A 57,671-nucleotide genomic window follows, 5' to 3' on the forward strand; every position below is an offset into this window, starting at 1 on the left:
AAGCCTAATCTCGTATAAGAATTGAGTTTTGTATCCTAAACTGCTGCAAACCAAGTTGTAATTTCCTGGCTTGAGTTTTTCTAGTCGGTAATTTCCATTGATGTCAGCTGTAGTGCCTAGCGTAGTGTTGGCTATGGCAATATTAGCAAAAGGAATCGCTTCATTGTTGATTTGATTATATACACGTCCTTTAATCACGCCCGATTGAGCCCAAATGTAAGTGGTAGGTAATAGAAGTTGAATTATAAATAAGAATCTAAGTAATTTCATATTTTTTGCTTAGGTATGAGTGCTTTATTTACAGCACCTTCTAATTTAATATATTAAGTTGATATGCTAAAAAAAAATCCCAACTAAAGAATAGTTGGGATTTCATAATATAGTGTTTTAGTACTATTTTACAATAGCCTCTTCGATAATCAAATCATAAGAATAACCAGCTCCGAAGTCCTTATTCAGATAAACAGTTCCTTCAATAGAAATGATATCACCCATATTGGCTTTGTCCTGTGTCGTTAAAGTTAAATCATAATTATCAGCATCAGCAGTGCCGTCCTGAATATGAATCCAATTCTTACCCATAATGCCATTGTTGATCTTAACGACCTGTCCGCTAACTTTTACTTTCTGACCTGCATACTGATCTTTATTTTTGAAAAGCTCAGCAATACTGATTCCACCAGTAGTAGCATTAACTTGAATACCCGCTATTTTTTTATCAACCTTAGGAGGCATTTTCTTCGCTGGTATTTTTTTAGTTTCATTTGCAGTTGGTGGTGTACTTGTGTTGCCTTGTATAAATAAAACGTTTTCGAAGACACGATCAAGTTCTTTACTCTTAAAGTCTTTCATTGGTAGTGCTTGCTGATAATACACATCATCACCAATTTTTGCATCTAGTTTGCGAACAGCAATCCAGAATTCCTCACTGTTTTCTGTTACAAACAAATAGGTGTATGAACTGGTTTGTAAGATTTCCTTAACCTTAACGTGGTGAGTATTGGGAGCAGCTTGATCTGGCATCTCACTTATACTTTGACTTGTTTTCTCACCAGTACTGAATGATTGAACTTTCTTGGCACTTTCTTGGCAAGAACTCAATAAAACGCTGCTAACCAGCAGTCCAAATATTAATCTCATAGGGTCGTATTTTTAAATTTGAGCTTTAAGATACATAAAGGTATTAATATATCAATATAGAAAAGGAAGTCAAATAAATAATTGACTTTGTATGTCTTCTTATTTCAAGCTGATAACTTCTGAAGTAAAACAGCTCCATTTTTCAATGGAGCTGAATATTTATTTAAAGCGTTTAAATTTATTCGTTTGGATTTTCTGCTTTGAATCGGGTCCAGTAGCTGTTCAGGGTCTCTTTCATATCTTTACGTAGCAGAAGAATACCTATGAGGTTAGGCAGAGCCATTAGAGCAATGGTAATGCCTGATAGAGTCCAAATAATTGTTGTATCGGCAAAAGATGCTATAAAGAATCCTATACAATAGATGATTCTATATGGCAGGACCCCTTTAGCACCAAATAAATAAGTGACAGATCGACCACCATAGTAGGCCCAGGCAATAGCTGTTGAGAATGCAAAAAGCAATAGTCCGATTGATACGATCCAACGTCCCCACTCGCCAAAGTAGCTTCGCGTAAAGGCTTCTGCGGTTAAAGGAGCAGAGTGTATTAACGATTGACCTTTAAAATAAATCCCATTCTCATCATTATAAATACCTTCAAGGACACTCACTTTACCTGTTAAGAGAGAATCATGAGCATTATATACTAAGATGTTTTCAGCAATAGAACGCGCATGTATGATAGAAAGCTTATTTTGTATTTTTCCATTTTCAACAAGCAAATCACCTGTGAAAAGAGGAAGATCTTTATTATTGCTTAAATATTTGAAAAGTTTTGTTTGATCTTCTTTATTTGTGTCGTCATAAACGTCAGTCATAATACTCATATCAGTAGACTGAAATTGATTAGGAAGTTTCTCTTTCCAAACCCCTGACGAAAGGATAACCAAACCTGTAAGTGAACAAATGATTATCGTATCGATAAATGGCTCAAGTATGGCAACCATACCCTCTGAAACAGGTTCCTCAGTACGGGCAGCAGCGTGCGCAATGGGGGCAGATCCTTGACCAGCTTCGTTACTAAAGAGACCTCGGTTAACACCACGGTTGAAAGCATAAGCAAATCCAGCACCTAAGAAACCGCCAGTAGCAGCAGTTCCTGTAAATACACTAGAGAAAATTGAGTTTAATGCTGGAACAATATTCTGGTAGTTGTAAAAGATAACCGCAATGGCACCTACAAAGTAGATAATAGCCATGGTTGGAACCAATTTTTCAGTCACCTTGGCAATACGTTTAATTCCGCCTAAAATAACGATAGCAAGGAGTATAGCCAGTACACCACCACTCAGCATTTTTTCGATGCCAAAGGTCGAATATAATGAGCTGGATATGGAATTAATTTGCGGTAAACTACCTGTTCCGAATGAAGAGACAATGGTCATGGCAGCAAAAAAAGCAGCTAACCATGGCATTTTTAATTTGTTCTTCATGAAGTACATCGGTCCACCAGAAATGAAACCTTGTTCATCCGTTTCACGATACTTATGCGAAAGACTAACCTCAACAAATTTTGTTGTCATACCTAATACGGCTGTCATCAGCATCCAAAACAGGGCCGCAGGACCACCCAAATAAATAGCGAAGGCTACACCAGCAATATTACCTGTTCCAACTGTTCCCGAAAGGGCGGTCGTTAGGGCTTGAAAGTGCGAGGTGTCTCCTTTTTCATCGGCTTTGTCATATTTGCCTCTAACCACCTTTAGGGCATGTCCGAAGAATCGGATTTGTGGAAATTTAAGGTAAATGGTGAAGAAGAGTCCGGTTCCAAGTAAAAAAAGGGTGAACCATTGGCTTCCTCCAAGGTATTGTTCTATTCCGGCTAAAAAGTCGTTGATACTGTGCATAGAAAGATTAGGGTTTTGGGTTAGTTTAGTTTTCTGCTTTTCTAGAAAATCAGTCCAATATAAAGGATAATTTTTAAAAGTTGATCACGAAAGGTAAACTAAGGGCAATTATTCTTCATTCTCTTTTAGAGATTAGAATATTTCTATATAATCATAATGATTGAATTGAGTGGCAAACATAAAAATGGAATTTGTTACATTTGACTTTTTATAAAAATGAACAAAGTTTAAAAACATTATTCCATGATTATGAATTTTATAATCGTTTTAGCAATTGGAATTTCTCTTGTTTGGCTCTTGTTAAGAGGCTTTAGTAAAAATAAGTGGAGAGAGCCTAAATCAGGTATTTCTAAAGAGAGGAAACAGATTTTGACTACTAAGGTCGTGTTTTATAACTCTCTTTCTGCTGAAGAAAAATTGCAGTTCGAGTATAAAATTCAGGAGTTTCTTCTGAATTGTAGAATTACCGGTGTGAATATCGATGTTGATTTAACAGATCAAATATTAGTGGCTGCAAGTGCCGTAATTCCTGTATTTGCATTCCCTGAGTGGAAGTATACCAATCTTGATGAGGTGTTATTATATCCAGGGAACTTTAATGAACAGTTTCAAATGTATAATGCTGATTCAAATATTCTAGGAATGGTTGGAAGTGGCTATATGGAGGGGAAGATGATCTTGTCAAAACCTGCATTACATCATGGTTTTTCTAATGAGTCGGATAAGAAGAATACAGCTGTTCATGAATTTGTTCATTTGACCGATAAGATGGATGGTAATATTGATGGTTTGCCTTCTATACTTTTAGAAAAGCAATATGCTATTCCATGGATAGATTTGATCAGTAAGAAAATTGAAGAGATATACGAAGATAGATCTGATATAAATCCTTACGGAGGAACAAATAAGGCCGAGTTCTTTGCTGTAGCCAGTGAGTATTTTTTCGAAAAACCCAAACAGTTTGCTGAAACGCATCCTGAAATATATGCTTTAATGACTGAAGTGTTTAATCAAAATATGCGATCTCGAAATTTTAAAAGGTCGAAGCAGAGTTTGAGTCGAAATAGTCAGTGCCCTTGCGGTAGTGGTTTGAAATTTAAGAAATGTTGTGGTAGAGGGCATTAGTAAGTAGTGCTGTTATTTATTTACTCGTAATAACATAGAAAGAGTTTGCCGAAAATCTTAAGAGTAGGTAGTAATAATCATAAAGGTAAAGAATGAAATTAAAACTAGTTGCTATTTTATTTCTCCTAATGGTAAGGTTTGGTGGTTTTGCACAAGACTATCAAGTGTCTATGGAGGATAAGGGTAAGGTTGTTAATTTGACGAATGAAGCCATTAAAATGGTGACGGCTGATAGGGTTGAAGATGCCTATAATTTGTTGATTGAAGCAATCGCTATTGATTCTACAAATCGGAATTCATATTTGCAATTATATAGAGTTGGAATGAACGATTCTACTCGGGTTGATATGGTTATTTCCATTTTACAAAAATCGAAGAAGATATTCCAACAGGATGATGAAATTTGTTATTACTTAGGAGAAATGTACAACCTTAAGGGACAAGTTAAAAGAGCCATGGCAGAATATAGTATGGCTATAGCTTATAGTAAATTGAATGGAGAGGATTTTTATCTAGTGCATCGTTACTATTTTAATAGAGCTAATATTTGTTTGGCTAAAAACATGATTAGTACAGCTGTTTTAGATTATACTTACGCACTTAATTTAAATCCAAACTATGGTGCTGCTTACGCTAATAGAGGTATTTGTTTGTATAAAATGGGAGAAAAAGATGCGGCTTGTAAAGATTGGAAACAGGCAGTCAAGTTAGGAATAAGTCAGTCTGAAGAATACATTAAGAGAAATTGTAAAACGGAAACTTCTAAATAATTGGAATAGTACGCTTGTGTTGTTGCGTTCTCTTTTGCCTCTTCAAGCTCTTTTGTTAATTTTGCAGAAGAAATAACTAAGATTGTATAGAAGCGCGTGATATATCCAGAAAATTTTGAAACGAAAATAAGGTTTGATAAAGTTCGAGAACTGCTGAAGAAACAATGTTTAAGCACTCTAGGGCGTGATTTGGTAGAAGAACTTAAGTTCTCCGAGTCCTTTAATCGAGTGTCTCGTCGAGTGAATGAAACCAATGAGTTTAAAACCATTTGTCTCCAAGAGGAGAACTTTCCATTGGGACATTTTATTGATGTGCGTTCTAGTTTGGATAAAATTCGAATTGATGGAACTTATTTAGAGCTTGAGGAGTTGTTTGACTTGAAACGTTCTTTGGAGTCTATATCAGCTATTCTGCGTTTTTTTAAGAATAAGGAAGAAGGAAGTTATCCGCATTTAATGCGATTAACGGGTAATGTAAAAATGTACCCCTATATCTTCGATAGAATTAATGCGATTCTGACCAAACATGGTCGAATGAAGGATAATGCTTCTCCCGAGTTGATGCAAGTTCGTAGCAATTTGGCTCAAAAACAGGCGTCTATTTCAAGACGAATGCAAGCTCTTTTGCGTGCTGCTCAGAAAGATGGGTGGGTTGATCAGGATGTGTCACTGTCAGTTCGCGATGGTCGTGCAGTTATTCCTGTGGCTTCAGCCTACAAACGTAAGATTAAAGGTATTGTTCATGATGAATCAGCCACGGGTAAAACGTCGTATATAGAGCCTGCAGAGATTGTTGAGACCAATAATGAGATTCGTGAACTGGAATATGCAGAGCGTAGAGAGATGATTAAGGTGCTTCGTGAATTTACAGAACAAGTTCGACCTTATGTAGATGATTTGTTTCATGCTTATGCATTTTTAGCTCAAATCGATTTTATTCGGGCAAAGGCCAAATTTGCGATTCAAGTCAATGGTTTATTGCCACAAATGAGAAAGACGGCATCTGTTTTATGGGAAAATGCTGTTCACCCTCTACTTTATTTGACCTTACAAGGCGAGGGAAGAAAGGCTGTTCCTTTAAATATTGAGATTAACGATAAGCAACGAATTGTTCTGATTTCAGGACCTAATGCGGGTGGAAAGTCGGTTTGTTTGCAAACGATGGGTTTGTTGCAATATATGTTTCAATGTGGGTTGCTGGTTCCTATGAGTGAGAAATCGAATATGGGAATTTTTGATAACATTTTCATTGATATCGGTGATGAGCAGTCTATGGAGAACGACTTAAGTACCTACAGTTCTCACCTGATGAATATGAAGCATTTCCTGAAATATTCGAATGCAGAAACTTTAATGATGATTGATGAGTTTGGTACAGGAACAGAGCCTGCTTTGGGTGGTGCCATTGCTGAATCTATTCTTGATAAACTGAATCGTAAGCAGGTGAAGGGTGTCATAACAACTCACTATACGGGCTTGAAACATTATGCTTCTGAGGCAGAAGGTATCGAGAATGGTGCGATGCTTTACGATTCTCACAAAATGCAACCTTTATTTCAATTGCATGTTGGTAAGCCAGGTTCATCATTTGCTTTTGAAATTGCTCGTAAAATCGGTTTGCCCGAAGAGATTCTAAAATTAGCAACTGATAAGATTGGTGGTGATCACATTAACTTTGATAAGCACTTACGTGATATTGTTCGTGATAAGCGATATTGGGAGACTAAGCGTGAAAAAATACGTGTTAACGAAAAGAAGTTGGCACAGTTGGTTGAACGCTATGAAATTGATTTGAAAGAAACCTCTAGTTTGAGAAAGGAAATCATTTCAAAGGCTCAGGAAGAAGCAAAACAACTCTTAAATCAAGCCAATAAATCGATAGAAAAAACGATTCGAGAGATTAAAGAAAGTAAAGCCGAAAAGGAAAAGACTCGTCAGGTTCGAAAAGCTTTTGAAGAGCAAAAGGAGGTTTTGACACAACCAGACTTGCAGGAAGAAGAACGTATTAATAGAAAAATTCAGAAGTTAAAAGATAGAGAAAATCAGGTTAAGAAAATAACCGGGGACAAAACGACTCAGTCTTCGAGCCCCGAGAAAGCCGTTTCTCAAAAGAAGAAGCAATTCGATCCATCGATTATTGAAAAGGGAGATAGTGTGAAACTTGACGCTCAGCGTACCATTGGAGAAGTGATTGAGGTAAATGATAAGACGGCTGTAGTTGCTTTTGGAGCTCTATTAACCTCTGTAAAGTTAAACCGATTGACTAAGGTTAGTAAGACTCAAGCTAAAAAGGAGAATACAAGCTATAATCAGACTTCAGCTTTGGTACAAGAAAAAATTTCCAAGCGTAAGTTAACTTTCCGACGCGACATTGACGTGCGAGGTATGCGTGCCGAAGAGGCGCTTCAAATCGTAATGGATCATGTTGATGAGGCTATTATGCTAGACATCTCTGAATTTAGAATTCTACACGGAACGGGGCATGGTATCTTACGAAAATTGATTCGTGACTATCTAAATACAGTACAACTGGTTAGATCCTGTACCGATGAAAAAATCCAAATGGGAGGATCGGGAATCACGGTTGTTCATATGGAATAACGGATGTATTGTTCAGATAGCTATCGGGATGAAGATATTTTTGATGAATGGATAATGAGTCCTCCCGCAGATAAAATTGATAAATGTAGATGAATGAATATAGTGAATCTGCTTTGCTGTGATTATCTGTGAAATCAGAGGGGAAATTATAAGATATTATAAAAATAAAAGGCTTGTTGATATTGAATCAACAAGCCTTTTCTAATATGTGATATTGAGGTAGTCCTCTTAATTTTCTATATAAACATGGTGACTAGCACATAAAGGTAGTGAGCAAAACATCCCGCTATAATCCCTCCAATTGTGTGTGAAAGAAGAGCTTTTGATGTTAATTCACGGTAGTTTAAAGTATCAAGCATAGCTGTGTGAGTACTTAAGTAACCACTCCAACACATACCCATTGCAGTAAATACAGCAATTACATTTCCATCGATAATACCCTTAGCAATAAATGCTTTTACAAGAGATAAAGCAGCACCTACAGCACCCAATGAAGTTACTGGGAATGCAATTAGTTCAGGATGTTTAAATCCAAATAAACCTTCGAATAACCACCAAATATGCCCTGCCAGGTCTGGTAATAAAGTAACCCCTTCGTATGCTAAGCCTTGGTATCCAATGCTAGGATCTTTAGGTCCGAAAGTTAGCATCATTACCATAGTTGAGATAATTAAGACTCCTGGAATAATGGCTAAACCTAAATCGACACCAGATTTACCACCATCAAGTATTGAATTCAGAAAACGGATGAATAAACCACCTTCTGATTTGAAAGAGATCTTTTCTGTAGCTCCTTCGAAATCTTGATCTTCACGAGGTTTGATCACTTTTTTAATCATACGTTGCATCAATCGAGTTGAAACAATGGCTCCTACTAATGCTCCTACTAAACCAATTAAAGCAGGTATAAATAAATTCTCATCATTACCAGGGATTTTAAGCGTAGACATAAACGTAATCACGATAAGTCCCATACCAAAGGCAGTACCAAAGTTGGTTAATGAAACCAATTGGTAATTCTTAAAATACTTACTAAAGTTTTTGTCGTTAGCCAAACTGATAATAGCTGGATTATCTGATAGAAAAGTTAAAACTCCAGCTAGAGCTCCTACACCAGGAAGGTTGAAAAGAGGTTTCATAAGTGGAGCTAGAATTTTTTCTAACAGACGCACGACACCAAATTCGATAAGTAGTTTACCTAGTGCTCCAGATAAAACTGTAATCCCCATAATATAGAATACTGTGTTCATCAGAAGATCCCAAGCAGTGTTCATAATGGTGTTTAGCATGTTTGCTACCCCCATTGAGTGGCCAACATAACCGAAAATACCAAAGAACGTGATAAGAAACATAACGGCTTCATATCTTCTTTGCTTAAGGAAATTAGTCTCTTTAATCGACTTAATTGCGTTCATTCTGTGTTGTTTAATTAGGTTGTTTGATTAAGGTTGTTGAATTTCGGGGCAAAAATAATTTTTTAGTTTAGTTTCATTACGCTTTTTATCATGACATTTATCATGTTTTTGTGAATTGCATATGTTTTAAAGTATATGGAAAGAAAGACGGTTGCGTAATAGAAAATGCGTTATAATACAGTGTTGTAGAATTGTGAAATAAACACTTAAATGCGAGGAGTGAAACTATTTTTTGATTAAGCCATTGGCTTTGTTGATAACTAAACACACAAACACTAGCATACTTATAGACTTGACATTACTTTTGTTATCTCAAATTTGACTTTTGAAAGCCCCAATTATTTATCTTTCATATTCGTTTTTGACTACCGCAATAATTATACGTATCCATTAAAAACCTCTTGTCGATAAATGAAATTGGCTAATCGCATATTAAAAAAATACTTTGGATACGATAAATTTCGTCCCTTGCAGGATGAGGTTATTCAATCAATTCTCGATGGTGAAGATGCCTTAGTTATTATGCCTACTGGTGGAGGGAAGTCTCTTTGCTATCAGATTCCAGCTTTAATGATGGAAGGAGTTGCCATTGTTGTGTCCCCTTTGATTGCTTTGATGAAAGATCAGGTTGAAGGCTTGCAAGCCAATGGCGTAAAAGCGGGTTTTTTAAATAGCTCTCAATCTACTCAAGTTCAAAATGGGATTATTGAAGATGTTCATGAAGGTAAAATAAAATTGCTCTATGTTTCTCCTGAGAAGTTGGTGAGCCAGGAGTTTTATTATTTGCTCTTAGAACTTAAAGTAAATCTGTTTGCTGTTGATGAAGCCCACTGTATTTCTGTTTGGGGACATGATTTTCGACCAGAGTATTCGAAAATGGCTTATCTGAAAAAGCAATTCCCCTTAGTTCCTATTGTTGCATTAACAGCAACTGCCGATAGTTTAACTCAGAAGGATATTGTCAGACAATTAGGATTAGGTGAACCTAAACTTTTCCTATCTTCTTTCGATCGCCCTAATTTAAGTCTTAAAGTGGCACCCGGAAAAGATAAGTTTAAAAGTATACTTGGCTTCTTACGTCAGCGTCCACATCAATCGGGTATTATATATTGCCTGAGTAGAAAGGCTTGCGAGGGCTTGTCAGAGAAATTGAGGAATTCAGGTGTTAATGCAAATTATTATCATGCAGGCTTATCTCCTGATGAAAGAGCAGAGCGTCAGGATGCCTTTATCAATGATGATACGCCGATAATTTGCGCTACAATTGCTTTTGGAATGGGAATTGATAAATCCAATGTGCGTTGGGTTATTCATTATAATTTACCTCGAAATATTGAGTCATACTATCAGGAAATCGGTCGCGCAGGACGTGATGGTTTAAAAGCAGATACCTTGTTGTTCTATAGCTTTTCGGATGTCATCGTTCATCGTAAGTTTATAGAGGAATCTGCATTAAAAGAAGTCTCAAATGCTAAGCTGGAACGTATTCAGCAGTTTTGCGATGCTCAAATTTGTCGACGTAAAATTCTTTTAAGCTATTTCGGTGAGCATTTAGAAGAAGATTGTGGTAATTGTGATGTTTGTAAAGATCCACCTAAGCAATTCGATGGAACCTTAATTGCACAAAAGGCACTGTCTGCTATTGTACGATTAAAAGAGCAAGTGTCTGCTGGCACGGTGATTGACGTTTTACGTGGATCATCTCGTCAAGAGATTATGTCTAAAGGTTATAATAAAGTTAAAACTTATGGCGCAGGGAGAGATGTGCCACATCAGGACTGGCAGCAGTATATGCTTCAACTTTTAAACTTGGGGTATATCTCAGTTGCCTATGATGAAGGGAATGCGCTTAAATTAACAGAACAAAGCAAGGAAGTCTTATTTAGTGGGCGTAAGGTGAATTTGGTACATCTAGCATCTATGAAATCAGATCCTAAAAAAGTGGTTGAAAAGACCAAACCCGAAAAACAAGTGCATCGAGAAGATTTGTTTGAAGCTCTTCGTAAATTGCGTTTGGAAATCTCTAGATCTTCTAGAATTGCACCTTATTTGGTTTTCTCAGATGCCACTCTACATGAAATGGTTGATGAAAAACCAACCAGTGAATTTGAAATGAAAATGATTTCAGGGGTTGGTGAGCGTAAATATCAGTTGTATGGTGAATTATTTATAAATGAGATACTAGAATTTGAACAAAAAAAGAATCAGGTAGCTAAGAATAGTAGTCAGTCTTTTTATGAAACCTACGAGTTTTATAAGCAAGGCTATTCTGTAGATGAAATTGCTCAAATTCGTCGCATTAATCCTGTAACCATCTATTCTCATTTGGCATCACTATATGAAAAAGGAGCTGATGTTGATATTCTATCTTTTTTACATGCCAATGACTTGGAGCGCACTGAGAATGCAGTTCGCGAATTAGGACATTTGAACACAAAGGAATTGTATGTTCATATGAACGAAGAAATACCCTATTATAAGATTAGACTAGCGACTTCATATTTAAAGATGTTTGTTGAGGCCTAAGTCTTATTCGTGTCATGTTTTCTATTTCGTAAATGTTATTTTATAAATCATAAAATATTTCTGAAAAAGACCTGTGTTCAGAACTCTTTTTTCTATATTTCGATACAAAAATATATGACTATGATAAAAGCCATTATCGTTGACGATGAGATGAAGAGCCAATCTTCGTTATTTAAATTACTGGAAAGGTTTTGCCCCGATGTCGAAGTTATTGGCTTTGCTTGTAATGTTCAAACAGCTGTAGAACTCATTAACCTAGAAAAACCGGAACTCGTTTTTCTGGATATATCAATGCCTGATGGTGATGGTTTTGAAGTTTTGGAACAGGTTAATTCTCGAGATTTTGAGGTCATTTTTACGACAGCTTATAATGAATATGCTCTGAAAGCCATACAATTTTCAGCCTTACATTATTTGCTTAAGCCTGTTAATTATACAGAGCTTAAAGAGGCTGTTGAGCGATTTAAAAACTCTAAAAAGGATATTAATCTCGAGGAGAAATTCAAGGTTTTGTATGATAGCCTAAAAAATGAACACAAGAAGATTATTTTGCCAACGACCAATGGGCTTCGAATGGTTGAGCTGAATAATATTATTCGATGTGAGGCAAATGGATCTTATACTGATTTCTTCCTTGAGGAGAGAGAGGATTTAATGGTTTCAAAGCCACTTGCTAATTTTATGGATATACTTCCTGAACATTTGTTTTGCAGAGTACATAGTAAGCATTTGGTTAATTTGAATTTCGTTGATCAATATATTAAGGGTCGTGGAGGTCGTATTATCTTAAATGACGGTAAGGAAATAGAAGTTTCAGAAGGAAAGAAAAAGGAGTTTTTAGAAAGATTAAAACAGTTAGCTCACTCTTTGCCTGATAAAAAATAAAATAATTATTTTAAAAACCTTACTCCTGATTAACAGTATAATCTAAGATACTGTTTATTCTTTATTTAGCAATAATAATACGATAGAGTTAAATGGCTTTTTTTATGATTGTAAGGTTTTGATTCTTACTGCTTTAAGTGTAGTTTGTTTGGTTGAAAGGAATGAGTGTAAATATCTCAATACGCAATCGGAAACTCATATGACGTAGTTATAAAACCAAAGCCCTGAACCATTAATTCTAGATTGTTTTACACATAGATGAAGTATACTTTTAGATGTTTAAAATCAATAAAAGTCGCGCTATGTTAGAACATCTAAAGAAAGAGACGCTAAAAAAATTTGGTCAGGAACTATCTTATAATAAGGATTGTGAAGCTCTAGCAGAAATTGTTTGTGATGCCACAGGCGGTAGAATTAGTGCTACTACGGTACGTCGACTTTATGGTTTTTTAAAATCACCTTCAGCTCCATCTAAATTTACACTGGATTTATTAGCACACTATGTTGGTTATAAATCATGGAGCGATTTCCAATCCAATTATGTCTCTGAAGAAAAGGAAGGAGACATTAAGCCTTCTAATTGGCAAGCATTTCGAGAAAGAGCATTTGAGTTGAGTAATGATGCCTATAACTTAATTAAAGGGCAATCGGGTATTCCTTTCAAATCTGTTGCAACTAGGAAAATAGGAGAGGATAGAATAAGCAATTTTCTTCAATCTGATAAAATGGCTCTTAGTTTTGTTGCACCAGGTGGAGCTGGTAAATCAACAATGTTGGCTAAGTGGTATGAGCGAGTAAGTCAAGATACGTCGAGTAAGGATGTTATCTTATTGTTTGACGCAACTTTCATGATTAATTGTTTGAATAGTGATTTTCTGCTTGAGCGCTGGCTCGAGGATCAATTGAATTCAAAATCAAAAACAGATTTGAAATATTTTCTCGATAGACCAAAAGCTTGTGAGGGGAAAGTTATCTTGATTTTAGATGCCTTAGATGAAGTTAGCTATGATAATACAAAATTGGAACGTTTGTTTTTGCAATTAAATCAATTTATTGCAAATCGTAAGGACTCCAAGAATATGAAGTTGATTCTAACATCGAGAACTTCAACATGGGAAAAATTTGCCATCCCTTTTATTCAAAAAGAAAATAGTCTTTTAGAAGCTTGGTATGAAATTGACTTAGATCTTAATCAAGTTGATAAAAGAAACTTTCCTCCTCTTAATGGTTTTGAGATTCAGCATGTATTTGATGAAACCATCAATCAACAATTCTTTTATGAATTGAAAGTTGAAAATCTGGATTATTATCAGCGAAATACAATTTCAAATCCATTTTTCCTTGAATTGTTTGTAAAGACATATGCTCCCAATAGAACGAGTAATATTACAGATGGTTTTAAGTTGATTAATGAATTTTTAAAGAATAAGATTTATTATTCTCGTTATTCTGAAGAGAAAATTGAGATACTAAAGGGGATCTTGAAGATTCAGAAGTATGGTAGAGATTCTCATTCAGTTAAAAAGATGAACCTGAAGTCGATGTTTCCTATACATCTTAAAACAGCAGGAAATTATTATTATGCATATGAAGAAATGTTAAGTTATGGCTTAATATCTGAATATGTTTCGGTTAACGAATACAATGGTTATTGCAAGTTCGTGAAAATTTATAGTGAACAACTTTTTGAAGTTTTATTGGTTAAGGAACTAATTGAGTTTAATCAAGGGATTAACTTCGAATTGTTTAAACAAATAGAAACCGATTATCAGGAATTTGAGCTTAAGGATAGGTTAATTGCACAGTTATTTTGTATTGCAGTCAATACGGATAATTATCAAGCATTATCTAGATTTTTTGAGCTAAGCGAAGATACATTAACAAGTAGTGCTGTAACTGATATCTTGACTACTGTTATTACAAATATGGATGACAAAAAGATTGATCTAATTAAGACATATGCTTTAGGAACTCGTTCTGTTGAATTCATGTTTGCCTTATCTGGTAATTTAAATCGTTTAACAGGTGATTTTAGTAAGGTTGTTGAAATAATATCAGAGACTAATGAAGATAGGACTATAAGAATTAAGTCTTTAAGCTTATTGCTTATGACTTCATTGATGTCCTTAGAACAAGACTTGTCGGACAAATATTATAAATTATTATTAGAGACTGAACCTAACTCTAGTTGTACTGCCTATTCAATTGCTTTGCGTTTTACCAGTATTTTATTTTATAATCACATTTCATGTAAAAGTAATGATCTGGAATTGCTTCGAGTTTTTTATTATCGTCAAATGGCATATTGCCAGGTTGGTGATACATACGAAAGCTGGAGTGGTGAGTTCGAAGTTTTAGTTTGTAATGCTTTATTTTATATGCAATCGTATCACAAAGTTATTCAGTTGATTGAAGACGCTGAATTATTTTACGATCAATTGAATGTTAAAGCTCATTTTTCAAACCATAAATTATTAAGAGCCTATAAACTAATTGCCCAATTTAAGTTGGGAATGAAATTAACAGCTAGTCAACTTCAAGAGTTAGAATTTTGTAATGATAGTTTAATTAGCTCTAAAGCTTATCCTTTACAGATTTTCTTTAAGAGTGCATTAGCAGAAGTTTACTTTGAAGAAGGAAATAGAGATCTTCAAGAAAGACATTCTAATAGAGCTTTTGCAATAAGTGAGTTTGCTCGTTATGATTTCTGTAAGGTTGGCTTACTGACCAAAATGGCTAAATACTACAATGCTTGGGGGGAACAAACAAAAGAGAACTTGTGCATAATAGAACGTGATCAAATTTTAAAACAAAAAAATGCTGAAGTATTGGTTAAGATTCTTAACAACTAAAGCTTTTTTATAATCCTATTTAAATTAGGAATGAGTCATTCCCAATCTGTCCTGTGAATCTGATGTGATTCGCAGGATTTTTTGTTTCAATCTCCTTATTTTGTTGTGTTTGTATGTGGCGCTGGACACTTTTATTGCTAAATGGGCGTTTATTATTTAGGAGCTTATGAATTAAAGTCTTTATCCAATTTTGGAACTTTGCAAATACTGGCAATATTTCTTTATTTTTGCTTCTATAATGAAGTATTAAATACTAATATAACTGTCAATCCAGTAAATATATTACAACCAAATCAGATTTGATAAATGAAAGCTGTCATTTTTAAATATAAGTACATTATCTTTTTATCGCTCATCTTTGTTTTTTTATCGGGTAATACTTTTGCTCAAGAAAAACATACAGTAAAGGGGACTGTAAGTATTAATGGAGGAGATCTCAATGATGTAAAGATCACTTTATACAAGGATTCTCAACAAGAAAGTGTGAGGGATATTTCGAATAATGGGAAGTTCTCATATCAATTGGATTTTGGTTACGATTACATTTTTGAGTTTTCGAAACAGGATTTTGTAACAAAACGAGTGAGGGTTTCAACTTATGTTCCTCAAGTTGTTTTGGAAAGAGATAGCCGTTTCCCTCCATCAAAGTTTTCAATAGAGTTATTCAGGTTTTTCCCTGGTATTGATTTATCTATTTTTGATCAACCTATAGGTGTAATCATGTATAATAATGAGACCGATTTGATTGAAATAGATTTGTCATTTCAAACAGGAATTGAGGCTGAACTTAAACGTATTGAGAAAGAAACCAGATTGAAACAAGAAGCTTATTTGGCTGAACTAGCACGAATAAATGCCGAGTATGGTGATGCGATTAAAAAAGGAGATACTGAGTTTCAGAAGAAAAATTATATCGATTCAAAATCTTTTTATACAGAAGCTTTGAATCTTAAATCTGAAGAAATTTATCCTAAAGATCAAATTTCTAAAATTGAGACTCTACTATTGAGTCAAAAAAGTAAGCTCGAGGCTCAGCGTCTTATAGATGAGAAGTATAATGCATTTATAGAGTTAGCTGATAAGGATTTTGTCGAAACTAATTATGAACCAGCAAAAGTCAATTATAAATCTGCTATTGGTGTTAAGCCGGGAGAGATATATCCGAAAGATCAGTTAGAGAAGATTAATAATATTGAACTGGAATTGAAGCTAAATGCAGAAAATGAGGCGAAGAGATTGGCTGCTGAAGAAGCCATGAAGGATAAATATGATGCTTTTATTACAGCTGCTGATGAGGCTTTCAAGTTAAATGAGTATGGGGCTGCTAAGTCGCAATACACTTCAGCACTTAATGTAAAGCCTGATGAAGTTTATCCTCAAAATCAGATTCAACTAATAAATGATAAATTAGATTATCAAAGACAGTTGACTGCTGCAAATGCAAAGTTTGTGGCTGAACAAAAAGCGCTAAAAGCTGAGTATAATAGAATTATTAAGCTTGCTGATGTCCAATTTAAAAAGAAAGATTATCCGGAAGCAATAATTTTATATGAAAAAGCGATTGAACTAGATTCTGAAGAATCTTATCCGAAATTGCAAATTCAGGTTATAAATGAGGCTATAACCAATGAAAAAGAACTAGCCGCGAATCAGCTTAAGCAAAAAGAAATAGATGATAAATATAACTTGTTTGTAGATTCTGGTGACAAGCAGTTAAAAGATGGAGAATATAGTCTGGCAAAGCAAAATTATATTGCAGCTCTGGCTTTAAAACCCAATGAGAGTCACCCAAAAGCTCAGCTCTTAAAAATTGAGAGTTTGATGGCTCAACAGGCAAAAATACTAGCAGAGAAAGATGCACGTGAAAAGAAATATGCAGACCTTATTTCTTTGGCCGATTCTCAAATGAATGTGGGTGATTTTGATAAGGCTCTAGGTAATTACGAACAAGCTTTGAATATTAAGCCAAACGCTGCTTATCTGGATAAGCAGGTTAAAAAAGCGAAGCAAGGTAAAGTTGATAAAAAACAAGAGCAAGAAGAGAAAGCTAAGCAAGAATTAGAATTACAAATTCAATCGCAGAAGTATAATGATTTAATTGCTAAAGGCGACACCAATTTGGCAGCTAAAAAGTATTTCGATTCTCGTGACAATTATAAAGATGCTCTGGAGATAAAGCCTGACGAAAAGTACCCAAAGGATCAACTTAATAAGTTGGAGGATCTGATGGCCAAGGAACTTCATCAAGAAACAGCAATTAAAGAATTTGAAATTAAATATCAGGCCTTTATAACAACTGGCGATTCGCACTTAAAGACCAATGAATACGAATTAGCCCGGAAAAGCTATAAAAGAGCTTCAGAGATGAAACCTGAAGAATCTTATCCAAAATTACAACTGAAAAAGCTTGACGGTTTAATTGCAGAAGCCAATAGAATTGAGGCAGAGTCGCAATTACTAAATGAGAAATATGAGGCCTTAATCGGGCAGGCAGATAGAGCATTTGAAGCTGAAGATTATAAATTGGCGATTACTAGCTATCAGTCAGCTTTGAGTTTGAAGGAAAAGGAGAATTATCCTATAGAGCAAATAAAGAAATCAGAACAGGCTTTGGTAAAGGTTGCTCAACTTGCTCAAGAAAAATTGAAAGAAGAGAAAGCAAATAGCTTGGCTAATGAGAAATACGCCAAAGCAATTACGTTGGCTGATGCTGCATTGACTAATGAGAATTATAAGAGTGCGAATTCAAATTATGAGCAAGCATTAGAATATAAAAAAGGTGATCAATATGCTACAGCTCAACTTTTGAAGATAAAGAGCTTGATTGCTGAAAAAGAAAGCAAAGCTAAAGCTGATGAGCTCTTATCGAAAAAGAAAGCCATTTTAGACAAGCAATTCAGACTGTTTGTAAGTGAGGGAGATAAGCTGTTTAAGAACGAGAAGTATGCTAATGCCCTGGAAAAATACGAAGCTGCTATTCAAATCATGCGAAATGATGAATATGCCTTAAAGCAGATCGATATTGTAAAGGAAAAATTGGTAGAAGAGAAACTGGGTGCAGAAAAACGTTTGACTCTCGAAATAGAGTATGACACTTATATCAGTTCTGCAGATAAATTATTTGCTGATAATAAACTGAAATCAGCTAAAGAGAAATATCAATTAGCACTCAAGCTTAAATTTAAGAGTTCTTACCCTAAGAATCAGATTGAAATAATTGATGAAACTCTGGCTAAGCAAGAAAAAATAGATAGAAAGAATAATAGGCTTGAAGAGGAATTTGAAGAATCACTCGCTAAAGCAGATTCTAATTTTAAAAAGAAATCATACACTTTGGCAAGAAACCATTATAAGGATGCACAAAAAATAAAACCTCATGATGCTTACGTCAAATCTCAGCTGAGTGAAATTAAGATGATTTTGGAGGCTAATATGCAATCAAAAGAAAATGATTTGTTAACACAGAATTCAAATGCCTTAAGTGATAATTTATTGAAGCTGAAAGAACAAGAATATAAGGCTTTTATTGTTAAAGGCGATGAGGCGATCAAGGATAAGTATTTAGGAAAAGCAAAAGCCTACTATGTAAAGGCTTTAGGTGTGTTTGATCGAGATTATCCAAGAGAGAAGCTGGTGGAAATTGAAGAGTTAAGATCTGCTTTTAGATCTGAGAAGGATCGTTTGGAATATGAGAAATTAATGAGATTTGGCGAAAAGGAGTATGAGAGAGCAAATTATTCTGTGTCTCGACATTATTTGAAAAAGGCTCTATATTTGGCAGCAGATAGAAGTGTTGTTGAAGAAAAATTGGATGAAATTGAACAAGCAATTACAGCAGATAAGCAAAAAGCTCTAGACCTTGAATTTGATGAGTTTGTAAAGAAAGGAAATACAGCTTTTAAATCGGGTAACTTATCGGTAGCTAAATTTTATTTCACCAAAGCTTTAAAAATAAAGCCTAAGGATTCGCAGTTGAAAGAGAATATGGAAAATATTAAAAACTCACTGAAATAAATTAAAATATATGGCATTAAACTATATCTGGGTTTTCTTTTTCGTACTGGCTTTTGTTGTCGGTTTAATCAAGTTGATTTTCTTTGGAGATATGGAAGTTTTTCCAGCTATGATTAATTCAACTTTCGATATGGCCAAAACTGGTTTTGATATCTCACTGGGTTTAACTGGCGTACTAACACTATGGTTGGGTATCATGAAAATTGGAGAACGGGGAGGAATTATTAGAGTTTTCTCTCGTTTGATTGGTCCATTTTTTAATCGCTTATTCCCAGAATTACCTAACGATCATCCAGCTCATGGTTCGATCATGATGAATTTAGCAGCTAATATGTTAGGTCTGGATAATGCGGCCACACCCATGGGTTTAAAGGCCATGACTCAGATGCAAGAGGTGAATCCAGTTAAAGATCGTGCTTCGAATGCGCAGATTATGTTCCTGGTTTTGAATACTTCGGGCTTGACTATTATCCCAATATCCATTATGGTTTACCGAGCTCAATTGGGAGCTGTGAATCCTTCAGATATATTTATACCAATATTATTGGCAACTTATTTTTCTACCATTACTGGATTAATTGCCGTCTCGGTAATGCAGAAGATAAAGCTGTGGGATAAAGTTGTATTGTTTTATTTGGGTGGTATGACTGCTTTTATTATTGCAGTCATCGTGTACTTTTCTAGTATCGAAAAAGAACAAATTGCTTTAATCTCTAGAGTTGTAAGTAATGTTTTTCTCTTCTCTGTAATTGTGGCCTTTATTTTACTGGCTTTCATTCGTAAAGTTAATGTTTATGAAAGCTTTATCGAAGGGGCTAAAGATGGTTTTAATATTGCCGTAAAGATTATTCCTTACCTCATAGCCATATTGGTCGCCATTGGTGTTTTTAGGGCTTCAGGAGCCATGGATATGTTTATTCAAGCTGTTGAGAAGCTTTGTATTATGCTGGGTGTTAATGGTGAATTTATTCCTGCTTTACCCACTGCCCTCATGAAACCTTTAAGCGGTTCTGGAGCGCGAGGTATGATGGTTGATGCCATGACTCAATATGGAGCTGATAGCTTCGTAGGACGTATGACTTCTGTTTTGCAAGGAGCTACTGATACAACCTTTTATATTATTGCGGTTTACTTTGGAGCTGTAGGTATCAAGAATACGCGATACGCTATTACATGTGGTTTAATTGCCGATTTGGCAGGAATTATAGCAGCAATAGGTATTTCTTATTTATTCTTTTATTAGTCTTCGGAAAAGAATACCTTTGCCTCTCAATTTTTATAAATGAAATTTACCCATAAGCTATGATTAATTTTAAAATCGATACGGAATATATTGAGCTAATAAAGCTGATAAAAGCATTGAGTATTAGTGAGAGTGGGGCGCAAGCTAAGATATTTGTAGAAGATGGCCAGGTTATTCGTAATGGTGAAGTTGAGTATCGTAAACGTGCTAAAATTCGACCAGGAGATAAAATTGAAATTTTCGATGAAGTGATTATTGTTGAATAATCAGTTTTGATTAAAATATAGCCTAAAAAAAAGTCCAGCATTGCTGGACTTTTCTTGTATATAGACTTTGTGTTTCTTTTAAAGTTTTGGATTAATCAATTGAAGTAGATGCTCATCTTTCCAGCCATCTTGACTTTTAATCCATTGTTTTTTCGTTCCAGTAATTTCGAAGTTCTTAGAACAAAATAAATCGATACTTGCTTGATTACATGTTGTTATATTGCAATAGACTTGATGTATCTGTAAGCTTTTAAAACAATACTTGATTAATGTTTCAAGTGCTTCACTTGCAAAACCTTTTTGGCGATGCATCTTATTGTGAAGAAGAACACCAATTCCAACTCTATTGTGAAAAGGATCGAAATCGAATAAATCGATTAAGCCAATTGCTTCATTTTTTTCTTTCAATTCAATAACCAACCTCAGCTGCTTACTTTCATAAATATCCTGATGTGAATTTTCCAGATATTGCTTTAATACAAATAGAGAAAAAGGCTTTTGGCAATGACTAATCTCCCAGATATCTGAATTATTCTCCCACTGATAAAGTAGTTTTAAATCCTCAGGTTCTAACGCTCTTAGGCGGATTGAATTGTTTTCTAAAATTTGCATATAATCGATTGAAAGACTATTGATTATTCAAGTTGAGAATTAGTTCTTATTATACCACTTAATAGTTCGTGTAAAGGCATCGTAATAACCTTTTTTGAAAGCAATATTTAGAAAGGTTTTCTCATCCTTCTTATCTTCAAAAGCTTCAAAAGTATATCTCGATAATCCATCTTTCCCCTTATTCATATTTAGCCTATCTGCTGGTAAATTATTGAAATAATTCAATGATTTAGGATGATTCAAAGCCATAATTTGAATGGTATACTTATTCGACTTTCTAGTGTTGTAATTCGCGAAAAGAACTTCCTCACCCCAATACGCTTTACGAACATAGGCATCCCAATAGCTCTTTTTCAGAACCTCACCCAGAGCCAATTGAGCTTCAGATTTTGTTGGGAAGATCTTATAAGTATATCTGTAAATGTTTTCAGAATCTCTATAAACATTAACACCTTTAAGATTCTTAAAGTAAGATACAGGTCTAACCTCCTTAAGTGACATCAACTGAATGGTATAAGCCGTGCTTGTCGAAAATTTCATTTCAGGATAAATTAGCTCACCATTGATAACTGTTCTGATAAACGAGTCCCAGTATCCAATACGAATTAATCTGTTTAACTCCTGATTGGCAGCTGTAAAAGATCTGAACTTCTTATAAGTATATCTACTGAAACCATCACTACTTTGGAATATCTTAACATTATCCAGATAGTTAAACATCTCAGGATCCATTGGGATTTGAAGAGCTAGAATCTGGATTGTGTAATAATTTGCTTCTTTTTCCAGTTCCTTAATAATTGTATTATGCTGGATCATACGAATTTTCACCTTCTTCAATCCTTTCTTTTCAAACAACTCTTTTGCTTTTACAGCATCTTTGTAATTCTCAAATCTTCCTTGGATATAGGATAAATTGTTTTCAGGATTCTTAACTTCTTCGATACCTGGTATCTCTTTAAGTTTTGCTAGAATGCTTGTGTCAGATGTATTTAGTTCAATCGTGAAAAACAGAGGTTCCAGCGAAGGTATAGAATCAATATTTTGTTTCTCTAACTTTACCTGAGCATTAGGCGTTTTAGCTACTGGAACTATAACAGGTATATCTTTTTTGATAATAACTTCAGGTTTAGTTTCTTTAATTTTTTTCTCTTCAACGGGTTCCTCAATTGGAGGAACTACTTTTAGAGGATCTTTAAGTTCAGGATCTTCTAGCTTATTATCAATTTCGGGCGTGATGGCTTCTTTTTCAAGACTAATTTTACTTGCTTCATAGTCGATAAGATCCATATCAGCAGGGTAGTCTTCCTCATCTTCACGATGAAGTGCAAGAGGTAAAAGTGTGATGACGCTATGGTTTTCCTTATTGGCGTATTCGGCTGGTACATTCATGACTGTACTCATAGGTCTATAGCCTTCGGCACGAATTTCCAAATTGTATTGCTTCCCAGCATCTATAATAAATAGAAATTTGCCTGATGCGGTATTAGGACGATATAAACCAATGGTTTTATTATCAAGACTTAGTTTGATTCTAGCATTTCCTACAGGTTCACCTTTAGTATTGATCAGTTTTCCCTTAAGTACAAATAAACCGGTATTATCAGCGTCGGGAGTTTGAATTCTAAAAATATCAGCTCTTCCATAAGAACCTTTTCTATATGAAGCCATATAGGCTCTTTTTCCATCAGGAGTAGGTGTATAGTAAATATCCTCTTTAGTTGAGTTTATCGGAAACCCAACATTTACAGGTTTCGTCCAGCGCCCATTTTCAAATGTAGATTTGAATACATCGAAGCCACCCATAGTTTTATGCCCCTTTGAACTAAAGTATAGATTTATTCCATCGTGATGGATAAAAGGAGCTTCGTCATCGTAAATGGTATTGATATTTGGACCAAGGTTTTGTGCGGGTCCCCATTTCCCATTAGGAAGCTTTTTAACGCTATAGATATCCATCTTTCCATAACCACCTGGGCGATCACTAGAGAAATAGATGGTTCTTCCATCAGATGAAATTGAAATATGACTTTCCTTGCTAGGAGAGTTGATATCAGAATGTAATTTCTGTGGCCTTGTCCAATTTTCACCATTCAGTTTACTCACATAAATATCTCCACCATTCGATTCATTATTGTTGTAATAACCAGCCTTGTAGACGTATATTTCTTGTCCGTCAGCTGAAATGGATATTGAAGCATCGTGATCTTTAGTATTCAGAATACTAATGCCTTTAGGTTCTGACCAAACACCATTAACCTGTTGAGAGATATAAATGTCTTCGAAGAATTGTCCATCCTTATCAACTTTGCTCCCTGTACCATTACGCCTTGATGTGAAAACCATGGTTGTTTCGTCAGCAGTGACACCTGGACTATGTTCGGCATATTCAGTATTAATTGAGTTCCCTAAGTTTTCAACTGTTATATTGACAGGATTTTCAGTTAGTTGAATGGCATTTCTGCAAATTTCAATTTCACGTTCAATTTCAGTAATATACTCCACGTCTCCTCGAGGAACCAGGTTTAGAAGATTGTTGTAGGTTCTAATCGCCTTGCTAAATTGGTAATTGATATGATAAGATTTACCCAAATTATAATAGTAGGCAAGCGGAATGTTGTTTTTAGATTTGGTATATCGAATTGCTTTTTCAAGGTATTCAGTTGATTTTTCCTTTTCAGATTCAAGATTAAAATAGCAAACACCCAACATATTATTGAGATCAGCATTTTTTCTATCAAGCAGTAATAAGTCGTATAAAACAGGTGCAGCTTCGCCGTAGTTTTTGTTGGCAAAATACATGGTTGCCATTTTTGTTTTTTTACGTTTACTTGTTTTGTCAGTGGTAGAGAGTGAATTACTAGCGAAACTAGTATTGACACCAATTGCTATAATTATAAAGAACAAAAAGGTTCTTAAAAGTTGAGTGGATGTTTTTTTGTGAATTCCAGAATTCAACTTTAGCATATGTTTAAATATTATAGACAATGAGTTATCATATAAAATGAGAGAATGGTATTTTATTTAATGAATCAAAGACTAGCAACAGGCTTGAGGATTTCGAAGGCTATTTGGAACAAACCCTTTAAAACTCTCAGAACTTCAATAGTCTAATTTTATTAAATAAAAGACGTACATACGTTGTGACATCTCATATTGCCACTGAACAATGCAAGATATAAAAAACTTTGATTTTTTTGCATAAAAAAAACGCAGAAATCAAGATCTGCGTTTTCTTTTAATAGGTGTTTTTATGTTCTGTGTAAGACTTTTAGATCTCTAATAAATTATTAAAGTAATTGAGTCGTATCAAAATTCTCAAGATTTTCAGCTACTCTTTTCAAAAACATGCCACCAAGACCTCCATCTACGACACGATGATCGTATGATAATGAAAGAACCATGATGTGTCTAATTCCGATTGTATCACCTAGAGGCGTTTCAATAACAGCTGGCTTCTTTTTGATTGCACCAACTGCTAAAATTGCAACTTCAGGTTGATTGATGATTGGTGTACCCGTCGTACTTCCGAATGCTCCTAGATTTGTGATTGTGAAAGTACTTCCTTGAATATCATCTGGTTTTAATTGGTTCATTCGAGCTCGGTTTGCAAGATCGTTGACCGATTTACTTAAACCAATTAGGTTCTTCTCGTTAGCATCTTTTATTACAGGAACAATTAAGTTACCATTAGGCAAAGCTGTAGCCATCCCAATGTTAACAAAATTCTTACGAATGATTCTATCCCCATCAACCGAAACATTAATTAGGGGATAGTCTTGAATAGCCTTAGTAACGGCTTCAACAAAGATTGGTGTGTAAGTTAATTTCTGATTATGCTTTTTTAAGAAATTATTTTTCACCTTATCTCTCCATTGTACAATTGGAGTCACATCAACATCAATAAAAGAAGTCACGTGAGCTGAGACTTGAAGAGAATTGGTCATATGATTAGAAATCAATTTCCTCATTCGATCCATTTCGATAATTTCAACGTTTTGTCCTGTGTAAGAGTTGTGAGCAGGAGGACTTATTTGTGGAGCAGGAGTTGATGAAACAACTGCAGGTTCTATTACTTTTGTCGTCTTGCGGTCTTCGATATATTGTAGAATATCCTTCTTCGTAATTCGATTCGATTCACCAGAACCAACAAGAGTGTTCAGTTCTTCATTTGTGATATTTTCAGACTTAGCAATTGTGCGAACAAGTGGTGAAATGAAATTGCCATTTTCCGTTTTGGTTTTCATAGCATCACTCTTTTCAGGGGCCTCAGTTATAAGTGTAAATTGAGGTTCTTTCCTTTCAATAGGAGCTTCTTCTTTTTTTTGAGATGCATCTGCATCGTCAATGTTTTCGCCATCAGTTGTAACTATCGCAACGAGATCACCAACTTTAGGAACATCGCCTTCTTCAAATAAAATTTTTGCAATAATACCACTTATAGGTGCAGGAATTTCAGAGTCAACTTTATCAGTTGCAATTTCCATAATCGAATCTTCCTCTTCAACAGAATCGCCTTCTTTCTTTAGTAGCTTTGTAATTGTTGCTTCAATGATACCTTCACCCATTGCTGGAAGAAAGATTTCGTATTTTGCCATATTGATTTTGTTTAGTGTTTGCTTATTTAGTCTAAATAGAATACAAATTTAATTAAAAAAGAGTAAAAGACAAGTATGTCTTATTAGTAAAATCGATCACCTTTTTTTAATGTCTAATTAGTTTTCTCTATATCATAAAAATCTGATTACTTCCTTGAAGATAAGCTTTATGTTTTGGATATCCTTAAGCTCGAAGAATCAAGAAATTGACATTTATAAACTTTTATCAAAGGGCACTCTGTTTAGAAGAGAACGTCCTAGTGTGATCTCATCGGTATATTCCAACTCATCGCCAATAGAAACACCACGAGCAATAGTTGTTATAGGAACTTGATGGGGTTTTAATTTCTTGTAAAGATAGAAGTTTGTTGTATCCCCTTCCATTGTTGTGCTAAGAGCTAAGATGATTTCGGTTAAATCTTCTGCTTGAGCTTTCTCAATCAGCGGTTGTATACGTAAATCACTAGGTCCAATCCCATCCATTGGAGAAATAATACCACCTAAAACATGGTAGATACCATTGTATTGTTGCGTTCTTTCAATCGACATGACATCCCGTATACTTTCAACCACACAAATGGTGGTGTTATCTCGCTTAGGACTGGCACAAATGTCGCAAATATCGTTATCCGAGATATTGAAACAAGATTTACAATGCTTAACTTCTTCGCGCAGCTGTATAATGGTATTCCCAAACTTTCGAACTTCGTCCTTATTTTGGTTAAGAAGATGCAAAACCAATCGAAGCGCAGTTTTCCTTCCTATTCCCGGTAGTTTTGAGAATTCAGAAACGGCATTTTCTAATAGTTTGGATGGGAAGTTATCGTAATTCATGTTTGAGTATCTAGTCGAAGTATTCAAAAGGATTAGTTCGTATTCTTAGCCCAAATGTAAGTATTTTTCGCATTATTTTATCGGAGACTTATTTATGAAATAAGCTGATGGGGTTATGATGATAATAATTTCTATTTTTGAAACTTACTTTTAAAAGATCTCTATGTCTCCAGTAAATATCATATTTGTAGTTGTTGCTTATTTTTCACTTCTACTCTGTATTTCATACTTCACAAGTCGAAAAGCCGATAATAAAGCCTTTTTTTTGGGAAACAAACAGTCTCCTTGGTATGTGGTGGCTTTTGGTATGATTGGAGCTTCACTTTCTGGAGTAACCTTTATTTCTGTTCCGGGTTGGGTTAAGTCTACCGAATTCTCCTACATGCAGATGGTTTTGGGGTATATGCTAGGTTATATTGTTGTAGCTAATATTCTACTTCCCTTATATTATCAATTGAACTTGACATCGATTTATACCTATTTGAAAGGTCGATTCGGTATTGTTTCCTATAAAACGGGTGCTTCATTATTTTTACTTTCTAGAACAATTGGTGCTTCATTTCGTTTGTTTCTGATGGCAAATGTGCTTCAAATAACGGTGTTTGAAGCCTGGGGTGTCCCTTTTGCACTTACAGTTTTGATCACAATATTGTTGATATGGCTTTATACCTTCAAAGGAGGTATCAAGACGATTATTTGGACGGATAGTTTGCAAACCTTATTTATGTTGCTTTCAGTTGGGATTAGTATTTATCTGATTATGGATAAGCTCGATTTGAACCTATCAAGTGCTATGACTGCTATAAGTGATAGTGATTATGGGAAGGTATTTGAGTTTAAGGATTGGGGCAGTAAGCAGCACTTTCTCAAACAATTTTTCACAGGAGCTTTTATCACTATAGTGATGACGGGTCTTGACCAGGATATGATGCAAAAGAACTTAAGTTGTAAGAATTTGGGTGAGGCTAAGAAAAATATGTATTGGTATGGCTTTGCTTTTATCCCAGCCAACCTTCTGTTTCTGATGCTTGGGGTTTTGCTCTTAATGTTTGCGCAGCATCAGGGTATTGCTATTCCTGAACGTGGCGACGACTTGTTTCCTATCCTAGCCACTCAGCATCTTGGCCCGGTTGTGGGACTTTTCTTTCTTATTGGTTTGATGGCTTCAGCTTATTCTAGCGCGGATTCTGCTCTTACCTCACTTACAACATCTTTCACGGTTGATATACTGAATGCTGATGAGAATGATGAAGTAAGAACTAAAAAACTACGTTTTCGTTCGCATCTATTATTCTCACTTATCCTGCTTGACGTTATTCTTATCTTCCGAGCTATAAACGACGATTCGGTTATTTCAGCCATATTCACCGTTGCTGGATATACCTATGGACCTTTGTTGGGTTTGTATGCTTTTGGTTTATTCACAACTATTCAAGTTAAAGATAAATGGGTACCATTAGTGACTATCGTAGCACCAGTTTTGTGTTATATATTCGCTCAGAACTCAGTGGATTGGTTTGGATTCAAATTAGGTTTTGAACTACTGATGCTTAACGGGCTTTTAACTTTTATTGGTTTGCTAGTAATCAGGAGGAATAAGGTTGAAGGATAAAGGATAAAGGATAAAGGATAAAGGATAAAGGATAAAGGATAAAGGATAAAGGCGCGATGTTTTATGTTTTTTTTATTTTCCACATCACCACATCACCACATCACCACATCACCACATCACCACATCACTGCATCAATTCATCCATTTAGGAAGTTTCTTTGATTTAGGTTTGCGTCCATAAAAGAAATCATCTAAGGGTGCGGCTATTTGTCTAAAAAGAGGCGAGTATTTAATTCCAAATCGAATGGCATTGTGAAGTAAATTATCAGGATGTGAGTAGGGACAAGTTGCCATACAACGTCCACAGTCTGTTCCGGCTTTGCACCAATAGGTAAAACAGGATTCTGAATTAATTTGCCATCTTTTAACGCCATCAACCTTTTTAGGATTGTCTGATGAAATGGATTTACTAGGGCAGACTTCGGCACATTTTTTACAGCGCAAGCAGAAATCTAGCATATAGTTCAACTTCTTCCGATCTTTAGTTGTTAATGGGAATTCGGTTGTGATAACGCCTAAGCGAACTCTGGGACCTTGTTTGGGTGTCATTAATAATCCCATTCGTCCAATTTCTCCTAAACCAGCATCACGGGCAACTAAGGGGCAAATAACTTGATAATTTCCATCGATATGTGCACGGGCTGAGTAACCTAAGTGATGTAGGAATTCAGCTATTTGAATGGCTATTCGTCCCGAATCGAGATACTGTTGTGCCGATTCCATCACAATAGACGATTTTGGGGCTGCTTTCACCATTTCTTCAGTCATCTCTACTGTAAAAGCGATGGCATGGCTGTGCGTGTTTTGAATTTCATTTCCATATTCGTCTCCACGTCCCTTGTGGGAATACAAATGGTAATCCTTAAGTTCACAGAATCCAATGTCTAATGCACCTAGTTTCTTACCCCAGGCTTTTAGGAAAGGACTCATTTTTTTTGGATCAGTTTCTTTACGATTTGAATTAACCTGACCATCAACAGCTTTCTTAAATTGTCCAACTGCAAAAAAGCTGGCATGTGCCGCTGCAAAAGCAAATGTGTGATTGAATAGTGATTTATCAGAACATAGTCCTGCTTCCTTTCTGAATATATTGTCGAGTTCTTCTTTCTCAGGGTATTTAGTGTAATAGTTCTTATAATTTTCGCTTCCTACAATTAATTCATTTCGTGAAAACATCACGTTTCTTTCATCAATCTTAGTCAAAGGGGTTTCGTCACAAATTGTTTGTGGTGTTTTAAAAGGATAAATAAACAAGAGTCCTGTAATTATTAAATCAGCAAATAGAACTAATGCCAAGATGTTGTAGTTATAATACCAAGCGATGAAATAAGGTATAGGAAGTAGCAAACCGATAATAAGGGCTCTGAATGCTGCTCTTTTCTCATTTTCTATATAAAAGATATACGTGCTGTATAGAAAGATGACTATAAAAGCCAATGAACTAATCAAGCAAAATAGTGTTGAAAGATTGAAAAGCGTATCCATTTATGATGAGGGGTAATGGTGTTATTTTATTTATAATACGTTGTCAAGATAGGTAAATTAGGCTTTTGGATTGTTTTGATATCGAGTTTAGAATGAATCAAAGAAAGCCTCATTTTAAGTGAGGCTTTCTTTGTATATAGATATTTTAATTCTAAAATTGATAAACGAATGCATTGATACTCATACCTGCACCCACTGATGCAAATACCACATGATCACCTTTTGTGAAATGGTGACCTTCGAGTTCTCCTTTGGTAATCATATCGTACAAAATAGGGACGGTTGCCACCGAATTATTCCCCATTTTTTTGATGATCATTGGCATAATATCATCGGGGACTTGTCTTTCGCCATATAGTCGAAATAGACGCTTAGCAATAGCTTCGTCCATTTTTTCATTGGCTTGATGAATCAGAACTTTCTTGATATCTTTTAATCCCAATCCTGCTTTTTCTATACATTCTTTTACCAGTTGTGGAACGTTTGAAATCACATATTCATAGATTTTATGCCCATGCATTTTGATATAGAAATCACGATCTCTATTTTGGAAATCAGGGTTATGTGATGCACCTGACCATAAGAAATAGGCTTCGTTTAAAGTATCAGTACGAACAGAATGGGCGATAATTCCTGTTTCATTCTCGCTTTCAACAGCTTCGAGAATTGTCGCACCAGCTCCATCAGAATAAATCATACTATCTCTATCATGCGGGTCGCATACTCTAGAGAGTGTTTCAGAACCAATAATCATTACTCTTTTTGCATCGCCTGATTTGATAAAATAGTTAGCCTGAATCATTGCTTGGACCCAACCAGGACATCCAAAAAGAATGTCGTAAGCGACAGTTTTAGGGTTTTCTATTTTGAGTAAATGCTTGACGCGAGCCGCTAAACTCGGCATCAATTGAGGTGCAACAGTATTGGCTGAAACGTCACCAAAATTATGAGCGACTAAAATATAATCCAGGCTTTCTTTATCGATTCCTGAAGATTCGAGAGCTCTGCTTGCAGCAATAAATGCTAAATCTGAAGCTTTCTGATCTTCGCGAGCATAGCGTCTTTCCTGAATACCTGTGATATTGTAGAATTTTTCAAGAACTTCAGGCGTCGTTTCACCATTGTGACTGCCATCAGTATTGTAAAATATATTTTTTAGGAAATCTTCATTTTTAACTTCAATTTCAGGAATATAGCTTCCTGATCCAACGATTTTTGAATATGTGCTCATCTTCAATTTTTTTTAAATAATAAAATAAAGTAGGGCGCATGAAAAAACTTTAAGGGAATTTTCCTTAAAGTCAGTTAGATGAGAGTATGAATCTACACTTGTTTTTAAGTGTATTCTGTTTTAGTAGTTGCGACTAAGTTAGAAATTTATTTATAAATATGGTTTTATTTGGCATTAAAAAAGCGCAATCGGGGGATTGATCGCGCCTTAATTTATTAAGCTATTATTAATTTTTAAACAGCTGTGCTTTTAATTTTTTATCGACAGGATTTTTGCCTAACCAAATACTCCAAAGTGCTTTTTTAAAGGCTAAGCCTTTAATATGGGTCAGTTGCTCTCCATTTTTCGAAATGCTTGTCCCAGCTTCAGGCTGATACGTAAATTGAAAAAGATCTTCTTTTTCAACACCTTGCTTAAACACATTTAGGAATGCCTCAATTTCGTTTTGAATAGCCTCGGGATTACCTTGTGTCGATTTTTCAAATCCTTCGCGAATGGCTTTATCCATCTTTTCGGCAGTAATAAGTCCCGAAATAATACTTAGGCGAATCACAGCCGTTTCGTTATTTGAAACAACAAGGTCTGCATCTTGCTTGGTGTTTGAAACAAATAGACCGAGTGTGTACATGTCCATCCACAACTTAACTCGTGTACCAGTTCCTTTCAGATGAAGTTCTTGATTCTCGATTTTTAGATTTTTAGGAAATACCTCAGTTTTGTTTTGTGACATGGCATTTAAACTGAAAAAAGCCAGAATTATAGGAATAAGTAATTTTTTCATTCTGATAGATTTGAAGTTTGTAAAGAATAATCTTAGCTATAGAGAATTTTAGCATAGCATAAGTAAAAGGTTGCAACAATATTAACCAAATAATTGAGCCAAAGAGGGTATTGTCGTTTACCTGATTTCAGATCTCCTTCGAGTATGTATATAAAAGTAAATAGTACGCCAAAGGCCCACATCAAAAGAAAAGACCAATTGAAACTGCTTACATCTTTGGTTTCCCATGTTTGAATCACTTGGGGAATAACACCAATACTGAGTATAATATTTCCAAACCAACCCAATGATTTGAAGAAACTTATTTTTTTGAAAAATTTGTGCATAATTGTTTCGTCTTTTCTTGTTCAACTAACAATAATACAAATATTCTATTTATAAACTCAGCATATACTTAATTATCGACTCATTAAAACTGTTATGCCTGTAATGATTTGTTTTAGTAGCAAGATGTCTGGTTCTTGACATATTACCCGTATAGGTTTTGTGCAAGACACCAAATCCAGCAGTATAACCTGTAAAATAAAACTTCGTTAGTATCTGTTGAGCTCCCAAAGCAAGAAAGGCCCCATTGAATAGAAAGGTAAATGAACCTTCAGTAATTTTCCCACAGTATATCTGCCCGGCACCAGGGATGAATCGAGATAGGTTTTCTGCTTTCTCAACTGATTTTAACTTGGGTAAATTCTTTTTAGAATATAAGGAATCAATTTGCTTAGTGATAACAGTAAATTTGTCTTTTAATGAAGCCTGATTGCTAATATATTCTTTTGCCCTTTCCTGAGCTTTTGCCCACTGTTTCATTTCATTTAAAATGAAGATTTCAATCAGAAGTGTTTCATTAGGGAGGTTCTTATTTTTGAGTTTATGCCTAAGTTGAGTTATTTGCATTTGAGCCTTCTGAAGCTTATTGTCCAGATAATACGAAAGGCTCAACTCTTTTTTAACATTGGTGTAGTTCTCAATGCTTTCTCTAAACAGATTTATTCTCTCAAGTGTTTTGCATGATTTCGTAAAATCAGAAAGTTGTTTATAGCATTGTGCTTTTTTATATAGGGTCCTAAGTAAATCTTGTTCCTCTGCTGAGAAGTATAAGAAACGCTCGTACTCGATAGCAGCAAACTTATATTTTCCAATAGAAAATAAGCTGTCTGCTTTCAATAATACGCTATCATTTTGCCCTTTACTAGTTGAAGATATTGCGCAAAGGAATATGAATATTAAATAATATTTTTTGATCCATTTCATGATTAAACTCTTCGTTTGATATTTTTACAGAAAACACTGATCCATAAATATTGCCTACATAAAATATGGTGAATATCGATCCAAATAGGATTGTTTTAAAATTTTTGATGCCTAGTTTCCTATGATTTTCCCATGTTACTAATCCAGTAGAAGTAACCATCAGCATAGATGCAATTCCTTCTCCCGTTTTGCCAGCATATATTTTACCTGAACCTGGAACAACAGCTGACATTAAACCAGCTAGCCACATTTTTTTCGGTTTTCTATTCTTTATTGAAGCATGTAATTTATTAAGGTTGACAACTTCGGATTGTAGAGACGGAAGAATATCCGTTGTTTTTAGACGACTTGTTTCATATGTATTTAAATCCCTTTCTAATAAAGCGATTCCTGAGATTTCAAAGTTTTTTAATTGCACCAATTTTTGATTCAATTCAATCTGCAAGAGTACTTGTTTGGCATCATTATAGTTTTGGGTATGTGCATAATTATAGGCTGCAAAAAACTGACTTTTGTGATAAAATGAAGATTCTGGTTTAACCTTTTGAAGACTCTGAGCAGAACTTTCCAGTTGTTTAAGAGAATATAGACTCCATCCCTTAAGGTAGTGTAAACTATCGCTATTGGTTTTTTTATCGAGAAGGTTGAGTTCAAGCAGAGCTTCATCGAAGTCATTTGATTTAATGAGATGATGCGCAAACTCCAATCGTTGTTTTATGGAGTACTGGCCCAATAGATTAAGTGATAATGCACAGAAAAGGACTAAAATTATTATTTTTTTCACTTTGACTCAAGATTGATTATCGGTTTGATTCTATAATAGCTAACACTATCATGAGCATGATGGCTTTTTTGATCGAACTTAAAATAGTTAATACTGGTTGCGGCAATTCTATTGCATCTACAAATTCTGTCAGAGCTAAGGAAGATTCCTTTTACTAAACCATATTCTCTGATAGCATCTTTACTAAAGTCTGAGCAAGTTGGATGATAAAGACAATCTGCAGAAAATTGCTGAGATAGAACATTTTGATAAAGGTATAGTAGAGATCCAAAACCTAAACTGATAGGGTTATATTTTTTTAACCAACTTTTTTCGTTCTTATAGATATACTCTCGACTAGGCTTCTTGGTGTTAAGTGTATTCGTTTTTGTCTTGAGGATAAGTTGAATATTGCTTGATTCTTTGCTTTGTGCCTGTGTTAAGATGCATAAACAGAGTATGAAGCTAAAGGTGAATGTCAGCTTATAAATCTGATTTATTAACTTTTGCATTGTCTGGAACTTTAAAGTTGAAATAGGATGACGAAGGCGTATTAGAGACTTTAATATTTGAATATATTGTGCGTTGAACAATGGAATCTTTTTCTGGAGTATAACTTATTTCTGTCACCTTAGTTGGCATTTGAAAATAGGTTGTTGAGAAGTAATCGTAGTAATAAATCTTTTTTAAGATGTCGCCTTCGGAGTTAAAATAGGCTGCATATATAGGATTATCACCTTCGTAAACGACCTCAACCTTCTTAACGGCATTCATTTCTTGAGGAGCTTCCCAAACAAAGATCAGGTACTTTTCATCTAGTCTTGAATCTATCATAGTAAAACCCTCTCTTTCCAAGCCTAAATCTTGTTGTTGGTTGCTGGAAAAATAATAGATTAATTCGTTCTCACTCGATAGGGTAATATCTTGTGTGAAAGTAACTGTATTCGTTTTGGGAATATAAAGTTTTATTTCTCCTTTTCTGTTGCTTACTTTTATGAATTCTGTGGGAGAACTGTATGACGAGACGAGTATGCCTTGTTCTTTATCGTAGAAAAAATCAGCATGAGCTTTGCTCAGTAAGCCTTTTTTATATGATTGATTATCCATACTGAAACTGATATAGTTTGAGTTCTTTTGAGCAAACAAAACAGTAGGGAATAGGATACAAAGGAAAAATGATAATCGAATAAGCAACATGTTAAATTATTTGATTTTTTTAATGAAATTGCTGCTATAAATCACAAAGATGATATGGATTTATAACAGCAATCATAAAATAACACTTTAAGGTATTACCACATAAAGAATTTTGGATTGTCTACAAATTGACTGATGTCATCGTAATTTATTATAAGAACAATAAAATCGACTAATGGGACTAGTCCGAAAATACCACCACAAGTTAAGATGTACCCAACTCCAGTCATAACCTTAGTTCCAAGATAAAAACGGTGGATCCCTAATCCCCCTAAAAAGAAATCTAATACGATCGCTAATAAAGGATCTTTAGCCTTCAAACTAGAATTTAAGTTTGCTGTAGATGTCATCAAGTTTGAAGACATGTCAGTTAAATTCATCATGATGGTTGTTGAAGCTTTTTCAAACAATACATCAATCTTTGCATCGTTGATTTGGTAGTTAGATGCCTCTACATTCGAAAATGTAAACATTGTGCAAATAAATGCAACTACGAATAAAAACTTTTTCATTTAATTATAATTTATATGTTCAAACCTAAATTAAGAAAATAAATCTATTTAATAGGCTTTATACTTAATTATTGAATAAGTCTGTTAAAATCATCACCAGTAGGATTCTGGAATACTCTAAGATTAAACTCAGGAACAATAGCCAAAATGTGATCAAATATATCAGCTTGTATAGCTTCATAATTGGCCCATTCCTGATCATTAGAGAAAACATAAATCTCAATTGGAAGTCCTTTTTCTGAAGGCTGAAGTTGACGGACCAGGAAAGTCATATCATTATGAATTTTGGGATGATTTTCTAAGTAGGCTTCAATATACTTTCTGAATGTTCCAATATTAGTTAAGCGTTTTTGATTTACAGGAATTTCATTTTCAGGATTGGCTTGCTTGATCTCTTCTTTCTTTTCTTGAATATAGCTGGTGATTAGTTTCACTTTCTCGGCCATCTCAATTTCCTGGTCAGACAAAAAATGAATAGATTTTACGTCGATATTCAGATGACGTTTAATTCTTCTCCCACCTGATTCTTCCATCCCTTTCCAGTTGTTGAATGATTCTGATACAAGAGCATAGGTCGGTATAGTACTAATCGTTTTATCCCAGTTTTGAACTTTCACCGTATTTAAACTGATATCGATAACGGTTCCATCTGCATTTTTCGATGGCATACTAATCCAATCGCCAATACTCACCATCTTGTTGGCTGAGAGTTGAATGGAAGCAACAAAGCCTAATATAGTATCCTTAAATACCAAAATAAGAACAGCAGCGAAAGCACCCATTGTGCCTAGAACTACAGTTGGCGTTTTATCAATTAAGATTCCTATGATAGAAATACATCCCATTACGTAGAAAAAGATCTTGACAATCTGGATGTAACCTTTTATGGGGCGGGTTTTGCTAACGGTTAGTGTGTTGTATATATCATTAGCCGCACTAAGGAATGAGTCTATAAGCATTAAAGCTAAGATAATCATGTAAATCTGAGTGGCTTGTTGAATAAACTGCCCTGTAGGTTCATGATAAATCAAACCAGCACTAAAATTGATAATGATGGCTGGAGCAAAATGGGATAATTTATTAAAAACTTTTCTTTCCAACAGAATATCGTCCCAATGCGTTTTGGTTTTTCGTACGAGTTTAGTAATGATGGTAATCAAAACTTTTCTAGAAATGATATCGGAAAGCCAGGCTAGGATCAAAACGACAACAACAGCAATTGCTGATTGTAGAATAATTGCAAAGTTTTCAGCAATACCTTGATTGATTAGCCAATCTCTTAAATGGGATCCAAGTAGTTCTTTCATGTTTACTTATCTATGAATGAGGATGTTTTGAATGCAATTGATAGTATGTCCAGTTGCGATTAATATATGAACAAATATATTGAATCGCTTTATTAAAAAGAAACTTGAAAGGAATTCCTCTAAAGAGAATATTTTAAACGTTATAAATAACTTAAAGAGCTGAAAAAGATCATTAAAATGCTGTAAATTTTCTCTTAAGTTTGCAATAACCTTAAACATATAGAAATGATACGATCTTTAACCTTAATCTTAAGCGTGCTATTAGTAGCAACAAAGTTGAGTTTTGCCTCAGTTGATTTTGATACTTATTTTGAGCACAAAACATTACGAGTTGATTATTTACTTGGAGGGAATGCAAATGAGCAGACTGTTTTTTTGCAGAACTTAAAGAAGGAATCTCACTGGGGAGGTTCAACAAAAAATCTTGTAGATAGCTTTAATTATGGTAACTTTCGATATAAGTTGATTGATAAAACTTCAGGAATTTTAATTTATTCTAGAGGCTTTGGGTCTTTGTTTCAGGAATGGCAATCTACTCCAGAGGCAAAAACTTTGAATAGATCCTATTATCAGGTGAATGTGATGCCTTTTCCTAAGAATAAGGTTCAGTTTATTATTGACTATAGAAATAGAGACGGTGTTTTTGTACAACTTTTTGAATACGAGATTGATCCAACGAATTATTTTATTTTAGATGAAACGGCAATTAAAGTTGAGCACTCTAAGATCTTGGGTCATGGAAATAATGATTCTAGTATTGATGTGGCTTTCATAGCTGAAGGCTATACTCAGGAAGAAATGGGGAAATTTAGAGCAGATGTCGAGCGCGTTGCAGGTTATATTTTAAATGTAGAACCTTTTAAAACTTATGCTGATCGATTTAATATTTATGCCTTGGAATCTATTTCAGAAGAATCAGGACCAGATATTCCAGGGAAGCATATTTATAAGAACACAGTTCTAAATTCAAATTTCTATACTTTTGATTCGGAGCGATACCTTACAACCTCTGATTTGAAGAGTATGTATGATATTGCCGCTAATGTACCTTATGATCAGATTTTCGTATTAATAAATACTGAAAAATATGGCGGTGCAGGTATCTATAATTATTACACTTCTTGCGCTTCTGATCATAAATTATCCAGAGAAGTTGCCAGCCACGAGTTTGGACATGGATTTGTTGGTTTAGCTGATGAATATTACACTTCAGGCGTATCAGTAGAGGATTTCTATAATTTGAAAGTAGAACCTTGGGAACCTAATATTACAACCTTAGTCGATTTTGAAAGTAAGTGGAAGTCGATGATAGAAGAGGGACTTGTTACACCTACACCTAGAACTAAAGATTATGAAGATAAAGTTGGTCTTTTCGAAGGAGGTGGTTATATGAGCAAAGGAATTTATTCTCCTGTTCAGGATTGTAAAATGAAATCGAATAATAAAGATGAATTCTGTCCTGTTTGCCAGAAAGCTTGTGAAAGAATGATCAAGTTTATAATTGGAGAATAGCCCTGATATTTCATTATAAAAAATGCACTCATGTTGATGAGTGCATTTTTTTTGAATAGGTTACTTTAGATTCCTATTCTTTTTCCTTTTTAGCAAGGCTATAGAAGGCTAGTAAAGCCAGTCCTCCAAATAAGAAGATCATTGAGAAATATGAAACCTCTTCGCTCATGCGAGTATACTCATCAAGAATATTTCCAACCAGAATACCAATTGCTAATCCGATAGCTAAAATTCCGTATTTTAAACTTTCCTGAGTTCTATCTTTAGTTGCACTAACTAAAAGTTCAGCGCTAAGACCTTTTTCAATTAAAGCTTTTCTTTCACGATGACGGTGAACAAGAAAAATGCATAATGGTATAATTCCAAAAACAGAAATAATTGCGACTACTCCAGTGATATCCATAATATAAGTTTTAAATTTAAATAATATTCTTTTTTTGTAATAAAAGCCTTATGTTTTTCGCTTTCAACTTTATGACGCCATGTTTGAAGAAAGGGTTACAAATAAAAGAACTTTTTTTGATAGGGTATTTACCTGTTTGTTAATCATTATATAGTTGTGTTGTCATTTTATCTGTAACCAATATAAGTTTGGTGCGTCTAACTAATAGATGATTCAAAATAGATGCAACATTTAATGATTTTTTTCAGTCTATTGTATTGTGGGGAGGAAGGTGAGCAGGTAATTATCTCTAAAACAAGTTTGTTTAAACATGAAATCTAACAAGGATAGCTATTACATACAGAAAATTAAAAATGGTGATGTTGGAGCCTATGCCTATTTGGTCGACCGTCATAAAAAAATGGCTTTTAATATTGCTATGCAACTAATTGGGAATAGAGAGGATGCAGAAGAAATCACTCAAGATGCTTTCTTAAAAGCTTATCAGGCATTAGATAGTTATAAAGGAGAATCGAAATTTTCAACTTGGCTCTATCGTATCATATACAATGCATCTATTTCGAAGATGCGAAAAAAAAAATTAGATCAGGTCTCCATTGATGATGATTATAATGCTTCGGTTAGTGTGAAATCGACCCAGTCGGCACTTCAAGCTTTAACGAATGAGGAGCAGAAACTATATATAGATAAAGCTCTTAATAAAATGAGTAGTGAAGAAAAGACTATAATAAACCTCTTTTATTTAGAAGAGAATTCTATTGATGAGGTTTGTGAAATTACTGGATTGAGTGTAGCAAATGTAAAAGTTAAATTACATCGATCTCGTAAGAAATTATACGGTATCTTAGAGCAGTTTTTACAAGAAGAGTTGAAGACGATACTTTAAGATGATGATTAAACAAATAGAATAAAAAGAAACTTGCTTTTCTAATTGAGACAAAATTTGGAACTGATGCAAAAGGAAGATATATATAAAGATGAGTTCATAAAAAAGTTACTGAATAAGGTTGAGCTTGAAGAACCATCGGCTGATTTCACCAAGCATGTGATGGATGATGTGATGCAGGATTGGCTGACCAATTCGGTGAGTGTGAAGAAGCGCATGCCAATTAAACGTTTATTGATATTAATTGCTTTGGTCTTATTGGCTGTTGTGATACTTTTAGGAACTGATGTACACAGTATTGTTGCTTCTTGGGAGCATCCTTTAATCAAGCAAGTGAATGCTATCCTAATTCAGCCGATTCATGATTTATTAATGGGGGCAGTTGACCGTATCGTGAGTCTGCCTACTGTTGTTTATATTATTATGATTGGAGGGACTTCATTAATTGTATTTGATAATCTTGTGAAAAAGATGTTACATCAATCGTAAAACCTTTATTTAAAGAACAAAAAAAATGCTGTCGAATGATCGACAGCATTTTTTTATGTGAATTTTCATTCCTAGAATGGAAGATCATCTTCTTCTGGAGCAGGAGGCATATCTGCAGCATTGAATTCTGGCATTTCAGCAGCAGCGGCCGCTTGCATTTTTTCAATTCTCCAAGCTTCAAGATTTGAAAAGTAGTTTACTTTTCCATCTTTTTCCCATTTTCTTCCTTTAATATTGAAAGAAACTTTAATGTTTTCATTAACAGAAACTGTCTCTAATAAATCACAACGATCCTGAGTTAATTGAAACTTAATGAAATCGTTCCACTCAGAATTTCTTTCGTTTTCAACCTCAATAACAAATTCTCTTTTCTTAAAACGATCACTTACTTGTTGAGTATCCTCTTTAAGGATAACCTTACCGTTAATTTCAAAGTTCATATAAATATCTTTTGTTTAGTAAGTATTTACTAATGTTTGATTATTGTAAATTTTCTTTAGAAAGAATTACTCTCTGATGATTACGATTTTATCGATAACATCACCACCTTTAATTTGGTCGATTACTTCAAGACCTTCTACAACCTTGCCAAAACAAGTGTGCTGACGATCTAAGTGAGCGGTGTTCTCGCGACTATGACAGATGAAAAATTGTGATCCACCTGTATTTCTTCCAGCGTGAGCCATAGAAAGAACACCTCTATCATGGAACTGGTTACCACCAGTCAATTCACATTTGATAGTATGACCTGGTCCACCTGCACCTGTTCCATCAGGACATCCACCTTGAATAACAAAGTTTGGAATTACACGGTGAAAAGTTAATCCATCGTAAAATCCTTTTTCTGAAAGAGTAACAAAATTTTGAACTGTTGTAGGTGCATCTTGTTCGAAGAATTCCACCTTCATTAGACCTTTTTCTGTATGAATTTCTGCTTGTAACATATCTTTGATTTTTATTAATTTTTATTCTATAATATTGAAGATTGAAAGTACTCATTTTCTTTTAAAATGTCTTTCTAAGATGGGAGATATTCAAAATTGCTTCCGATCCAGATGCTTTAAGCATAAGTCCTATTGGTTGTAATCTAGTAACTTGTCGTCTTAAAAAATGTCTGAGCTAAAATGAAATTCTTTCAGTTCAATTAGGCTACAAAGCTAAGAAAAGAATTGTACTCGCAAAAGAGAAAAAAAATCCCTTCCCGAAATAAATCGAAAAGGGAATATCTTAATAGAGGTCTGTTAAAACAGATTCTATAATATTAAAATTGATTAGGAAATTATTTTGTAGCAGGAGCTGCTGCAGCAACAATTTCAAGTAGCTCTACTTCGAAAATCAAAGTTGAGTTTGGTCCGATATTAGCACCTGCTCCACGAGGACCATAAGCTAAAGCAGAAGGAATATAAAGTTCCCACTTAGAACCAACAGGCATTAATTGTAAAGCCTCAGTCCATCCTTTGATTACACGAGTAGGTAAGAATTTTGCTGGTTCGTTACGTTTGTATGAAGAATCAAATTCTTTACCATCAATTGTTGTTCCACGGTAATGTACACTAACTTCTTGATCTTTAGTTGGAATTGCTCCAGTTCCAGCAGTTAGAATTTTGTATTGAAGTCCACTTTCAGTTGTTACAACACCTTCTTTGCCTTTATTCTCTTCTAGAAATTTCTCACCAATAGCAATATTTGCTTGAGCAGCTTTATCTTTAAGCTCTTTAATGAATTTGTTGATGATTGCACCACCAGCACGAGGCTCGATTCTTAAATCTTCCTGAGCTAAAGCAGCGTTTAAACCTGCTAAAAGAGCATCTTGATTAACTTCGTTTAAGCTGTTTTGTAATAAGTTCCCTCCGAAACTAGCACCGATACTATAGCTTACAGAATCAACAGTTGTGTTCAAAGCCATGTTTGTGTCTACTTTCTTATCGCAAGAGCTAAATGCGAATACGCCAAGTCCTAATGCTAGAGTTAATACTTTTAATTTCATTGTTTTGAATATTTAGTTTATCTGTGAAAAATTATACAATTTCTAATAACTCTACTTCAAACATTAGAGTTGTGTGTGGTCCGATTAAGTTACCAGCACCTTGTGCACCATAAGCAAGGTTAGATGGAACGAATAATTTCCATTTTGAACCAAGAGGCATTAATTGAAGTGCTTCAACCCATCCTGCAATTACACCGTTTACTGGGAATACAGCAGGTTCTCCACGATCTACAGAGCTATCGAAGACAGTTCCATTAATCAATGTTCCATGGTAATGACACTTAACGCTATCAGTAGCTTTAGGCAAATCACCTTTACCTTCAGTAATGATTTGGTACTGAAGACCGCTTTCTAGTTCAATGATGCCTTCATTTTTTTTATTCTCTTCAAGGAACATTTTTCCTTCACCTATAGCCTGACCAGCCTGTTCTTCTTGCATCTTTGTGAAAAATTCCTGTAGAATGCCATTTGCTTCTTCTGGAGACAATTCTGGCATTTTACCATTAAAAGCTGCTTCAAGTGCTTCAACAAATGGCTCAGTGCTTATAGTCTTAACACCTGATGTAATTAAATTGCTTGCAATGCTTAAACCAAGGCAATAGCTTACCTTATCTTGTTCTTCAGTATATTTCATTTATTCAAAATTATTCATCCCAAAAATGATTGTGAAATTTCAAAATGCAGATATTAAAATACTTGCAATAGAAATTGATCTTCATTTGTTTTGAGAAATTTCAGTATTAAGTTATTTTGTTGTTTTTCAGAGTATTATAACTTCTGTGAAAAATAAAGCCCTAAGTTAACAGTTTTCTCTAAAAATGCGAGAATAGGATAAGTTTTTTAAGACTTTTTAAATTTATTCAGTATGATTTTCAGAATTTAGAATTCTCAATTTTCGTAGCTCTTAAAATGTGATGTTTGCCTGGAGGTCCAGCTAATCTTTTGACTTCAAAACCCGATGAACGAAGTGCTCTCTTAACAATGCCCTTAGAACAGTATGTGACTAATATGGCATTAGGATTTGTACACTCATATAGTTTTTTGAATATTCCTTCGGTCCATAAATCTGGTTGAATATCAGGTGCAAAGGCGTCAAAGTAAATAAGATCATATTTATCTTTGAAGTCTATCTTTTTCAGATCTCCATTTATTTTATTGAGTCTGAAATTGGCTGAGATTTCACAGGTTCTATTCCATTCAACTTGATGTAGTTTCTTAAACAAGTCTTTATTTTCAAAATCAATTTGATCCGGATAATTTAAAACTTTTAGCTGTTCTTCATCGATAGGGTAACGTTCTAAGCTATGATAAACAATAGATCTTTTATTATTCTCTGCTTCCACAAGAGTCAAGTAGGCATTAAGGCCAGTTCCAAACCCAATTTCTAAAATACAAATTGGGTTTTTATCAGAAAAGTGTAGGCCTGCATTTATATAAACATGAATGGCTTCCTGAATAGCACCATGTGTTGAATGATAATGCTCGTTGAGTTCAGGAATAAATATGGTGTGAGAACCATCTTCGGTTAATTTAATTTCTCGTTTCAGCATAGTGATTATTAAAAAGGATAATATTCAATTCTACTTAAGATTATTTTTCAGATTTGATTTGTGAAACGGTTAGGGCTTGTTGTCTTAGTCTACTAGGAATAAGATTAATCCATTTTTTCTGAAAAGGCAATTCATGATCATTTTCTGGATGACGAATCAGAATGATAATAAAACCTAAAAATAAGAAACTGCCTTTTAATATACTTGATAAGGTAAGTCCCCACCATACAGAAGTTACGGGGACAGAATCAGGATTAAGATATTCTGAAAAAAGAGGTAGTATATCAACGAGACTGAAAGCAAAAACAAAAGCAAATGGGATGCGCAGAACGTTTCCAATTATTCCAATTATAGTTGGAGGCATGGCTTTGCCAATGCCATTAAATGCGCCAGTAGCCGTAATTTCTATACACATGAAAACCTGAGAAAAACTTAGAATCATTAAATAAACAATTCCCATTTTAAGAACATCGGGTTCACTTTTTTTGATGAAAAGACTGAATATTTCTGCTCCGAAGAAGTAAAATAAAGCTGTACTGATTAGACCTAAAGTTGAGGCGATGCCTAAAGTAATAAAAAAACCTTTTTGAATTCTATCCCAACGCTTGGCGCCATAGTTTTGGCCTGTAAAAGTTCCGAGTGCAGATGAAAAGCCTAAGGCTGTCATCCAGGAAAGAGCTTCAATTTGTGAACCAATTGATTGTACAGAGAAAGGTATATTGTTACCCTGAGCAATATAATTCAGCACGCGTGCAAGGAGCATTGAAAGTATAGCAAAGCAGGTTGATTGAAGGGCAACTGGACCACCAATTTTGATAATGGGTTTTAAGAATTGTTTATTTAGTTTGCCCAGATATTGCTTGGTGTTAAGAGGATTGTGTTTTCCTTTAAGATGTAACATAAATAATCCAAATACTAGAATTTGAGAAGCTACAGTAGCTATACCTGCACCTTCTGCTCCCATAGCTGGAATGCTTCCCCATCCAAAAATAAGAATGGGATCTAGAATCATATTTAAAATTAGTCCTACAGCGTTGACGTAGAAAGGCACTTTTGTATTACCAGTTCCATTATATATCCCCGAAAGGGTTATATTAGAAAAGGTGAAGGGCATCCCAATTGCTACAATTCTTAGATACACAAAGGCTGTTTGATTTACAAAATCATTTTCAATCTGAAAGAGGTTAACAATTGGTCCAGTGAATAACCAGACTAAAAAACCAAAACCTATAGAAATAAGGAATGATAAGCCAAAAGCATTTCGTGAAAAAGCTTTGGCATCATCCATATTTTTGCGTCCGACAGATTGTGAGATACAAACTTCGGCTCCAATTTTGGGAATGAACATAAGAGAAGATCCCAGCCAAACTAAGTAAAGAGCAATACCAACAGCACTAACCGTTTCGCTTCCTACACGACCTAACCAAGCCATATCGGTCATATTGTAGGCCATTTGTACAAATGACGTTGCAATAATTGGGATGGCAAGCTTTAGAATTTGAGGGAGAATTCTACCTGCTGTAAGATCTTTTATTTGTGACACTTAATGAACTTTTATTATTAGAAAAATAGGGATTGAAGATGGAAACCTTAAAATTGAATAGAATCTCCATAAAATAATGTCATGCAAAATTAAGAAATAGAAGCAATAATATTGAAATTAGCTTGATTAATTCAGATCTTGCAGCCATTATGACGGAAGATGTAATCAGAAAGATAATTCATATTGACATGGACGCTTTTTTTGCTTCGGTTGAGCAAAAAGATAATCCTGAACTTAAGGGTAAAGCCGTGGCTGTTGGTGGAGGTGGAGATAGAGGCGTTGTTGCTGCCGCGAGTTATGAGGCAAGGAAATTTGGAGTTCGATCTGCTATGGCATCGAAATCAGCATTGAAACGCTGCCCGCATCTGATATTTGTAAATCCTCGTCATTCTCGATATAAAGAGATTTCTGATCAAATCATGGCAATTTTTCATGAGTTTACAGATTTGGTTGAACCACTCTCTATTGATGAGGCTTTTCTTGATGTTAGCCACAATAAGATGGGATTGCCTTCTGCTACAGCAATTGCAGAGGAGATTAAACGAAGAGTTAAAGAGGAAACGGGTTTAACAGCTTCTGCAGGTATTTCAGTCAATAAATTTTTGGCAAAAATTGCATCAGACTATCAAAAACCAGATGGTTTGTTTGTAATAAAGCCCAAAATGGTAGAGTCGTTTATCGAAAAATTAAGTATCGAAAAGTTTTTTGGTGTGGGTAAGGTGACTGCTGAAAAGATGCATCAAATTGGAATTTTTCATGGTAAGGATTTGAAAAAGCGTTCATTGTTGGAATTAACTCGTTTGTTTGGAAAAAATGGAGCTTACTATTATAATATTGTCCGAGGCATTGATCATAGAGAAGTTGACCCCCATCGGATAAGAAAATCAGTGAGTACTGAGAATACTTTTCTTGATGATATTAGAAATAAGGAAGAGCTCAAGATAAGATTAGAAGAGTTGGTCTTAGACCTTTATCGACGCTTACAACGGACTAAATTTAAGGGACGTACCATTAATCTGAAAATTAAGTACAGTAATTTTGAACAAATAACGCGTTCTCGTACAGTTTTGCATGAGATTACAGATTACAAAGAAATTGTAGAATTGTCAAATAATATACTTGATCAACTTGAGCTGACAGACAGTATTCGCCTATTGGGGGTTGGTGTTTCCAACCAAATAAAACCGAATGAAGTGGTTCAACTGACTTTTGATTTTTAATAGTGAGTAATTATGTTTTTAAATATCGTTCATTAAGAATGATTTCTCTATTTTTGCCTCATATTAAAAGATATTTAAGTATTTTATTTTGAAAAAATGCAAAAACACCTAAATAGTTTATTGTGGGCAGCTTGCTTTATCATAGCAATTGCTTGCAATCCTCAGGCAAAGCAACAAGCTGGGATTTTCGCTGCTAATTCTAGTATCGACTCAAGTCTTGATCAGCAGGCTCTTCAGGATACGACTTTTATCAATATGATTAATCATTATAAAGTAGGACTTGATTCTCAGATGAATCAATTAGTTTCTGTTACTAATGAAGCCATGATGTCTGGTAAACCTGAATCTTTATTGAGTAATTATATTGCAGATGCTATGCTTGCAATAGGTAATAAATACTGTCAAGACAATAAGCTAGGACACGGTATTGATCTGTCTATTATCAATAATGGCGGTTTACGAACTAGTCTTCCCAAAGGAAATATATCAATAGGAAAATTGTTTGAACTTTTGCCTTTCGAAAATAAGTTGGTCATTATTGGAATGAAAGGTTCCGATTTGATGAATGTGTTAAGATATCTTGCTGCTAAAAATGGTGAAGGTGTTTCTGGTATTAAGATGGGAATAAAAGATAGAAAAGTGGATGATGTTAAAATTGGAGGAAAAGCCATAGACTTAAATAAGATCTACCATCTTATCAGTATCGATTATTTGGTAAATGGAGGCGATGGCATGAACTCGTTTGACAAAAGAGAAAATTTTCGTCATATTCATATGAAACTTCGTGAAGCGATTATTGAACATGCTAAGGTGTTATATCAATCAGGTGTTGAAATCAAGTCAGAATTAGATGGGAGGATTTACTATGAACAGTAGAAGAGATTTTTTTAAGAAGCTAGGAATGGGAGGTCTGTTTTTAGGCTTGGGTGCTTACACTTTACCTTCACAAGCAGCCAAAAATAATCTGACCAAAATTACACTTCTCCATACCAATGATATGCACTCTCATATCGATCCTTTTCCGGAATCTGATCCAAAACATCCAGGTTTAGGAGGATTTGCACGTATCAACGCCTTGGTCAAAAAAATTAGGGCAAAAGAAGAACATACCTTATTGCTCGATTGTGGTGACATTTATCAAGGGACTCCTTATTTCAATTTCTTTAAAGGGGAAGCTGAATTGAAATTGATGTCTAAGATAGGATACGATGCAGGTACTATTGGGAATCACGAATTTGATAATGGTCTTGTTGGTATTTCGTCTCAGATGAAACATATGAACTTTCCATTCATTAATTCGAATTATGATTTTACAGGTACAGAATTGGAAGGGAAAATTAAGTCGTACCAAATTTTTAATAAAGGAAATATCAAAATTGGTATTTTTGGCTTAGGTGTTGAACTAGATGGTTTAGTTTCGAGTCAGAATTGTGAAGGCGTGGTTTATAACGATCCTATTTCTGTTGCCGAGAATATGGTGAAGATTTTGAAAGAGGAACAAAATTGTGACCTAGTAATTTGTCTGTCTCATATTGGTTATAGTGCAGCAGAAGGTGAAGTCTCCGATTTATACTTGGCAAAGAATACCAGTGGAATTGATGTTATTCTGGGTGGGCATTCGCATACACTTTTGGAAACGGCGACTCGTGTTAGTAATTTAGATGGAACCGAAGTGGTTATTAATCAGGTGGGTTGGGCAGGCATCGCTCTTGGTCGAATCGATTTTTATATTGATAAGGAAGAAGGTGTTAAGCTTGCAAGTTCAACTTTGCATAGCATTGATAAGAGACTAGAAGCCTAAAACTTGAATACGATCCTACTATTGGATACTAATTACAGATTATGAAGAAACTATTAAAAAAATTGGACAAGTCGAATATGGCCTATTTCGAAGGTGTCCTTTCAATAATTGCTAATCTTTTGTTGTTTGCTCTAAAATATTGGGCAGGTATAGTAACAGGATCTATTGCTATTATGGCTGACGCCTGGCATACTTTATCAGATAGCTTGAGTTCGGTTATCGTATTATTAGGATCGAAATTTTCAAAGAAACCTGCTGATAAGGATCATCCTTTCGGTCATGGTCGTGCCGATTTAATTGCAGCTTTTGTCATTGGTATAATGCTTTTGCTTGTTGCTTTCGATTTTATTTTAGAATCGTATGATGCTCTAAAAAATAGAGAAAGTTCTATGTTTGGAAGCTTGGCTATTTATGTCATGATTATATCAGTTATCTTCAAAGAATTACTGGCTCAGTTTGCCTTCTGGGGTGCAAGAAAAACGGAATCAAAGGTGCTTAAAGCAGATGCATGGCATCACAGAAGTGATGCCATATCATCTTTAGTTATTTTGGCTGGTATCTTTTTAGGTAAATATTTTTGGTGGATTGATGGAGCTTTAGGACTTATTGTAGCTTTGTTAATTGGCTATGCCGCTTATGAAATTATTAGAGATTCAATCTATACTTTATTAGGCGAAAGTCCTTCAAAGGACATTATAGATAAACTAAAATTAACTTGCGAACGTTCTTACCCTGAAAACTTATATCCACATCATTTTCATGTTCATTCTTATGGCGATCACAATGAGATTACCTTTCATATTTGTTTACCACCTGAAATGACCATTCGAGAAGCCCATGAGATTGTTGATCATATAGAAAATCAGATCGCAAAGGAACATGCCTATTCAGCTACCTTACATATTGATCCTAATGATCAGGAACATATCAGTATCGATTATTAAATTGTAATCTAAGCTTTTGCGACTTTCAAGTTTTTCTTTGCAAATAAGACAGCCATTACAGCACCCCCAATAATAAATGCAGCTCCAATCATTGAAATAGGATCAAGATTTTCGGTTTTAATCCATTGTACGTTCATATTTGAAAGAACAGCCATCGTAATGAGAGTAATGATAGGATTTAAGGTAACAATAATGCTCACTTTATAGGCTTCGGTGTATTTAAAGGCAAAAGCGAGAGATCCATATGCGACTAAAGTATTTACACCAAGGAAAATGACAATCAGCCAAATTGGAAAACTTAATTCAGCGAAAGCAGGAAAATCTACAGTGGGTGTATAGAGCAATGCGGGTAGACCATAAAGAAACATATTCAGTGTCTGAGCTGGGTGTTTCTGTACTAATTTCTTTTGCAAGGCTGCATATAGTACCCAGGCTATAGCTCCAATCTCTATCCAAAGAAAGCCCCTGTTAAAAGCCTGAGGATCGTGAAGAAAACCTTGTAGCTGATTTTGATAGAATAATATAAGACCGATTCCAGCAATAGCAAAGCCTCCTATTTGTTTGGTATTCAGTCTTTCTTTGTAGACTATAAAACCGACTAGTGCCAGTAGTATTGGCCCGGTTTGAATAATGATTTGCGCATTGCTAGGGCTGGTATAATTCACCCCTTGCAGAAAACCAATATAGTTTAAGCCCAAGGCTAAAGCTGCTACCACGAGTATAACAGGAGGTCGTCTGAATATTTGCAGTTGTTTTCTATCAGTAAATAGATAGTAAATAATGAGAACGCCAGATGCAAAAGTAAATCGAAACCAAACAATGGAATTTGGGTCAAGATACTTAAGACTAACCTTCAGGAAAATAGGTAAAAAGCCCCAAAGAAAAGCTGTTAGGCAAGCAAATAAAACCCCTTTAAGATTTGTTGATATTCCTGAATTTCCCATTTGTTAGATCATGTTATTTAGAATGGATTTAATCTGGACGAAAGTAAACTAATTTTTTAGAATAATTACGCCTATGGAATATGATTTTAATCTTGTTTACATTTTTATCGTATTTTTGATCGTGGTCTGATTAATAGATTGTTGGGCTTAGTGTTTGGCATTGGGTAAGTCAAAACAGACGTAGCCTAGAGCTTTCCATACCTCAAGAACTTGATTTAATCCAATTTCGAAACTAGAATATTCAGTATTGTCTGAATGAAGGATAAATTGATTGTTTTCGAGATCTTTTTGAATTCGTTTATACACAATACCATCTTCAGAGCTTACTACGACATGGCAAGAGCCATTACGTATAAGTTCCCAATCTTGTACATATTCACAAATAATATAAGCTCCAGCAGGAATTGGTAACATACTTTCACCTTCAATTTGAAAAGCACGATAACTTTTATTTTCTGATAGCTCAGAAAAAGGCATTCTGAAATTAGGTAACTCACTTATAAACTCTGTATCTGAGTAACCATTTAAGTAGCCAGCTGCGGCCTTCATTGGAACTAAAGTTATCATTTCTTCATTTTGGGTATCCACAACAATAGGGAGAATTCTCAATTTATTACCTTTAGTGTCTTGTAATTTCTCTCTATCTAATGCACTAATATCCGTCAGGACTAATTCATCTATGCTTCTATTGAAGAAATTTGTGAATTTAAGAATCGTATCTAGCTTAGGTGTTGATCTCTTTTTTTCGTAAGCCGATATTGATGAAGCTCCAATCCCTATTTTAAAAGAGAGTTTACTTTGTGATAATCGCTTTCTGAGACGAAGATATTTTAAATTATTTGCGAAATATTGCATATTGTTCGGTCTGAGGGATAGTATAAACTAAAAATTCGTGCAAAAGTAAAGAATACTTGTTGATATTGGCCTCGAATTCTTGTAATTTGGACTTACAAAATCAAAAAATACATACGATGACGATTATAAAAGTTAAATCACCATTTGATGGTCGATTGCTTCAGGAAATTCCCTTAATGGATAGCGAAATTGTAGAAGAAAAAATGGCTAAAGCATATGCTCTTTTTCAAGATCGCTCGCGCTGGCTTAAACCTTATGAGCGAATTGCGATTCTTGAACGAACTAAGAAATTGATGGAATCTCGAGTTGAAGATCTTACTAAGATCGCAGCTTCCGAAGGTGGTAAACCTTATCAGGATTCTAAAGTTGAAGTTTTGCGTGCTATTAATGGGGTTCAATTAGCTATAGAATATATTGGTCAAATTAAAGGTGATCAAATTCCTATGGGAATGACTGCAGCCTCTTTAAATCGTTTGGCTTTTTCTATGCCTGAACCGATTGGTGTTGTTTTGAGTATCTCAGCGTTTAATCATCCTTTGAATTTAGCAGTGCATCAAATTATTCCTGCTTTTGCCGTGGGATGTCCAGTTATTATTAAACCAGCAAGTAGTACGCCTATGTCGGCTATTGAGCTTGTGAAAATTATGAAAGAGGCAGGTTTGCCTGCTGATTGGGCTGAGGTGGTGATTTGTAATCGTGAAAATGCTGAGCTTATGGTGAAGGATAGTCGAGTGAATTATTTTTCATTTATTGGATCAGCCGAAGTGGGCTGGGCTTTGCGCTCGAAGTTAGCTCCTGGCACACACTGTGCTATGGAACATGGTGGTTCTGCTCCAGTTATTGTTGAAGCCGATACCGATATCGACGAAGCGATTTCTTTATTAGGGAAAGGTGCTTTTTATCATGCAGGTCAAGTCTGTGTCTCTGTTCAAAGAGTTTTTGTTCACGATTCAATAATGGATGAGTTTAGCAAGAAGCTGGTTGTATATGCCAAAAGTATAAAAGTTGGTGACCCACTTGATCCATTCACGGAGGTCGGTCCAATGATTGATTCCTGGGAACAAGAAAGAGTTCATACCTGGGTGAATGAGGCTGTGAAAGAAGGTGCAGAGCTATTATTTGGTGGACGTAAGTGCATGGCAACATGCTATCAACCTTCCATTTTACTAAATCCTAGCGAGGATTCAAAAGTTTCAAAATTGGAAGTTTTTGGACCAGTGGTTTGTCTGTACACTTATAGTAAGTTACAAGAAGCTATTGACCGTAGTAATTCTCTTGATTTAGCTTTTCAGGCTTCCATTTTTACCAAAAATATGGATAAGGCACTCGATGCCGTTAGCCAACTCAATGCCTCAGCTGTTATGGTGAATGACCACACAGCATTTCGTGTGGATTGGATGCCTTTTGGTGGTAGAGATGCGTCAGGAATTGGAGTAGGAGGGATTCCTTATTCAATGAAAGAAATGACTCGAGATAAATTAATGGTCATTCGATCAAAATCAATTTAGATGATATAGAAAGAGGCTGTCCATGTAGACAGCCTCTTTTGAATAATATAGTTTGTATTCTATTCCATATGTTTTAAGTTAACGGCATATAAAATGATGAAGAGGATTGTTATAAATCCTCCTATTCCAAGAGTCATCATACCAACTTCCATACCTATAAAATAGAGAGGAACGAGCATCCAAAATAGATTAACTGCTGAGTATAAATAAAACCCATTCTTTTTAAGTTTGAACATTAAGAAAATGCCTAATAAGCTTAATAACGCAAATAGAATGTTTGTAGCTGTCATTGGACCTAAGTTCTCAGCTGTTTTTTCAAGAATCAGAAGACCATTTTGAGCTGTTTCATATAAGAAGCCAGAATCCATGCCCGCATCTTCCATCCTTTCTAAACCTTCTTCAATTTGAGCTAATTTATCGGGATAAGTTTTGTCAAAAGTTACATATTGATAGAGTGGTTGAAGTAAACCAAATCCTCCACTTCCGATTAATGATAAAATACATAGTACTGTAATAAATGTTGGTCTTTTTTTAGGTACTACAATTTGAGTAATGTCTTCCATGGGTATAAAATTAAAGTGTTAGTTATAGGTTAATTGATTATAGAATGATTAGGACATATGCTTTAGATTGATCGCATATAAAGCAATAAAAAGTAATGAGAAAAAGCCTGAAAAGAAAATGGACATACTTACTAATAAATTCCATCCTAAAGTGATAGGCCCAATGGCTAAGAATCCTACCTGAGCGGCAATATAAATATAGAAACCAATTTTCTTCATTTTAAACATGTAGATAGCACCAACTATACTTAGAGCACTAAAAATGAATTTTAGTAAAGAAATAGTGAAGATGTTTTCCATGGCCAGGATTGCAACATTTAGCATTTCTTCAACAAATTTATCTCCTGGATTGTTTCCTAATTGGTTAAATGCTTCATCAAACATCGAGGGCTCAAAAAAATCCATAAAAGGTGCTATAAACATAGACATGAGATTTCCCATAACCCCCATTCCGCTTCCTATAAAAGTCAGAACACAAAGTACTGTTAGTAGAGCTGGACGAGGAGTTGGATGTACTGATATCGTTTCCATATTAGGTTTTGTTTGGTGTTATTTTTTATCTAATTAAGAATTTTTTGACGGTAATAAATGTACAAAAAAGGAAACAATTAATTACATAAAATAGATAAGTACTGTAAATAACTCGATTTTGATATCTCTAACTCCTATGAATAAAAATAAACGAAGAAATAAATTCTGAAATTTTCAAGTGTAAAATTTATTGATTGTTAGTTGTTTATTGTATTATTCAAAAGCTATTGTAAAAAAGGTCTTAAATATTTTTTTAATAGGCCTAATTGCCTATTTTTGGGAAATTGAAAAGAGGTGGGAATCATGCTTTTTTAGAGGTAATTATAACTTGTAATTCAGCGGATTGTAATTGATTTGATTAGCCCTCGATTCAATTGATTTGAGTTTTGATTTTAATGAATAATTAGGATCTAACTTACAGAATAGCACTGACAGATTTTATAAAATAAACAAAAGAAAAAACAACAATGGAAAGAGATACTCTTATTTTCGACCTGATTGGACAAGAACACAATCGTCAGAAAGAAGGAATCGAATTGATCGCTTCAGAGAACTTTGTAAGTGAGCAAGTAATGCAAGCTATGGGTTCATGTTTAACTAACAAGTATGCTGAAGGATATCCTGGTAAGCGTTACTATGGTGGTTGTCAGATCGTAGATCAAACTGAGCAGTTGGCAATTGATAGAGCTTGTGAATTATTTGGTGCAGAGTATGCTAATGTTCAGCCTCACTCAGGCGCTCAGGCAAATGCAGCTGTATTTTATGCTTGCATGAAGCCAGGTGATACTTTCTTGGGATTAGATTTAGCTCACGGAGGTCACCTTTCTCATGGTTCTCCAGTAAATCTTTCTGGTAATTTATACAATCCAATTCCTTACCACGTAAATGAGGAAACTGGTCTTGTTGATTATGATGAGGTAGAAGCTTTAGCTTTAGAGCATAAGCCAAAAATGATTGTGGCAGGAGCTTCTGCTTACTCTCGTGATTGGGATTTTGTAAGATTACGTGAAATTGCTGATAAAGTTGGTTGTTTATTAATGGCTGATATTGCTCACCCAGCTGGTCTTATAGCTAAAGGCTTGTTGAGTAACCCAATTCCTTATGTACATATCGCTACAACTACAACTCACAAAACACTTCGTGGACCACGTGGTGGTTTGATTTTGGTAGGTAAAGATTTCCCAAATCCTTGGGGACAAACGACTCCAAAGGGAGAAATCAAGATGATGTCTCAAGTTTTAGATTTTGCTGTATTCCCTGGACAACAAGGTGGACCTTTGGAGCATGTTATCGCTGCAAAAGCTGTTGCTTTTGGTGAAGCTTTAACTGATAGCTACAAAGATTACGCAATTCAGATGCAAAAGAATGCTAAGGTAATGGCTGAAGAGTTCATTAAACTTGGTTATAAAGTTGTTTCTAACGGAACTGATAACCACTCTATGTTGGTTGACCTTCGTTCTAAATTTCCAGAAATTACGGGTAAGAAAGTTGAGAATGTATTGGTGAAAGCTGATATCACTATCAACAAGAACATGGTTCCATTTGATACCCGTTCTCCATTTGCAACTTCTGGTATTCGTGTTGGTACTCCTGCAATCACAACTCGTGGTCTTAAGGAAACAGAAATGCCAATTATTGTTGCAATGATTGATGAAGTAATCTCTAACATCGATAACGAAGACGTTATTGCTTCAGTTAAAACTCGTGTTAATGAATTGATGACTGAGCGTCCAATGTTTGCTTGGTAATTTTTATTACGGATATATTTTAAAGGCTGCCCACTGGGTGGCCTTTATTTTTATACCTTGTCAGTGTTTTTTTGATATTAGTAGGATAAATTATGGAATGGTACTCGTATATTTTAGTTGTTTTGGCAGGTGTATTTGCCGGATTTATCAATGTTTTAGCTGGTAGTGGATCGATACTAATATTAGCTTTACTCATTTTTCTGGGCTTGCCAGCTACCGTGGCCAATGGAACCTTGCGTATTGCTATTTTAATGCAGAATATCGTTGGTGTTGCCAGTTTTAAACAACAGAAAGTCTTCGACTATAAAGAAGGGTTAGGTTTGGCATTACCTGCAATTGTGGGCTCTATTTTGGGTGCTATATTTGCTGTCAATATCAATGAGGATATCATGGAGAAAACGATTGGTGCTATTCTAATTGTTTTGTTCTTTATTGTGCTTTATAAGCCAGATGCATGGGTGAAAGGTCAAGTGGGGAAAATGGGAAAGCGACCAAGTTTGAGTCAATATATTATTTTCTTTTTTATAGGCTTTTACGGCGGATTTATTCAGGCAGGAGTTGGTTTCTTCCTTTTAGCAGGTTTAGTTCTGGGGGCAGGTTTTAATCTGGTTAAGGCCAACGCCATAAAAATATTTATTGTACTTCTTTATACGGCTTTTGCTCTTGTGGTATTTATTTATAACGACCAAGTTGATTATAAAATTGGATTAATTCTTGGTGTTGGCAATATGATTGGGGCTTGGTTTGGTACAAGATTTGCTGTTAGCTGGGGTGCCAAATACGTTCGTTATATTTTAATGGGGGTGATTATTGTTGCTTCAATCAAATTCTTAGGCGTATTTGATCTTTTTATGATGATACTGAAATAGAAGATGACTGGTTTTTAACCAATTAGAGGAGTTAGACTCTTAGGTTTTGCTAAACTCTAATCCAATTGAAAATGATAGGTAATGGTTCCACGTTGATGAGCTGGAGCTTTACTATCTGAATTAAATTTAGCTTTTAAAGCAGCTCTTTTTGCAGCTTCGAATAGTGTTAAATTGGCCGTTGTAGAACCTGAAACTCCTGGTCGTGCATTAGTCACCTTACCATTACGATCAACTGTTACTTCTACCACAACTTTTCCACTTTCCTGCAGGTTGTACTGTGGTTTAGGGATGGATATAGAATTCCTCCCTTTTAGATCAAAAGAATTGCCTTTATTACCTAATCCACTACCTGTGTAATTATTTGAATCAGGCGATCCATTTATTTTTCCCTGATTCCCAGAAGGAAAAGTCTTCCCCTGTGAATTGGCATTTGATGTGCCACTTCCAAAAGCATTCTTCGTTTTATTATTAATGCTTGTAATTTTCTCCTGACGAGCAATTTCAGCTAAGTTCTCACGTTCAATTTCTGCCAATCTTTCTTGCTCGGCTTTCTCGTCCTCTAGTCTTTTTTGCTCAACGATACGTTTCTTCTCCGCTTCGATTTTTCTCGCCTTATCTTGTTCTTGCTTTAATTTTATAGCTTTTTCTTTTTTTGCCTTTCTTTTCGCAATTTCTTCAGCAGAAAGTAGAGCGGGAGCGTCTTCTGTATTTTGAGTTAAGATTTTTTCCTTAGGAGAGCTTGCTGTTTTTTTTATTTGTTTTACGGCCTCTTTCTTTTCAATGACTGGTTTAGGCTTTGATTTTTGGGCAGCTGGTGATTGTGTAGGAGCAGGTCTTTTGTTACCAGCTCCTTGATCTGTATTACCAAAGTTAATAAGAATACCTTCTTCCTCAGGGAAGGGTAGAGGAGTGCGGAAACCTAGAAAAAATAGGAGTGCAACAATTCCTGTGTGAAACAGTAATGTCCCCACAAATCCTATTCGTTTACTTTTGGAATCCTTCATGAGTTATTTTGCTGATGTTGCTAAAATCAGCTTGTATTTATTGTTTTTTGCGATATTCATTACTTTTACGACTTGCTCCATGGGTACAGATTTATCAACATGAAGTGAAATAGTTGGATCTTCATGCTTGGCTAATAAGTTCTGTAATTTGCCCTCCAACTTAGAAAATGGAGTCCGTGTGGTTTCAATATAATAATTGTAATGCTTATCTATCGATACTGAAGTAATCGGGTTTGATGCAGTTTGATTACTACTTTTGGGTAATAATAACTTTAACGCATTAGGTGCAATTAAGGTTGATGTTACCATAAAAAAGATCAACAATAAAAAGACAATATCAGTCATGGATGACATACTGAAATTGGCGTTGACTTTATTTCTAGATTTTAATGCCATAGTTTTAATAAATTATTAGTGATGAGATACTGGATTTGAGATGCTTAGGAGTCGTGAA

General features: G+C 34.9%; 51 protein-coding genes (1 of these 51 cut by a window edge). 20 read left to right on the forward strand and 31 right to left on the reverse strand.

Annotated elements, in window-relative coordinates:
• From DWB61_RS04980 to DWB61_RS04990, 3 genes are all read right to left on the reverse strand, one after another.
• Nucleotides 1-270, reverse strand: partial view of a TonB-dependent receptor gene (locus DWB61_RS04980; RefSeq protein WP_125029785.1) — the beginning only. 2,139 nt of this gene lie to the left of the window's left edge; only the first 270 of its 2,409 coding nucleotides appear in the window; the start codon lies at nt 268-270; the stop codon falls past the left edge of the window.
• A 123-nt stretch (nt 271-393) separates the two neighbouring features.
• Entirely contained in the window at nt 394-1,140 is a 747-nt protein-coding gene (locus DWB61_RS04985) for a GW dipeptide domain-containing protein (protein ID WP_125029786.1), read from the reverse strand.
• Between the two features lie 178 nt (nt 1,141-1,318).
• On the reverse strand, nt 1,319-2,986 hold the full coding sequence (locus tag DWB61_RS04990; protein ID WP_125029787.1) for an alanine/glycine:cation symporter family protein: 1,668 nt from the start codon (nt 2,984-2,986) through the stop codon (nt 1,319-1,321).
• A 249-nt stretch (nt 2,987-3,235) separates the two neighbouring features.
• Here DWB61_RS04990 and DWB61_RS04995 point away from each other — a divergent pair, with 249 nt between their 5' ends.
• The 3 genes from DWB61_RS04995 (at nt 3,236) to DWB61_RS05005 (ending at nt 7,482) form a co-directional block, all read left to right on the forward strand.
• On the forward strand, nt 3,236-4,111 hold the full coding sequence (locus DWB61_RS04995; RefSeq protein WP_125029788.1) for a M90 family metallopeptidase: 876 nt from the start codon (nt 3,236-3,238) through the stop codon (nt 4,109-4,111).
• Nucleotides 4,112-4,203: 92 nt separating this feature from the next.
• Nucleotides 4,204-4,881 carry a tetratricopeptide repeat protein gene (locus DWB61_RS05000; RefSeq protein WP_125029789.1) on the forward strand — a complete coding sequence of 226 codons (678 nt, stop codon included), beginning with the start codon at nt 4,204-4,206 and terminating at the stop codon, nt 4,879-4,881.
• Nucleotides 4,882-4,977: 96 nt separating this feature from the next.
• Nucleotides 4,978-7,482, forward strand: a complete 2,505-nt coding sequence (locus DWB61_RS05005; RefSeq protein ID WP_125029790.1) for an endonuclease MutS2 — start codon at nt 4,978-4,980, stop codon at nt 7,480-7,482.
• Nucleotides 7,483-7,718: 236 nt separating this feature from the next.
• On the opposite strand, the gene DWB61_RS05010 is transcribed toward DWB61_RS05005, so the two are convergent.
• A complete protein-coding gene (locus DWB61_RS05010) occupies nt 7,719-8,897 on the reverse strand; it encodes a CD0519/CD1768 family membrane protein (RefSeq protein WP_125029791.1) in 1,179 nt (392 codons plus the stop codon).
• Between the two features lie 411 nt (nt 8,898-9,308).
• Here DWB61_RS05010 and recQ point away from each other — a divergent pair, with 411 nt between their 5' ends.
• The 6 genes from recQ to DWB61_RS05040 all read left to right on the forward strand — a co-directional run bounded on the left by recQ (nt 9,309) and on the right by DWB61_RS05040 (nt 20,683).
• Nucleotides 9,309-11,423, forward strand: coding sequence for a DNA helicase RecQ (gene recQ / locus DWB61_RS05015; RefSeq protein WP_125029792.1), 2,115 nt, complete (start codon nt 9,309-9,311; stop codon nt 11,421-11,423).
• Between the two features lie 120 nt (nt 11,424-11,543).
• Nucleotides 11,544-12,308 carry a LytR/AlgR family response regulator transcription factor gene (locus DWB61_RS05020; RefSeq protein WP_158614370.1) on the forward strand — a complete coding sequence of 255 codons (765 nt, stop codon included), beginning with the start codon at nt 11,544-11,546 and terminating at the stop codon, nt 12,306-12,308.
• 302 nt (nt 12,309-12,610) lie between these two features.
• A complete protein-coding gene (locus DWB61_RS05025; protein WP_125029794.1) occupies nt 12,611-15,160 on the forward strand; it encodes an NACHT domain-containing protein in 2,550 nt (849 codons plus the stop codon).
• 306 nt (nt 15,161-15,466) lie between these two features.
• Nucleotides 15,467-19,174 carry a tetratricopeptide repeat protein gene (locus tag DWB61_RS05030; protein WP_125029795.1) on the forward strand — a complete coding sequence of 1,236 codons (3,708 nt, stop codon included), beginning with the start codon at nt 15,467-15,469 and terminating at the stop codon, nt 19,172-19,174.
• A 10-nt stretch (nt 19,175-19,184) separates the two neighbouring features.
• Nucleotides 19,185-20,417 (forward strand): nucleoside recognition domain-containing protein, encoded by a 1,233-nt coding sequence (locus DWB61_RS05035; RefSeq protein WP_125029796.1) that lies wholly within the window; start codon nt 19,185-19,187, stop codon nt 20,415-20,417.
• Nucleotides 20,418-20,476: 59 nt separating this feature from the next.
• Nucleotides 20,477-20,683, forward strand: coding sequence for an RNA-binding S4 domain-containing protein (locus DWB61_RS05040; RefSeq protein WP_156190182.1), 207 nt, complete (start codon nt 20,477-20,479; stop codon nt 20,681-20,683).
• A 78-nt stretch (nt 20,684-20,761) separates the two neighbouring features.
• On the opposite strand, the gene DWB61_RS05045 is transcribed toward DWB61_RS05040, so the two are convergent.
• The 4 genes from DWB61_RS05045 to recR all read right to left on the reverse strand — a co-directional run bounded on the left by DWB61_RS05045 (nt 20,762) and on the right by recR (nt 26,724).
• A complete protein-coding gene (locus DWB61_RS05045; protein WP_125029797.1) occupies nt 20,762-21,295 on the reverse strand; it encodes a GNAT family N-acetyltransferase in 534 nt (177 codons plus the stop codon).
• A gap of 39 nt (nt 21,296-21,334) precedes the next feature.
• On the reverse strand, nt 21,335-24,259 hold the full coding sequence (locus DWB61_RS05050) for a PD40 domain-containing protein (protein ID WP_125029798.1): 2,925 nt from the start codon (nt 24,257-24,259) through the stop codon (nt 21,335-21,337).
• Nucleotides 24,260-24,582: 323 nt separating this feature from the next.
• Nucleotides 24,583-25,890, reverse strand: coding sequence for a dihydrolipoamide acetyltransferase family protein (locus tag DWB61_RS05055; protein ID WP_125029799.1), 1,308 nt, complete (start codon nt 25,888-25,890; stop codon nt 24,583-24,585).
• Nucleotides 25,891-26,103: 213 nt separating this feature from the next.
• On the reverse strand, nt 26,104-26,724 hold the full coding sequence (gene recR / locus DWB61_RS05060; RefSeq protein WP_125029800.1) for a recombination mediator RecR: 621 nt from the start codon (nt 26,722-26,724) through the stop codon (nt 26,104-26,106).
• Nucleotides 26,725-26,887: 163 nt separating this feature from the next.
• Between recR and DWB61_RS05065 the strand changes: the two genes are divergently transcribed.
• On the forward strand, nt 26,888-28,336 hold the full coding sequence (locus DWB61_RS05065) for a sodium:solute symporter (RefSeq protein ID WP_125029801.1): 1,449 nt from the start codon (nt 26,888-26,890) through the stop codon (nt 28,334-28,336).
• A gap of 132 nt (nt 28,337-28,468) precedes the next feature.
• Here DWB61_RS05065 and DWB61_RS05070 read toward each other — a convergent pair whose 3' ends face one another.
• The 10 genes from DWB61_RS05070 to DWB61_RS05115 all read right to left on the reverse strand — a co-directional run bounded on the left by DWB61_RS05070 (nt 28,469) and on the right by DWB61_RS05115 (nt 36,860).
• Nucleotides 28,469-29,785 carry a 4Fe-4S dicluster domain-containing protein gene (locus DWB61_RS05070; RefSeq protein WP_158614371.1) on the reverse strand — a complete coding sequence of 439 codons (1,317 nt, stop codon included), beginning with the start codon at nt 29,783-29,785 and terminating at the stop codon, nt 28,469-28,471.
• Between the two features lie 187 nt (nt 29,786-29,972).
• The gene (locus DWB61_RS05075) at nt 29,973-31,052 is read right to left on the reverse strand and encodes a 3-oxoacyl-ACP synthase III family protein (RefSeq protein WP_125029803.1); all 1,080 of its coding nucleotides are present in this window, start codon (nt 31,050-31,052) and stop codon (nt 29,973-29,975) included.
• A gap of 226 nt (nt 31,053-31,278) precedes the next feature.
• The gene (locus DWB61_RS05080; protein WP_125029804.1) at nt 31,279-31,833 is read right to left on the reverse strand and encodes a chalcone isomerase family protein; all 555 of its coding nucleotides are present in this window, start codon (nt 31,831-31,833) and stop codon (nt 31,279-31,281) included.
• Between the two features lie 32 nt (nt 31,834-31,865).
• The gene (locus tag DWB61_RS05085; protein WP_125029805.1) at nt 31,866-32,159 is read right to left on the reverse strand and encodes a PQ-loop domain-containing transporter; all 294 of its coding nucleotides are present in this window, start codon (nt 32,157-32,159) and stop codon (nt 31,866-31,868) included.
• 49 nt (nt 32,160-32,208) lie between these two features.
• Entirely contained in the window at nt 32,209-33,081 is an 873-nt protein-coding gene (locus DWB61_RS05090; protein WP_158614372.1) for a tetratricopeptide repeat protein, read from the reverse strand.
• Nucleotides 33,020-33,865 (reverse strand): tetratricopeptide repeat protein, encoded by an 846-nt coding sequence (locus DWB61_RS05095; protein WP_125029807.1) that lies wholly within the window; start codon nt 33,863-33,865, stop codon nt 33,020-33,022. The genes DWB61_RS05090 and DWB61_RS05095 overlap by 62 nt, the downstream gene beginning before the upstream one ends.
• On the reverse strand, nt 33,862-34,356 hold the full coding sequence (yidD, locus tag DWB61_RS05100; RefSeq protein ID WP_125029808.1) for a membrane protein insertion efficiency factor YidD: 495 nt from the start codon (nt 34,354-34,356) through the stop codon (nt 33,862-33,864). The genes DWB61_RS05095 and yidD overlap by 4 nt, the downstream gene beginning before the upstream one ends.
• Nucleotides 34,328-35,041: a hypothetical protein gene (locus tag DWB61_RS05105; protein ID WP_125029809.1), complete on the reverse strand. Its 714-nt coding sequence runs from the start codon at nt 35,039-35,041 to the stop codon at nt 34,328-34,330. The genes yidD and DWB61_RS05105 overlap by 29 nt, the downstream gene beginning before the upstream one ends.
• 95 nt (nt 35,042-35,136) lie before the next feature.
• Nucleotides 35,137-35,553, reverse strand: a complete 417-nt coding sequence (locus DWB61_RS05110) for a TM2 domain-containing protein (RefSeq protein WP_125029810.1) — start codon at nt 35,551-35,553, stop codon at nt 35,137-35,139.
• A 68-nt stretch (nt 35,554-35,621) separates the two neighbouring features.
• Nucleotides 35,622-36,860, reverse strand: coding sequence for a mechanosensitive ion channel family protein (locus tag DWB61_RS05115; RefSeq protein ID WP_125029811.1), 1,239 nt, complete (start codon nt 36,858-36,860; stop codon nt 35,622-35,624).
• A 225-nt stretch (nt 36,861-37,085) separates the two neighbouring features.
• On the opposite strand from DWB61_RS05115, the gene DWB61_RS05120 reads away from it, so the two are divergent.
• Nucleotides 37,086-38,372, forward strand: a complete 1,287-nt coding sequence (locus tag DWB61_RS05120) for a M64 family metallopeptidase (protein WP_125029812.1) — start codon at nt 37,086-37,088, stop codon at nt 38,370-38,372.
• Nucleotides 38,373-38,445: 73 nt separating this feature from the next.
• Here the strand turns inward: DWB61_RS05120 and DWB61_RS05125 are convergent, their stop codons facing one another.
• Nucleotides 38,446-38,775: a DUF6249 domain-containing protein gene (locus tag DWB61_RS05125; protein WP_156190183.1), complete on the reverse strand. Its 330-nt coding sequence runs from the start codon at nt 38,773-38,775 to the stop codon at nt 38,446-38,448.
• A gap of 310 nt (nt 38,776-39,085) precedes the next feature.
• Here DWB61_RS05125 and DWB61_RS05130 point away from each other — a divergent pair, with 310 nt between their 5' ends.
• Both DWB61_RS05130 and DWB61_RS05135 read left to right on the forward strand, forming a co-directional pair.
• Nucleotides 39,086-39,661 carry an RNA polymerase sigma factor gene (locus tag DWB61_RS05130; RefSeq protein ID WP_125029813.1) on the forward strand — a complete coding sequence of 192 codons (576 nt, stop codon included), beginning with the start codon at nt 39,086-39,088 and terminating at the stop codon, nt 39,659-39,661.
• A gap of 66 nt (nt 39,662-39,727) precedes the next feature.
• A complete protein-coding gene (locus tag DWB61_RS05135; RefSeq protein WP_125029814.1) occupies nt 39,728-40,150 on the forward strand; it encodes a hypothetical protein in 423 nt (140 codons plus the stop codon).
• A gap of 71 nt (nt 40,151-40,221) precedes the next feature.
• Here DWB61_RS05135 and DWB61_RS05140 read toward each other — a convergent pair whose 3' ends face one another.
• The 6 genes from DWB61_RS05140 to DWB61_RS05165 form a co-directional block, all read right to left on the reverse strand.
• Complete coding sequence (locus DWB61_RS05140) at nt 40,222-40,590, reverse strand: DUF3127 domain-containing protein (RefSeq protein WP_125029815.1); 369 nt, start codon at nt 40,588-40,590, stop codon at nt 40,222-40,224.
• Nucleotides 40,591-40,656: 66 nt separating this feature from the next.
• Nucleotides 40,657-41,094, reverse strand: a complete 438-nt coding sequence (locus tag DWB61_RS05145; protein WP_125029816.1) for a peptidylprolyl isomerase — start codon at nt 41,092-41,094, stop codon at nt 40,657-40,659.
• A gap of 335 nt (nt 41,095-41,429) precedes the next feature.
• A complete protein-coding gene (locus DWB61_RS05150; protein WP_125029817.1) occupies nt 41,430-42,137 on the reverse strand; it encodes an FKBP-type peptidyl-prolyl cis-trans isomerase in 708 nt (235 codons plus the stop codon).
• Between the two features lie 31 nt (nt 42,138-42,168).
• Complete coding sequence (locus DWB61_RS05155; protein ID WP_125029818.1) at nt 42,169-42,771, reverse strand: FKBP-type peptidyl-prolyl cis-trans isomerase; 603 nt, start codon at nt 42,769-42,771, stop codon at nt 42,169-42,171.
• 238 nt (nt 42,772-43,009) lie between these two features.
• On the reverse strand, nt 43,010-43,687 hold the full coding sequence (gene mnmD, locus DWB61_RS05160; protein ID WP_125029819.1) for a tRNA (5-methylaminomethyl-2-thiouridine)(34)-methyltransferase MnmD: 678 nt from the start codon (nt 43,685-43,687) through the stop codon (nt 43,010-43,012).
• A gap of 40 nt (nt 43,688-43,727) precedes the next feature.
• Nucleotides 43,728-45,230 carry an MATE family efflux transporter gene (locus tag DWB61_RS05165; protein WP_125029820.1) on the reverse strand — a complete coding sequence of 501 codons (1,503 nt, stop codon included), beginning with the start codon at nt 45,228-45,230 and terminating at the stop codon, nt 43,728-43,730.
• Between the two features lie 122 nt (nt 45,231-45,352).
• Between DWB61_RS05165 and dinB the strand changes: the two genes are divergently transcribed.
• The 4 genes from dinB (at nt 45,353) to DWB61_RS05185 (ending at nt 49,195) form a co-directional block, all read left to right on the forward strand.
• Nucleotides 45,353-46,450 (forward strand): DNA polymerase IV, encoded by a 1,098-nt coding sequence (gene dinB / locus DWB61_RS05170; protein ID WP_225423355.1) that lies wholly within the window; start codon nt 45,353-45,355, stop codon nt 46,448-46,450.
• Nucleotides 46,451-46,546: 96 nt separating this feature from the next.
• Nucleotides 46,547-47,326 (forward strand): 5'-nucleotidase C-terminal domain-containing protein, encoded by a 780-nt coding sequence (locus DWB61_RS05175; RefSeq protein ID WP_125029821.1) that lies wholly within the window; start codon nt 46,547-46,549, stop codon nt 47,324-47,326.
• On the forward strand, nt 47,316-48,251 hold the full coding sequence (locus DWB61_RS05180) for a bifunctional metallophosphatase/5'-nucleotidase (RefSeq protein ID WP_197091145.1): 936 nt from the start codon (nt 47,316-47,318) through the stop codon (nt 48,249-48,251). The genes DWB61_RS05175 and DWB61_RS05180 overlap by 11 nt, the downstream gene beginning before the upstream one ends.
• A gap of 41 nt (nt 48,252-48,292) precedes the next feature.
• The gene (locus tag DWB61_RS05185) at nt 48,293-49,195 is read left to right on the forward strand and encodes a cation diffusion facilitator family transporter (protein ID WP_191984764.1); all 903 of its coding nucleotides are present in this window, start codon (nt 48,293-48,295) and stop codon (nt 49,193-49,195) included.
• Nucleotides 49,196-49,203: 8 nt separating this feature from the next.
• Here the strand turns inward: DWB61_RS05185 and DWB61_RS05190 are convergent, their stop codons facing one another.
• Nucleotides 49,204-50,139, reverse strand: coding sequence for a DMT family transporter (locus DWB61_RS05190; RefSeq protein WP_125029823.1), 936 nt, complete (start codon nt 50,137-50,139; stop codon nt 49,204-49,206).
• Nucleotides 50,140-50,286: 147 nt separating this feature from the next.
• A complete protein-coding gene (locus DWB61_RS05195) occupies nt 50,287-50,994 on the reverse strand; it encodes an XRE family transcriptional regulator (protein WP_125029824.1) in 708 nt (235 codons plus the stop codon).
• Nucleotides 50,995-51,110: 116 nt separating this feature from the next.
• On the opposite strand from DWB61_RS05195, the gene DWB61_RS05200 reads away from it, so the two are divergent.
• A complete protein-coding gene (locus tag DWB61_RS05200; RefSeq protein WP_125029825.1) occupies nt 51,111-52,502 on the forward strand; it encodes an aldehyde dehydrogenase family protein in 1,392 nt (463 codons plus the stop codon).
• A 59-nt stretch (nt 52,503-52,561) separates the two neighbouring features.
• Here DWB61_RS05200 and DWB61_RS05205 read toward each other — a convergent pair whose 3' ends face one another.
• On the reverse strand, nt 52,562-53,065 hold the full coding sequence (locus DWB61_RS05205) for a hypothetical protein (RefSeq protein WP_125029826.1): 504 nt from the start codon (nt 53,063-53,065) through the stop codon (nt 52,562-52,564).
• A gap of 48 nt (nt 53,066-53,113) precedes the next feature.
• The gene (locus DWB61_RS05210; protein ID WP_125029827.1) at nt 53,114-53,596 is read right to left on the reverse strand and encodes a hypothetical protein; all 483 of its coding nucleotides are present in this window, start codon (nt 53,594-53,596) and stop codon (nt 53,114-53,116) included.
• 467 nt (nt 53,597-54,063) lie between these two features.
• Here DWB61_RS05210 and glyA point away from each other — a divergent pair, with 467 nt between their 5' ends.
• Nucleotides 54,064-55,344, forward strand: coding sequence for a serine hydroxymethyltransferase (glyA, locus tag DWB61_RS05215; RefSeq protein WP_125029828.1), 1,281 nt, complete (start codon nt 54,064-54,066; stop codon nt 55,342-55,344).
• A gap of 92 nt (nt 55,345-55,436) precedes the next feature.
• The gene (locus tag DWB61_RS05220) at nt 55,437-56,213 is read left to right on the forward strand and encodes a sulfite exporter TauE/SafE family protein (protein ID WP_125029829.1); all 777 of its coding nucleotides are present in this window, start codon (nt 55,437-55,439) and stop codon (nt 56,211-56,213) included.
• A gap of 56 nt (nt 56,214-56,269) precedes the next feature.
• Here the strand turns inward: DWB61_RS05220 and DWB61_RS05225 are convergent, their stop codons facing one another.
• Entirely contained in the window at nt 56,270-57,217 is a 948-nt protein-coding gene (locus tag DWB61_RS05225; protein WP_125029830.1) for a cell envelope integrity TolA family protein, read from the reverse strand.
• A gap of 3 nt (nt 57,218-57,220) precedes the next feature.
• Entirely contained in the window at nt 57,221-57,613 is a 393-nt protein-coding gene (locus DWB61_RS05230) for an ExbD/TolR family protein (protein ID WP_125029831.1), read from the reverse strand.
• Nucleotides 57,614-57,671 lie beyond the last annotated feature (58 nt).

This window comes from Ancylomarina euxina (assembly GCF_003863355.1).
Classification (GTDB): domain Bacteria; phylum Bacteroidota; class Bacteroidia; order Bacteroidales; family Marinifilaceae; genus Ancylomarina; species Ancylomarina euxinus.

What these genes read in the sequence shown, in the direction of transcription:
- DWB61_RS05205 (WP_125029826.1), bottom strand. Translation starts at nt 53,065, where the DNA reads ATGGAAGACATTACTCAAATTGTAGTACCTAAAAAAAGACCAACATTT.
- DWB61_RS05135 (WP_125029814.1), top strand. Translation starts at nt 39,728, where the DNA reads ATGCAAAAGGAAGATATATATAAAGATGAGTTCATAAAAAAGTTACTG.
- DWB61_RS05040 (WP_156190182.1), top strand. Translation starts at nt 20,477, where the DNA reads ATGATTAATTTTAAAATCGATACGGAATATATTGAGCTAATAAAGCTG.
- DWB61_RS05140 (WP_125029815.1), bottom strand. Translation starts at nt 40,590, where the DNA reads ATGAACTTTGAAATTAACGGTAAGGTTATCCTTAAAGAGGATACTCAA.
- recQ (WP_125029792.1), top strand. Translation starts at nt 9,309, where the DNA reads ATGAAATTGGCTAATCGCATATTAAAAAAATACTTTGGATACGATAAA.
- DWB61_RS05110 (WP_125029810.1), bottom strand. Translation starts at nt 35,553, where the DNA reads ATGAAAAAGTTTTTATTCGTAGTTGCATTTATTTGCACAATGTTTACA.
- DWB61_RS05105 (WP_125029809.1), bottom strand. Translation starts at nt 35,041, where the DNA reads ATGTTGCTTATTCGATTATCATTTTTCCTTTGTATCCTATTCCCTACT.
- DWB61_RS05155 (WP_125029818.1), bottom strand. Translation starts at nt 42,771, where the DNA reads ATGAAATATACTGAAGAACAAGATAAGGTAAGCTATTGCCTTGGTTTA.
- DWB61_RS05020 (WP_158614370.1), top strand. Translation starts at nt 11,544, where the DNA reads ATGATAAAAGCCATTATCGTTGACGATGAGATGAAGAGCCAATCTTCG.
- DWB61_RS05180 (WP_197091145.1), top strand. Translation starts at nt 47,316, where the DNA reads ATGAACAGTAGAAGAGATTTTTTTAAGAAGCTAGGAATGGGAGGTCTG.
- DWB61_RS05120 (WP_125029812.1), top strand. Translation starts at nt 37,086, where the DNA reads ATGATACGATCTTTAACCTTAATCTTAAGCGTGCTATTAGTAGCAACA.
- DWB61_RS05200 (WP_125029825.1), top strand. Translation starts at nt 51,111, where the DNA reads ATGACGATTATAAAAGTTAAATCACCATTTGATGGTCGATTGCTTCAG.
- DWB61_RS05225 (WP_125029830.1), bottom strand. Translation starts at nt 57,217, where the DNA reads ATGAAGGATTCCAAAAGTAAACGAATAGGATTTGTGGGGACATTACTG.
- DWB61_RS05085 (WP_125029805.1), bottom strand. Translation starts at nt 32,159, where the DNA reads ATGCACAAATTTTTCAAAAAAATAAGTTTCTTCAAATCATTGGGTTGG.
- DWB61_RS05050 (WP_125029798.1), bottom strand. Translation starts at nt 24,259, where the DNA reads ATGCTAAAGTTGAATTCTGGAATTCACAAAAAAACATCCACTCAACTT.
- DWB61_RS04990 (WP_125029787.1), bottom strand. Translation starts at nt 2,986, where the DNA reads ATGCACAGTATCAACGACTTTTTAGCCGGAATAGAACAATACCTTGGA.
- glyA (WP_125029828.1), top strand. Translation starts at nt 54,064, where the DNA reads ATGGAAAGAGATACTCTTATTTTCGACCTGATTGGACAAGAACACAAT.
- DWB61_RS05010 (WP_125029791.1), bottom strand. Translation starts at nt 8,897, where the DNA reads ATGAACGCAATTAAGTCGATTAAAGAGACTAATTTCCTTAAGCAAAGA.
- DWB61_RS05150 (WP_125029817.1), bottom strand. Translation starts at nt 42,137, where the DNA reads ATGAAATTAAAAGTATTAACTCTAGCATTAGGACTTGGCGTATTCGCA.
- DWB61_RS05045 (WP_125029797.1), bottom strand. Translation starts at nt 21,295, where the DNA reads ATGCAAATTTTAGAAAACAATTCAATCCGCCTAAGAGCGTTAGAACCT.
- DWB61_RS05030 (WP_125029795.1), top strand. Translation starts at nt 15,467, where the DNA reads ATGAAAGCTGTCATTTTTAAATATAAGTACATTATCTTTTTATCGCTC.
- DWB61_RS05065 (WP_125029801.1), top strand. Translation starts at nt 26,888, where the DNA reads ATGTCTCCAGTAAATATCATATTTGTAGTTGTTGCTTATTTTTCACTT.
- DWB61_RS05090 (WP_158614372.1), bottom strand. Translation starts at nt 33,081, where the DNA reads ATGAAATGGATCAAAAAATATTATTTAATATTCATATTCCTTTGCGCA.
- DWB61_RS05220 (WP_125029829.1), top strand. Translation starts at nt 55,437, where the DNA reads ATGGAATGGTACTCGTATATTTTAGTTGTTTTGGCAGGTGTATTTGCC.
- DWB61_RS05125 (WP_156190183.1), bottom strand. Translation starts at nt 38,775, where the DNA reads ATGGATATCACTGGAGTAGTCGCAATTATTTCTGTTTTTGGAATTATA.
- DWB61_RS05145 (WP_125029816.1), bottom strand. Translation starts at nt 41,094, where the DNA reads ATGTTACAAGCAGAAATTCATACAGAAAAAGGTCTAATGAAGGTGGAA.
- DWB61_RS05055 (WP_125029799.1), bottom strand. Translation starts at nt 25,890, where the DNA reads ATGGCAAAATACGAAATCTTTCTTCCAGCAATGGGTGAAGGTATCATT.
- DWB61_RS05000 (WP_125029789.1), top strand. Translation starts at nt 4,204, where the DNA reads ATGAAATTAAAACTAGTTGCTATTTTATTTCTCCTAATGGTAAGGTTT.
- DWB61_RS05075 (WP_125029803.1), bottom strand. Translation starts at nt 31,052, where the DNA reads ATGAGCACATATTCAAAAATCGTTGGATCAGGAAGCTATATTCCTGAA.
- DWB61_RS04995 (WP_125029788.1), top strand. Translation starts at nt 3,236, where the DNA reads ATGAATTTTATAATCGTTTTAGCAATTGGAATTTCTCTTGTTTGGCTC.
- DWB61_RS04985 (WP_125029786.1), bottom strand. Translation starts at nt 1,140, where the DNA reads ATGAGATTAATATTTGGACTGCTGGTTAGCAGCGTTTTATTGAGTTCT.
- DWB61_RS05080 (WP_125029804.1), bottom strand. Translation starts at nt 31,833, where the DNA reads ATGAAAAAATTACTTATTCCTATAATTCTGGCTTTTTTCAGTTTAAAT.
- DWB61_RS05130 (WP_125029813.1), top strand. Translation starts at nt 39,086, where the DNA reads ATGAAATCTAACAAGGATAGCTATTACATACAGAAAATTAAAAATGGT.
- DWB61_RS05025 (WP_125029794.1), top strand. Translation starts at nt 12,611, where the DNA reads ATGTTAGAACATCTAAAGAAAGAGACGCTAAAAAAATTTGGTCAGGAA.
- DWB61_RS05190 (WP_125029823.1), bottom strand. Translation starts at nt 50,139, where the DNA reads ATGGGAAATTCAGGAATATCAACAAATCTTAAAGGGGTTTTATTTGCT.
- DWB61_RS05035 (WP_125029796.1), top strand. Translation starts at nt 19,185, where the DNA reads ATGGCATTAAACTATATCTGGGTTTTCTTTTTCGTACTGGCTTTTGTT.
- DWB61_RS05230 (WP_125029831.1), bottom strand. Translation starts at nt 57,613, where the DNA reads ATGGCATTAAAATCTAGAAATAAAGTCAACGCCAATTTCAGTATGTCA.
- mnmD (WP_125029819.1), bottom strand. Translation starts at nt 43,687, where the DNA reads ATGCTGAAACGAGAAATTAAATTAACCGAAGATGGTTCTCACACCATA.
- DWB61_RS05115 (WP_125029811.1), bottom strand. Translation starts at nt 36,860, where the DNA reads ATGAAAGAACTACTTGGATCCCATTTAAGAGATTGGCTAATCAATCAA.
- DWB61_RS05185 (WP_191984764.1), top strand. Translation starts at nt 48,293, where the DNA reads ATGAAGAAACTATTAAAAAAATTGGACAAGTCGAATATGGCCTATTTC.
- recR (WP_125029800.1), bottom strand. Translation starts at nt 26,724, where the DNA reads ATGAATTACGATAACTTCCCATCCAAACTATTAGAAAATGCCGTTTCT.
- DWB61_RS05175 (WP_125029821.1), top strand. Translation starts at nt 46,547, where the DNA reads ATGCAAAAACACCTAAATAGTTTATTGTGGGCAGCTTGCTTTATCATA.
- DWB61_RS05210 (WP_125029827.1), bottom strand. Translation starts at nt 53,596, where the DNA reads ATGGAAACGATATCAGTACATCCAACTCCTCGTCCAGCTCTACTAACA.
- yidD (WP_125029808.1), bottom strand. Translation starts at nt 34,356, where the DNA reads ATGCAAAAGTTAATAAATCAGATTTATAAGCTGACATTCACCTTTAGC.
- DWB61_RS05195 (WP_125029824.1), bottom strand. Translation starts at nt 50,994, where the DNA reads ATGCAATATTTCGCAAATAATTTAAAATATCTTCGTCTCAGAAAGCGA.